This is a genomic window from Achromobacter agilis, assembly GCF_900496965.1.
In the GTDB taxonomy this organism is placed as follows: Bacteria; Pseudomonadota; Gammaproteobacteria; order Burkholderiales; family Burkholderiaceae_B; genus Achromobacter; species Achromobacter agilis.
The window spans coordinates 1-56298 of the sequence record NZ_UFQB01000033.1 but is presented as its reverse complement, the minus strand read 5'-3'; the positions used below and the strand labels follow the sequence as shown (position 1 = coordinate 56298).

Below are 56298 nucleotides of genomic sequence, written 5' to 3'. Positions count from 1 at the left end.
CGGGCGCCCAGCAGGCCGATGGGCAGCGCGATCAGCACGCCCAGCACCGACGCCAGCACGGCGATCTCCAGGCTTTCCGCGATGCCTTTCCACAATGTGGCCGGCTTTTCGAAATTGGGCGGAAACATGCGCGAAAGAAACGTGGATGCATGGCCCATGCCGCTTTCGAAGCGCGCCCAGCTGAAGTCCAGCTGCGCGCCGGCGTACACCGTGTAGGCCAGCAGCAACAGCAGGCCCGCCTTGGCGCGCCCGGACATGGCGAACGGGCGGACGCTGTGGGGAGGGGTCATTCCAGCCAAGACTCGCCTCCGTAGATCGTCTTGAGCATGGCGGCGTCCAGGCCCTGGCCGTCGCCGTCGTAGACCACGTGCCCGCCGGACATGCCGACAATGCGGGAGGCGTAGCGGCGGGCCAGTTCGACGTCGTGGATGTTCACGATGACGGGGATGCCCGTGGCGTTGCCCTGCTCGGACAGCAGCTCCATGATTTCGACGGAGGTCTTCGGATCCAGCGACGAGGTCGGTTCGTCGGCCAGCAGCAGTTGCGGGCGCTGCATCAGCGCGCGGGCGATGCCCACGCGCTGGCGCTGGCCGCCCGACAGCGCGTCGGCCCGCTGGTCGGCGAATCCCGCCAGGCCGACGGTATCGAGCAGCTTGTAGGCGTGCTCGATGTCCTGGGCCTCGAAACGCCGCATCCAGGCCTTGACGGCCGAGGTGTAGCCCAGCCGCCCGGTCAGCAGGTTTTCCATGACGGTCAGGCGTTCGACCAGGTTGTACTCCTGGAACACCATGCCGATGCGCCGGCGCGCGCGGCGCAGCGACGCGCCGCGCACCCGGGCCAGATCCACCGCGCCATCACGGGACTCGAGCACGATTTCGCCGCGGGTGGGCTCGATTAGCCGGTTGATGCAGCGCAGGAGCGTGCTCTTGCCGGTGCCCGAGGGGCCGATGATGGCGGTTAGGCCTTGTCCCGCGATCTGCAGGTCGATGCCGTTGAGTACCGGCTGGCCGGCCCGGTACTCCTTGACCAGGCCGGAAATGCGTAGCGACGTCGTCATACTGGACTTACTTCTTGCTCTTGGCGGTTTCGCGGTCGTAGGCGGCGCGGTTGAAGCTTTCGCCGCCCGATTCGGCGACCTGGCGGACGATGGCCCAGTCCTTCTGGTAGGTCACCGGATAGAAGCGGTCGGCGCCGTCGAAGGCTTTGGACATTTCCGCGGGGAAGCGGTAGTCGTAGAAGCACTTGAGCATCTGGTCGCGGAATTTCGGCTCCAGGTCGTGCGCATAGGCGAACGAGGAAGTCGGGAATTTCTCGCTGCGGTAGATCACGCGGAAGTCGGCTTCCTTGACCTGACCGCGTTCGACCATGCGCTTGAAGACGTCCGAGGCCACGGCGGCGGCGTCGTAGTCGCCGGAGTTCACGCCCATCACGGACTGGTCGTGCTTGCCCGAGAAGATCACCTTGTAGTCCTTGTCGGGCGTCAGGCCTTCCTTCGGGAACAGCGCTACGGGCGCCATGTGGCCGGAGTTGGACGAGGGAGCGGTGTGAGCGAGCTTCTTGCCCTTCAGGTCGGACAGCTTCTGGTACGGGCTGTCTTTCTTGACGATGACGATCAGGTTGTAGCCCTGGAAGCCGTCGGCATAGCCCTTGACCGCGAACGGCACGGCGCCGGCGATGTTCACCGCGAAGGCGGTGGGGCCGGTCGAGAAGCCGCCGACGTGCAGGCGGCCCGAGCGCATTGCCTCGATTTCAGCCGCGTTGCTTTGCACCTGGTAGAACACGACGCGCTTGCCCGTGCATTCGGACAGGTGCTTGGTGAAGGGCTTGAAAATGTCTTCATAGACCGCCGGGTCTTCCACCGGGGTATAGGTGAACACCAGCGTGGACGGCGTCTTGAGCTTGGACGCATCGGCGGGCGTATCCGCTACCAGGTCCTTGTTGGCGTCGCAGTACATCTGGTCCAGGTCGCCGCGATTGGAGCAGGTGTCGGCGGCCTGGGCTGCGGACGCCCCGAACGCGAACGCGGCAACGGCGGCCGCTTGCAATAGACGCAAGGCGTGCATGGTGTGTCTCCTCTTGTAGATGAATGTTTCCTGAATTCAAACACACAAGAGGGGACGGCACACCTGGGAAAGTCCCTGCCTTTTTTTTCGTCTTTTGTTCGAAATGTTCGGTTTGCGTTCGTTTTTGCGCGAAGTACGCTTAAGCGCGGTATCCCAGCTTGCGGGAGATCTCCTGGGCGCAATCCAGCAGCGGACGCGCGATCGCGCCGTCCCAGGACACGTCGAACAGGCCCGTCGGCCCCAGGCTGGTCAGGGCCAGCACGATATTGCCGGTGTTGTCGAACACCGGCACCGATAGCGCGTCGACGCCGGGCAGCGGGTTGCCCAGCGCACGGGCCATGCCGTGCACGCGGATGTCCGCCAGCTGGGCCTCGATGTTGGCCCGGGATTCCTTGCGGGGCGGCGGCACGCTGGCGATGACGGCCGTGTCGCCTTCTTCGCGCGCGATGTAGTGTTCGCTGACCTTGGGCGGCAGCCAGGCGGCGAACACCAGGCCGGTCGCCGTATGCAGCATCGACATCACCGTGCCTTTTCTCATGTTCACGTGGACCGGGTAGCTGGCTTCGGTCATGTGGATCATGGTGGGCCCGTGGGATCCGAGCACCGCGATGCCTAGCGTATGGCCGATTTCCGACTGCAGCCTGGCGATCTCGGGCATGGCGATGCGCACCGGATCCAGGCGCTGCAGGCTGACCAGCCCCATTTGCAGGGCGAAGGGGCCGAGCTCGTACTGGCCGGTGATGGCGTCCTGCTGGACCAGGCCGACCCGGATGAAGCTGACCAGGTAGGGGTGCGCCTTGGCGGAAGTCATGCCGGCGCCCGCGGCCAGGTCGCGCAGGGTCAGGGGCTTGCCGGCGTCGACCAGGGCGGCAAGCAACGGCACGCCCACTTCGATCGACTGAATGCTGCGGCGGCCGTCGTTGGCGGCGGCGGTGGAAGGAGTCTTGGAGGTCGCCACGTTGTCAGGACCTCAGGCCGGCTGTGCTTGGGAGGCGCGCGCGGCCAGCAGCCGGTCGGCCATTTCCACGAACCCCGCGCCGCCATGGAAGGCGGCGACAAAGGCCGGGCGGTGCGTCAGGCGGTGCAACTGGGCCTGGATGTTGGCCACGCCGACCGAGATCGGGAAGTAGGCGAACATCGGCTCGTCGTTGGGGGAATCGCCGATGAACAGCGTGCTGTCCAGCGCGCCGGCCACGTCCGCGCCGAATTCCTTGTGGAACATCGTGCGCGTCATGGTGAGCTTGTCGTAGTCGCCGAACCAGCCGTTGACGTGGATGGAGCTGACCTTGGCCTGGGCGCCGGCTTCCTGGAAGATTTCGACGATTCGGCTGATGGCCGAATCGGGCAGGGCGGGCACGTCCTCGCAGAAATCGATGGCCAGGTCGGCCACGCGGTAGTCCTGGTCGCTGGCCACGGCGGCGCCGGGAACTTCGGTGAGGACGCGGTCGCGGATCGCGTCCAGCTTCCGGCGGCTGGCCTGGCGCGAGGCGGCGTCCGTCCAGTAGTGCGTGGTCATGCGGCGGGCCTGGCGGTCGTAGGCGTAGTAGAACGCGCCGTTCTCCCCGACCACGGCGCGCACCGGCCACATGCGGGCGATGTGGTCGCACCAGCCGGCCGGGCGGCCCGTGATGGGCACCACCTGGATGCCGGCCTGTTCCAGGCGTTCCAGCGCCGCATAGGCGTCCGCCGGCAGGCGGCCTTCGGTCGTCAGCGTGTCGTCGATGTCGGTCAGCACGACGCGGACGGCCGCCGCGACGGTCAAAGGCATGGCCGCAAGGGCTTGCATGGGGCTTTTCCTCGGTTTTTGCCGCCGGGCCGTCGCAAGGCAAAAAGCGCCCCGTTCCGGGGGGCGGCAAGCCGAAGGCACAGCGGGCGGGCGTAATTTCTAAGGGGGGTCTCCGGCCGGAAGTTTAACCGGATGCCTCTCTTTGGACGGGGCCGGCAGGCCCGGATAGGGGTTCTGCCTCTGGGGGCGGTAAAATCCGGGCTTTCCCGCCTGGTTTGCGTGCCCGCCATGTCCGTCCAGTTGTCCTCTTTGCCCGGCTCCGAGCCGGAATCCTTCGGTATCGCTTCGGTCGCCGAGATCATCGCCGAGCTGCGTGCCGGCCGTATCGTCATCCTGGTTGACGAGGAAGACCGCGAAAATGAAGGCGACCTCGTCATGGCCGCCGAATTCGTCACGCCCGATGCCATCAACTTCATGGTGACGCACGGCCGCGGCCTGGTGTGCCTGACCCTGACCGAAGACCGCTGCCGCCAGCTGGACCTGCCCTTGATGGCGGCCCGCAACGGCACGCGCTACGGTACCAACTTCACTCAGTCGATCGAGGCCGCCGAAGGCGTCGAAACCGGCATTTCGGCCGCGGACCGCGCCCGCACCATCCAGGTGGCGGTGTCGCGCGACGCCAAACCGTCCGACCTGGTCCAGCCTGGCCACATCTTCCCGGTCCGGGCCGTTCCCGGCGGCGTGCTGGTGCGCGCGGGCCACACCGAGGCCGGCTGCGACCTGACCGCCATGGCCGGGCTGACGCCCGCCGCGGTGATCTGCGAGATCCTGAAGCCCGACGGCACCATGGCGCGCCTGCCCGACCTGGTCGAATTCGCCCGCCAGCACGGCCTGAAGATCGGCACCATCGCCGACCTGATCCAATACCGAAGCGAACACGAATCCATCGTCAAGCGCGTCGGCAAGCGGTCCATGCAAACGGCCTGGGGCACCTTCGAGGCCGTGGCCTACGAAGACGCCGCCACGGGCTCCGCCCATTTGGCCCTGGTGCATGGTAATGTGACTCCCGACGTCGAAACGCTGGTGCGCGTGCATGAGCCGGCGTCCGTGCTGGATGTGCTCGATACCGGCGCCAGCCCGCACAGCTGGGGCGTGGCGCAGGCGCTGCAGGCCATTGCCGCCGCGCCGGCGGGGGTGCTGGTGCTGATGAACTGCCAGTCTTCCACCGAGCACCTGTTTGGCCAGATCGCCGGCTGGAACGACCCGAAAGCCCCTGCCAACCCCGCCAACGCCGATCGCTTCGGCCTGCGTACTTACGGGATTGGCGCCCAGATCCTGCGCGACCTGAACGTGGGCCAGATGAAGCTGCTGGCCCGTCCGCGCAAGATGCCCAGCATGGCGGGCTTCTCGCTCACCATTACGGGTTACGATTGCGACCCTCCGAACACTCCCGCAACACACTGAAGGCCGACATATGAACCCTTACATCCTTACCCCCGACCTGAACGGCGAAGGGCTGCACATCGGCATCGTACGCGCCCGCTTCAACGAGGAAATCGGCCAGGCCGAACTCGAAGCGTGCCTGAAGGAACTGGCCGAGCTGGGCGTGGACGAACGCGACGTGATGGTCGCCACCGTTCCGGGCGCCCTGGAACTGGGCGTGGCCCTGTCGCACATGGCCGAAACGTTTGAATTCGACGCCCTGATCGCGCTGGGCGCGGTCATCCGCGGCGAAACCTATCACTTTGAAGTGGTCAGCAATGAAATGGCCGCGGCAATCACCCGTATTTCCCTGGAAACCGGCGTTCCCGTCGCCAACGGCGTGCTGACCGTCGACACCGACGAGCAGGCGCAGGCGCGCGCCGCCGGCAAGGGCCGCGATTGCGCCCAGGTGGCCGTTGAAATGGCCAACCTGGTGGCGGCCCTGGAGCCCGAGGAAGAAGACGAAGACGACGAAGACGAGGACGAAGATTTTGACGACGAAGAAGACGACCAGCGCTGATAGCGCGGCGCAAGCCCGCGCCAACGCGCGCAGCGCCCGGCGCCGTGCACGCGAATTCGCGCTGCAGGGCGTGTATGCGTGGCTGCTGCGCGGCGGCGAGGGCACGCAGGACGCCGGCGAGATCGACGCCCATCTGCGCGACACCGAAGATTTTTCCGAGGCCGACGCGCAGTGGTTCAAGACCTTGCTGCATGGCGTCCTGCGCGAAGCGCCCACGCTGCGCGAGCGTTTCACGCCCTACGTCGACCGCCCGCTGGCCGAGCTGTCGCCTGTCGAGCATGGCATCCTGCTGATCGGCAGCTTCGAACTGATCCATCATGTCGAAGTGCCGTACAAGGTCGCCATCAATGAAGCCGTCGAACTCGCCAAGTCTTTCGGCGGCACCGACGGGTTCAAGTTCGTCAACGGCGTGCTCGACAAGCTGGCTGCCGACGTGCGTTCGCACGAAGTCCAGAGCAAGAGGTAGCCCCCCCGAAGCGCTGCGCGCCTCCCCCCCAAGGGGGCGCCGCTGCGGACCGGCGGAGCCGGATCCGCGCGGCCCGGATTCTGGGGCACCTGTTTCTTGTGATGGGCGTTTTGGGGCGCGGGGCATGGTTTTGGGGGGCTGTAGGCCCCGTGTGGGAGTCGATACCGGCCTGCCGTGCCGGATGCGGAGTTGCCTTGGCGTCCGAATTTGATCTGATCGCGCGCTATTTCACCCGCGCGGCCCCTGCCGGCCTGCTGGGAGTGGGCGATGATTGCGCCCTGTTCCCGGTACCGCCCGGCGAGCAGGTGGCTACCAGCACGGACCTGCTGCTGGAAGGCCGCCATTTCTTTCCCGACGTGGATCCGAAGGCGCTGGGGCACAAGGCCCTGGCGGTCAACCTCTCCGACCTGGCCGCCATGGGCGCGCGCCCGGTCGGCTGCGTGCTCGGCCTGGCCCTGCCGCGCCTGGACGAACCCTGGCTGGCGGCGTTCGCCGACGGCTTCCATGCCTTGGCCGACGCCCACGGCTGCCCGCTGATCGGCGGCGACACCACCCGCAGCGCGCACGACCTGGCCATCAGCGTGACGGTGTTCGGCGCGGTCGCCCCGGGCCAGGCATTGCGCCGCGACGGCGCGCGGCCGGGCGATGACGTCTGGGTGTCCGGCGAGCTGGGCGCGGCCGACGTGGCCTACCGTCTGCTGGACGGGCAATACCCCGCCGACCCAGCCTTGCTGGCGGCCACCCGCGATGCGCTGGAATGGCCGCAGCCCCAAGTGGCGCTGGGCCTGGCGTTGCGCGGCATCGCCCATTCGGCCATCGATATCTCCGACGGCCTGTTGCAGGACCTGGGCCATATCCTGGCCGCCAGCCGCGTGGGCGCCAGCCTGCATTACGAGCGGATCCCCGTGGCCGCGGCCCTGGCGTCCATGGACGAGGCGCCGTTGCGGCGCGCCGTGCTGGGCGGGGGCGACGTCTATCAACTGTGTTTCACCGCGCCGGCGTCCCGGCGCGAGGCCGTGCTGGCCGCCGCCCGGTCGGCCGGCGCGCGCGCGGCCCGCATCGGCGAGATCCGGCAGCAGGCCGGCCTGGACGTGCAGGACGGACAAGGCCGGACCCTGGCCGATCTGCCCGCCGGCTTCGATCACTTTCCCGCGGCCTGACCGCCGCGTTCCGCCTCATTCTCCTGGACGCCATGCCTCCCACCGATACCCGCTCCTCTTCCATGCGCGACCGCACTCGGGCTGCGTATCCCGCGTTGTCGTGGGTCTGCCGCGATCCGGGCCGGCTGATCGCCTTCGGCCTGGGCAGCGGCCTGATCCGGCCGGCCTCGGGCACGTGGGGCACGCTGCTGGCCTGGGCCATCTGGCTCGCCGCCGCGCCGGCGGCGTCGGACCTGGCGATCGGCGCATTCCTGGCGGTGGCGTTCCTGTACGGTTGCTGGGCCTGCCATCGCGTCGGCCGCGAACTCCAGCAGCCAGATCATGTCGGAATGGTCTGGGACGAGATGGTGGCGTTCTGGCTGGTGCTCTGGCTGACGCCGGCGGGCTGGCTGCCGCAGGCGTTGGCGTTCGTGCTGTTCCGTACGTTCGACATCGTCAAGCCGCCTCCCATCAAGTTCTTCGACGCCCACATCAAGGGCGGTTTCGGCGTGATGTGGGACGATATCGTGGCGGCTGGATATGCCCTGCTGGTCATGGCGCTGGTCGCGCGCACGGGAGTCTTGGGATGAGCGAGCAACAACAGAATGTCCGGCCGGGCCGGTCGGCCGGGGAGCTGGCGCAGGCGACGACGCTGGGGCTGGCCGAGCTGCTGGGCGATGTCCTGCGACGCAAGGGCTGGATGCTGGGCACGGCCGAATCCTGCACCGGCGGCCTGCTGGCCGGCGCCATCACGGCGGTGGCGGGGTCCAGCGAATGGTTCGAACGCGGCTTCGTCACCTACAGCAACGACGCCAAGGTGTCCGAGCTGGACGTTTCGCCGGACGCCCTGCATCACTTCGGCGCGGTCAGCGAGCCCGTCGCCCTGGAAATGGCCAACGGCGTCCTGCTGGCGTCCCCTGCCGCGCACGTGGCGGTGTCCACGACCGGTATCGCCGGGCCGGGCGGCGCTACGCCCGGCAAGCCGGTCGGGATGGTGTGCTTCGGTTTCGCCTTGCGGGCGGGCGACGGCATTAGCAGCCGCGCCGTCACCCATGTGTTTCCTGGCGACCGCGCGCAGGTGCGCCAGGCGGCGGTGGATTACGCGCTGCGCGGCGCGCTGGAACTGCTGGGCGCGCCGGTCAACCGGCGCTGACCCCGGGGATCAACGCACCGCGTTGATCGCGTCGCGCAGGCCCTGGGCGGCCGAACCGGCGGCTTCGCGCCAGTCGTCGCCGCCGCTGGCGTAGATGATGGCGCGCGACGAATTGATCATCATGCCGCTGCGGGCCGCGTTGGCGCCGGCGTTCACGGTCGCGGTGATGTCGCCGCCTTGGGCGCCGATGCCCGGGACCAGCAGGGGCAGCGCGTCGCCGATGCGCTGGCGCACGGCGGCCAGTTCGTTCGGGAACGTGGCGCCCACCACCAGGCCGCATTGGCCGTTGGCGTTCCACTTGTCGGCCACCAGGCCCGCGACGTGCAGGTACAGCGGCTCGCCGTCACTCATCTTCAGGAATTGCAGGTCGGAGCCGCCGGGGTTGGACGTGCGGCACAGCACGATCACGCCGCGGTCGCGCCAGGCCAGGTAGGGCTCGACCGAGTCCAGCCCCATGTAGGGGCTGACGGTGAGCGCGTGCGCCTGGTAGCGCTCGTAGGCTTCGCGGGCGTAGTTCTCGGCGGTGGAGCCGATGTCGCCGCGCTTGGCGTCCAGCACGATCGGCAGGTCGGGATGCTTGTCGCGGATATGCTGGCACAGCGCTTCCAGCTGGTCTTCGGCGCGGTGCGCGGCGAAGTAGGCGATCTGCGGCTTGAAGCTGCAGGCATACGGCGCGGTGGCGTCGACGATGTCGCGGCAGAACTGGAAGATGGCGTCAGGCTTGCCCTGCAGCTCGCGCGGGAAACGCTGCGGATCGGGGTCGAGGCCGACTTGCAGGAGCGAGTTGCTGGTGGTCCAGGCGTGTTCGAGTTTTTGGATGAAGTTCATGGGGATTCAGTGCAGTTTGACCCGGGGGCGCGCACGCCGCATGAGCAGGCGGGCGAGGGCCAGGGAGGCGGTGCGCGAGATGCCCAGCACGGCTTTGTGGTGCATCAGGTGCAGGCTCATGTACATCAGGCGCGCCAGTGTACCGCTTACGAACAGGCCCCGTCCGGCCAGCTTGCCCATCAGGCTGCCCACGCCCGCGTCCTGGCCCAGCGAGACCAGCGAGCCGTGGTCCTGGTAGACATAGGGTTCGGCGGGCTCGGCCGTGCGGCGCAAGCGGGCGGTGAGCTTCTTCGCCAGGTAGTCGGCCTCTTGGTGGGCGGCCTGGGCGCGGGCGGGCACGGTGCGGCCTTCGCGCCAGGGCGCGGCGCAGCAGTCGCCCAGCGCCAGGACGTTCGGATCCGGGGTTTCCAGTCGTTCGTTGACCTCCAGTTGGCCCAGCTTGTTCAGCGGCAAGCCCAGGTCCGCCAGCAGCGCCGGGCCCTGGATCCCCGCCGCCCACATGCAGAGCTGGGCGGGGATCTCGCGGCCATCCGCGGTGCGAACGGTGCTGCTGGTGACTTCCGACACCCGGCAGGAGGTTTCCACGCTGATGCCCAGCTCGGTGAGCCGGTTGGTGGCCGCCACCGAGATCTTCTCGGGTAGCGCCGACAAAATGCGCGGCGCCCCTTCGACCAGGGTGATGGCCAGGTCGCGTTCGGCGCGGAAATTGGGCAGGCCGTAGGCGCTGACCACATGGCTGGCTTCCACCAGCTCCACGGCGAGCTCGACCCCGGTGGCGCCGCCGCCCACGATCACCAGGTCCAGCCGGGCCGAAGGATTGCGTACCTTGGCCAGATCCACCTGCGCCATCGCCTTGAGCATGGTCAGGCGGAACTGTTCCGCGTTTTCGGTGGTGTCCAGCGTGACGGCGTACTCGGCCGCGCCGGGCGTATTGAAGAAGTTGGAGGTGCTGCCCAGGGCCAGCACCAGGGTGTCGTAGGCGAGTTCGCGGCGGGGCAGGACCTCGTGGCCCTGCGCGTCGCTCACCGCATCCAGCGTGATCTGGCGGCGGTCGCGGTCTATGGCCTCGAGGCGGCCCTGCGCGAACGAAAACCCGTTCATGTGGGCCAGCATCAGGTAGGACAGGCCTTCCTGGTGGATATCCAGTGTGCCGGCCGCCGCTTCGTGCAGCGAAGGCTTCCAGATATGGAAGGGGCGGCTGTCGACCAGGGTGATGTGCTGCCGGCCGTGGACGCGGCCCAACTTGGAAGCCAGTTCCAGGCCGCCGGCGCCGCCGCCGACGATGACAATGCGTTCCGAGGGGTCCGACGTCGATCTAGGCATCATGGCTTCCAGTATAAATAGCGGCGCACCCCCCGGGGGATGCCAAGCCGTGTCAATGCATGACGAAACGGCTGATGGCGACGCCCACCCAGACCGTCCCGGCGAAGATCAGCAACAGCATCACGGCGGCGCTGCCGAGGTCCTTGGCCCGCCCCAGGAGCGGGTGCGATTCGACGGATAGGGCGTCGGCCAGCGCTTCGATGGCGGAATTCAGCAACTCCGCCGCCAGCACCATGATCACCGTGCCCACCAGGAAAAACACCTCGACCGTGGTCCGCCCCAGGAAGAACGCGGCCGGGATCATCAGGACGGCCAGCGCCAGTTCCTGGCGAAAGGCTGCCTCGTACTTGATCGCGGCCTTCAGGCCCTGCAGGGAGTAGCGCAGCGCATTCAGGATGCGGCGCAGGCCCCCTGTGCTCTTGTAGGGCGAATGATGCGGATTCTGTGACATGGGCATGGAAAATGGACGGGGTGTGGCGGCTTTTTAACAGATAAGCATTGCCTGCGGCGGCCGCGGGGGATCTTTGGGCAAACCCTAATTGTGACCCATGCGGCAGCGGCGCAAGATTCTGGTCAATTGGTAAGGCCACTTTACCTTCTTGCCTGAAATTTCCGTCCTGCATCGCAGTCCATGCCTATCCAGACCATCGAACCTCGCCGCCTGTACCGCCAGATCGCCGACCAGCTCCGGCTGCTGATCGAGGCGGGCGAGTTTCCGGCCGGCGCGCGCCTGCCGCCCGAACGCGACCTCGCGCTCAAGCTTGGCGTGTCCCGCCCCTCGGTGCGCGAGGCGCTGATCGCGCTGGAAGTCGAGGGCTGGGTCGAGGTCCGTATGGGGTCGGGCGTCTATGTGCAGAGCCTGGCTGGGGCCCCTCGCGCCAGCCTCACGGCCGAGAGTCCGCTGGAAACCATCCGTGCCCGCCAGGTGATCGAAGGCGAGCTGGCGGCGCAGGCCGCGCTGCGCAACGAGCCCGCGCTGGTGGACGGGCTGGCCGAGGCCGTCGGAACCATGGAAGACGAGGCGCTTGCCGGCAACGTGCCTATTCGCGGCGACCGGCTGTTCCACATGCGCATCGCCGAGATGGCCAACAACGCCGTGCTGGTGCGCGTAGTGAGCGAACTGTTCGATGAGCGCCACAATCCGCTGTCCGTGAAGCTGGGCGATTATTTCGAGAACCCCGCGAGCTGGGCCGCCGCCATCGCCGAGCACCGCAAGGTGATCGACGCCATCCGCGCGGGCGACGACCGTGGGGCGCGCGCCGCGATGCATCACCATCTGGCCTGCTCGCATGATCGCCTCACCGCAAGCTGGCCCGGCGCCGACGCGCCCGGCCAGCAGGCCGACAACCGGGAGCAGATGGCGCCATGACCCTGGCCTGTCGTATCCACGGAGCACGCGACCTGCGCCTGGAGCCGGACGAGGTTGCGCCGCTGGCGCCGCACGAGGTCGAACTGAGGCTGGGCGCCGCCGGCATCTGCGGATCCGACTTGCATTATTTTCTGCACGGCCGCGTGGGCGCTTTCGTCATCCGCGAGCCCCTCATCCCCGGCCATGAGGCGTCGGGCGTGGTGCTGCGCACGGGCTCGGCCGTGCGCTCGGTCGTCCCGGGTATGAAGGTCGCCATCAATCCCTCGCATCCCTGCGGCGGCTGCGACTACTGCCGCGCCGGCCGCGACAATCTTTGCCGCAACATGCGCTTTCTCGGCAGCGCCAGCGTCTATCCGCACGTGCAGGGCATGTTCCGCGAACGCTTCGTGATGGGCGAGCGGCAGCTCACGCCCGTGCCGGAAGACGAGGTCTCGCTGGGCGAGATCGCCTGTGCCGAACCGCTGTCCATCGGGCTGCATGGGGTCAACCGGGCCGGCCCGCTGATGGGCAAGACCGTGCTGGTGACGGGTGGCGGCACGATCGGCTGCATGACCGTGCTGGCCGCCAGGCTGGCGGGCGCGGCGCGTGTGATCGTCGCGGACATCGCCGACCGGCCCCTGGATATGGCGCGCATGGTCGGCGCCGATGAGGCCGTGCGTGGCGACCAGGCCGCGCCCGCCGAACTGGCGGACCTCGCCGACGTCAGCATCGAAGCGGCCGGCAGCCCGGCGGCGCTGGCGACCTGCCTCGCGGCGACGCGGCGCGGCGGCCGCATCGTGCAAGTGGGAACGCTGCCCGCCGAGGGCATCGCGTTCCCGGCCAACAACATCATGGCGCGGGAGCTCGACTATGTCGGTGCATTCCGCGCGGGCGTGGAGTTCGATTGGGCGGTCTCCTACCTGCGTTCGCGCAAGGTGGACGTGCGGCCCCTGATGAGCGCGCAGTTGCCGTTGTCGCGGGCAGTCGAGGCCTTCGAGCTGGCGGCGGATCGCAGTCGCAGTACCAAGGTGCAACTTGTAGTCGAAGCATGACCCGCTGGCGGCCCGAATGGACCGCCGGACTGGCCATTCAAAAAACAACGAGGAGACGACATGAACCTAGGCAACGCCGTCAAGGCGCTGGTTGCCGCCCTGGCGCTCGCCGCCAGCAGCAGCGCGCTGGCGCAGACCAAGCTCAAATGGGCCCACGTGTACGAGACGTCCGAACCCTTCCATACCACCTCGGTCTGGGCGGCGCAGGAAATCGGCAAACGCACCAACGGCCGCTACCAGATCGACGTTTACCCCGCCTCGCAGCTGGGCAAGGAAAATGACATCAACCAGGGCCTGACGCTGGGCACGGTGGACATCATCATCTCCGGCTCCAGCTTCGCCGCCAAGACCTTTCCCCGTATCGGCGTCACCTACTACCCCTACATCTTCCGCAACCCCGAGCACCTGATCGCCTACACCAAGAGCGACATCTACAAAGAGCTCACGCGCGGCTACGACGAAAAGAGCGGCAACCACATCGTCGCCACCACCTACTACGGCACGCGCCAGACCACGTCCAACCGCGCCTTTACCAAGTGCGCCGAAATGAAGGGCCTGAAGATCCGCGTGCCGGACGTGGCCGCCTACCTGGCCATGCCCCGCGCCTGCGGCGCCAACACCGCGCCGATCGCTTTCGCCGAGGTCTACCTGGCCTTGCAGAACGGCACCGTGGAGGCGCAGGAGAACCCGCTCACCACCATCGAGGCCAAGAAGTTCTACGAGGTGCAGAAGAACATTATCCTCACGGGCCATATTGTCGACCACCTGAACACGATCATCTCGGGCAAGCTGTGGAAGAGCCTGTCCGACGAGGACAAGAAGATCTTCTCCGAGGTCGCGCAGCAGGCGGCCGAGAAGGCCTCCGCCGAGGTCGCCGAGAGCGAGAAGAAAATGGTCGAGGTGTTCCGCAAGCGCGGCCTGAACGTGGCGGAAGTGAACGTCCAGGACTTCCGCGACACCGTGCTGGAAAAAGTACCGTTCAAGCAGTACGGCTACGAAAAAGCGGATTGGGAACGGATCCAGGCCGTGAAGTGAGCGCGCCCGGGGCCGCCCAGGCGGCTCCGTTTCCGTCCGCCCGATTCCGCACTAGGGGAACGCCATGCATTCAGATGCCAAGGCCGCCGTGATGGCGGCGGCCAGCCACAACCCTGCCCGGCCGACCGGGCAGCAGCCTCCGCCGGCCACCGCGGAGGAGATCGTCCACAGTTTCGAGGAGGCCGACCACCACGAGGTCAGCCTGTCGGGCTACCAGCCCGAGGACTGGATCTGCCTGGCCATATTCTGGGTCATGGCGCTGCTGGTCTTCCTGCAGTTTTTTTCGCGCTACGTGCTCAACGATTCCTACGCGTGGACGGAGGAGCTCGCCGTCTACTGTCTGATCGGCGTGGTGTTCCTGGGCTCGGCCATGTGCGTGCGCGCCTGCCGCCACATCCAGGTGGACTTCCTGTACCGCTACCTGCCGCGTCCCGCGGGCCGTGCGCTGGCCACTGTCATCGATCTGCTGCGCACGGCGTTCTTCGGCTATGCCGTGTGGCTCACGTACCGCTACATCGTTCTGGTGGGCGATGAGCCCATGACCACGCTCTTCTGGAACAAGGCCTATGTCTACTGGATGGCGCTGGCCGGATTCGTCTTGATGTTCCTGCGCTCCGTGCAGGTGTCGATAGGCAATTGGCGCCAGGGCTATTCCATCCTGGAAAACCCCGCGGCCTACGAGTCGCTGGACTAGGCGGCCCCGGAATCCGATAACGACAACCGGAAGCGAGACATGGGCATACTGATCGGAACCTTTCTGCTGTTGATGATCTTCGGCCTGCCGGTGGCGGTGGCCATGGCGGGCGCATCGCTGCTGTTCGTGCTGATCTCGGGCAGCGTGCCCGACGTGGTGGTGGCGCAGCGCATGATCGCGGGCGTGGAGTCTTTTCCGCTGCTGGCCGTGCCGTTCTTCATCCTGGCCGGCAACCTGATGAACATCGCGGGCATCACCGGCCGCATCTACAACTTCGCCGTGGCGCTGGTGGGCTGGATGCGCGGCGGGCTGGGGCAGGTGAACATCATCGGCTCGGTCGTGTTCGCCGGCATGTCCGGCACCGCCATCGCCGATGCCGCAGGCCTGGGAACCATCGAAATCAAGGCCATGAAGGATCACGGCTACGAGACCGAGTTCGCGGTGGGCGTGACGGCCGCCTCGGCCACGCTGGGCCCCATTATCCCGCCGTCACTGCCTTTCGTGATCTACGGCATGATGGCCAATGTGTCGATCGGCTCGCTGTTCCTGGCCGGCCTCATCCCCGGCGCCGTGCTGACCTTGCTGATGATGCTGACCGTGGCCTACTACGCGCGGCGCAACAACTGGGGCGGCGACGTGTCGTTCGACTGGAAGCGGCTGGGCGGCGCCACGCTGGAAGTGGGCATCGTGCTGGCGTTCCCACTGGCGATCTGGCTCATGACAGAGGCAGGCATGTCGGCCAACCTGGCGGCGGGCATCGCCTTCGCGGTATTGCTGGCGCTGGACTGGCGCTACAACTTCTCTGCCGTGATGGCGCTGATGGCGCCCGTCATCCTGATCGGCGGCATGACGCTGGGCTGGTTCACGCCCACCGAGGCCGCGGTGGCCGCCGTGATCTGGGCGCTGTTCCTGGGGTTGGTGCGCTACCGCTCCATGACCTTGCGGACCTTGGCCAAGGCCTCGTTCGACACCATCGAGACCACCGCGTCGGTGCTTTTCATCGTTACCGCCGCGTCCGTGTTCGCCTGGCTGCTGACCACCACCCAGGCGGCGCAGGCGCTGACCGACGGCATTCTCAGCGTGACGCAGAACAAGTGGGTGTTCCTGTTGATGGCCAATGTGCTGATCCTGATCGTGGGCTGCTTCATCGACACGATCGCCGCCATTACCATCCTGGTGCCGATCCTGCTGCCCATCGTGCTCAAGCTTGGCATCGATCCGATCCACTTCGGCCTGATCATGACGCTGAACCTGATGATCGGCCTGCTGCATCCGCCCATGGGGATGGTGCTGTTCGTGTTGGCGCGCGTTTCCAGGCTGTCGGTGGAGCGCACCACGGTCGCCATCCTGCCCTGGCTCGTGCCGCTGTTCCTGGCGCTGATCGCCATCACCTACGTCCCGCAGATCACGCTCTGGCTGCCCACCGCCATGGGCATGGCCAAGTAAGGAGAGAACCGTCATGACTGGAAGACTGCAAGGCAAGACCGCCATCGTCACCGCCGCCGGGCAAGGCATAGGCCGCGCCGTAGCCGAGGCCTATGCGCGCGAAGGCGCCGATGTGCTGGCCGTGGACATCAACGGCCAGGCGCTGGAGACGCTGGCGGGATGCCGCCGCCGGACGCTGGACCTGACCGGCGCCGGCGCCGCCGCCGAGCTGGCCGCCGAGGCCGGCCCGGTAGACGTGCTGTTCAACGGCGCCGGCTTCGTGCACGCCGGGACCATCCTGGATTGCGACGAGCAGGCCTGGGACTTCTCGTTCGAGCTGAATGTGAAATCCATGTACCGCATGATCCGGGCCTGCCTGCCGGGTATGCTGGCGCGCGGCGCAGGCTCCATCGTCAATATGGCCTCGGTGGCTTCCAGCATCAAGGGCGCGCCCAACCGCTGCGTCTATGGCGCCACCAAGGCCGCGGTGATCGGGCTGACCAAGTCCGTGGCCGCGGACTACGTGAGCCAGGGCATACGTTGCAACGCCATCTGCCCGGGCACGGTCGAATCGCCTTCGCTGCGCCAGCGCATCGAAGCGCAGGCGAGCGCGGGCGGACAGACGCTGGCCGCCGTCGAGGCGGCCTTCGTCGCCCGCCAACCCATGGGCCGCATCGGCAGCGCCGCGGAGATCGCGGCGCTGGCGCTGTACCTGGCCAGCGACGAGTCCGCCTTCACCACGGGCACCGCCCAGGTGATCGACGGCGGCTGGTCGAATTGAAAATTCACTACACACAAGGAACATGAGATGAAACTGTTGCGCTATGGCGCGAAAGGCGCGGAGAAACCCGGGATGATCGACGCCCGCGGGCAGGTGCGGGACTTGTCCGCGGTGTTGCCGGACATTACCGCCGCCACGCTCACGCCCGGGGGCCTGGCGCCGCTGCGCGCGCTGGACCCGGCCAGCCTACCGCTGGTGGACCGCCCGGGCCGGTTGGCTCCGCCCTGGAGCGGCATGGGCAAATTCATCTGCATCGGTCTGAACTATGCCGACCATGCGGCCGAGTCCGGCCTGCCGGTGCCGGCCGAGCCGGTGATTTTCATGAAGCCTACCTCGGCCGTGGTCGGCTGCAACGATCCGGTGGTGCTACCGCAGGGCTCCGTCAAGACCGACTGGGAAGTCGAGCTGGGCGTCGTGATCGGCGAGCGCGCCCGCTACGTCAGCGAAGCCGATGCCATGAAGCACGTGGCCGGCTACTGCGTGGTCAATGACGTGTCCGAGCGCGAATACCAGATCGAACGCGGCGGCACCTGGGACAAGGGCAAGGGCTGCGACACCTTCGGTCCGGTCGGCCCCTGGCTGGCCACCGCCGACGAGATCGCCGACCCGCAGGCACTGGACATGTGGCTCGACGTCAACGGCAAGCGCTACCAGAACGGCAGCACCCGGACCATGGTGTTCGGCGTGGCGCAGCTGGTGTCCTACGTCAGCCGCTTCATGACGCTGTACCCGGGCGACCTGATCAGCACCGGCACGCCGCCGGGCGTAGGCATGGGCCAGAAGCCGGCGCCCGTCTACCTGAACGCGGGAGACGAGATGCGGCTGGGCATCGCCGGCCTGGGCGAGCAGCGGCAGCGCGTGCATGCCTGGGACCCGTCGCTGATCGACGGTTAGCGCCGCGCACGCCAGGAGCCATCCATGTCTGAAACCGATACGGCGGTCATACGCATCCACCCGGCCGACAACGTAGTGATCGCCACGCGCCAGCTGGCCGGCGGCACCCGCCTGGCGGACGAGAACGTCACTGTCCGCGGGCTGGTGCCTCCCGGGCACAAGGTCGCGACGCGGGCCATCGCCGCCGGCGAGCCGGTACGGCGCTACAACCAGGTCATCGGCGTGGCGCGATGCGATATCGCCGCGGGCGCGCACGTTCATATCCAGAACCTGGCGTTCTCCGACTTCGAGCGCGACTACGCGGTGGGCGCCGACGCGCGCCCCACCGACTACGTCGACGCGCCGGCGCAGTTCGAGGGCATCCTGCGGGCCGACGGCCGCGTCGCCACCCGCAACTACATTGGCATCCTCACCAGCGTGAATTGCTCGGCCACGGCGGCCCGCGCCATCGCCGACCATTTTCGCCGCGACATCAATCCGGATGCGCTGGCCGGCTATCCCAACGTGGACGGCGTGGTGGCGCTGACGCATGGGGCGGGCTGCGCTACCGGCAGCGAGGGCGAGCCGCTGCGCCTGCTGCGCCGCACGCTCGGCGGCTACGCCAGGCATCCCAATTTTGCCGGCCTGCTGGTGCTGGGGCTGGGCTGCGAGACCAATCAGATCGGCGGCCTGATGGCGCAGGAAGGCCTGCGCGAAAGCGGGCTGCTGCACACGTTCAACATCCAGGAAACCGGCGGCACGCGCAAGACGGTGGAGCACGGCATCGCGTTGGTGCGCGCCATGCTGGCGCAGGCCGACCAGGTCCGCCGCCAGCCCGTGCCGGCCGCCAGCCTGACCGTGGGCCTGCAATGCGGCGGTTCCGACGGCTATTCGGGTATCAGCGCCAACCCCGCGCTGGGCGCCGCGGTGGACTTGCTGGTGCGCCACGGCGGCACCGCCATACTGTCGGAGACCCCGGAGATCTATGGCGGCGAGCACCTGCTCACGCGGCGCGCGGCCACGCCCGAGGTGGCGGCCAAGCTGCTGGCCCGGCTGCGCTGGTGGGAAGCCTACTGCGCCCGCAACGACGCCGAGATGGACAACAACCCGTCGGCCGGCAACAAGGCGGGAGGGCTGACCACCATCCTGGAAAAATCCCTGGGTGCCATCGCCAAGAGCGGCACGACCCGGCTGGCCGACGTGTACGAATACGCCGAGACGGTCCGCGAGCGCGGCCTGGTATTCATGGACACGCCGGGCTATGACCCGGTTTCCGCCACCGGCCAGGTCGCCGGCGGCGCCAACCTGATCTGTTTCACCACCGGCCGCGGCTCGGCCTATGGCTGTGCCCCCGCGCCTTCGCTGAAGCTGTCGACCAACACGGCGCTGTGGCAGCGGCAGTCCGACGATATCGACATCAATTGCGGCGAGGTGGTCGACGGCGCGCAAAGCGTGGCCGAGATGGGCGAACGCATTTTCCGCCTGATGCTGGAGACGGCCTCGGGCCGGCGCACGCGCAGCGAGGAACACGGCTACGGCCAGAATGAATTCGTGCCTTGGCAGCTGGGCGCAGTGATGTAGGCGCCCGGCTCCGGCCAGGAGTTTCCAGCATTCCACAGGACCTTTCATGAAGATCACCCAAGCGCGCGTTATCGTCTGCAGCCCCGGCCGCAACTTCGTCACCTTGAAGATCGAAACCGACGAAGGCCTGCACGGCATCGGCGACGCCACGCTCAACGGCCGCGAGCTGGCCGTGGCGGCCTACCTGACCGAGCACGTGATTCCCTGCCTGATCGGCCGCGACCCGCAGCAGATCGAGGATATCTGGCAATACCTGTACCGCGGCGCGTACTGGCGGCGCGGGCCGGTCACCATGTCCGCCATCGCCGCCGTGGACACGGCGCTGTGGGACATCAAGGCCAAGGCCGCCGGCATGCCGCTGTACCAGCTGCTGGGCGGCAAGAGCCGCTCGGGCGTCATGGTCTACGGCCACGCCAACGGCCGCGATATCGATGAAACCGTGGACGAGGTGTTGCGCTACCGCGAAATGGGCTATCAGGCCATCCGCGCGCAAAGCGGGGTGCCGGGGCTGAACTCAGTGTACGGCGTGGGCCGCGGCCGCATGTTCTACGAACCGGCGGATGGTTCGTTGCCGTCCGAGCACGATTGGTCCACGGAAAAATACCTGGACCACGCGCCGCGCCTGTTCCAGCGGGTGCGCGACGCGGTGGGCTGGGACACCCATCTGCTGCACGATGTGCATCACAGGCTGACGCCCATCGAAGCCGGCCGGCTGGGCAAGGCGCTGGAGCCGTACCGCCTGTTCTGGATGGAGGACGCCACGCCGGCAGAGAACCAGGAAGCCTTCCGGCTGATCCGCCAGCATACGGTCACGCCGCTGGCGGTGGGCGAGGTCTTCAACACCATCTGGGATTGCAAGGATCTGATCGAGCACCAGCTGATCGACTACATCCGCGCCACGGTGGTGCATGCGGGCGGCATCACGCACCTGCGCCGCATTGCCGATCTGGCCGCGCTCTACCAGGTGCGCACCGGCTGCCACGGCGCCACCGACCTGTCGCCGGCCTGCATGGGGGCGGCCCTGCATTTCGACCTGTGGGTGCCGAACTTCGGCATCCAGGAGTACATGCGGCACACCGAAGAGACCGATGCGGTGTTTCCCCATGCTTACACCTTCGACCAGGGCATGCTATACCCTGGCGACGCGCCGGGCCATGGGGTCGACATCGACGAAAAGCTCGCCGCCGAATATCCCTACCAACGCGCCTACCTGCCGGTCAACCGGCAGGCGCATGACGGCGCACTATGGCATTGGTAATCCATGCTCGAACGTTTGAATTCGGAGTCTCTGCCGCATCTTCCCGAAGATGTGGAACAACCCGCCTATGACCGCAGCCGGGTGACCCCCGGCATCGTGCACCTGGGCATCGGGGCTTTCCACCGCGCCCACCAGGCGGCGGTGACGGACCTGGCGATGGCCGCCAGCGGAGACCTGAGCTGGGGCATCCAGGGGGTCTCGATGCGCAGCCCGGCGACGCGCGACGCGCTGGCGCCGCAAGACGGCCTGTACACCCTGGCGCTGCGCGATGCCGGCCCGGACGGGCGGCCCCGAGAACAGTTGCGGGTGATTGGCTCGGTGCTGCGCATCGTGGTGGCCGAGGAAGATCCCCAGGCGGCGCTGGAGCGCATCGCCTATCCGCAGACCCGCATCATCAGCCTTACGGTTACCGAGAAGGGCTACTGCCACGAGCCGTCCACCGGCTACCTGCGCTGGGACCACCCCGACATCGCGCACGACCTGGAACATCCGGACCGGCCGCGCAGCGCCATCGGCATGCTGGTATACGGCCTGGCGCTGCGGCGCGAGCGCAGCCTGCCGCCCGTCACGCTGCTGTCCTGCGACAACCTGCACGCCAACGGCGACACGCTGCGCAGCCTGGTGCTGGCCTTTGCGCTGCGGGTGGACGTGGCCTTGACCGCGTGGATCGACAAGAACTGCGCCTTCCCGAATTCCATGGTGGACCGCATCGTGCCCGGCACCCAGGACGATGACCGCGCGCGCGTGGCGGACCGCCTGGGTTTCGCGGATGCCTGGCCGGTGGTGGGGGAGCCCTACCTGAACTGGGTCATCGAGGACAAGTTCGCCGCCGGCCGGCCCGCCTGGGACATCGCGGGCGGCGCAAGCTTCGTGCGCAACGCCGCGCCGTACGAACGGCTCAAGCTGCGCATGGTCAACGGGCCGCATTCCGCGTTCGCGTACCTGGGCTCGATGCTGGGCCTGCGCACCAATAGCGAGGCCGCCGCCGCGCCGGCGCTGCGCCGCTACGTCGATGACATGATGCGGCTGGAGATCGCGCCCACGCTGCGCGGCATTCCGGAATCGGGGCTGGAGGAGTACCGCCTCCGCTTCCTGGCGCGCGTGGCGAATCCGGCGCTGCCGCACCGCACGCGGCAGATCGCCATGGACGGCTCTCAGAAGGTGCCGCAGCGTCTGCTCGCCGTCATCCGCGACCGCTTGCGCCGGGGCGACGATTTCAACCGCCTGGCCCTGGCCGTGGCGGCGTGGCTGCACTACCTGCGCGGGCACGACGAGCTGGGCAATACCTATTCCATCCAGGACCCGCTCGCCGAGGCGCTGGCCAAATTGCTGGCGCGCGCCGATGTGGCCGCGGCTGCCTCGGCCCCGTCGCAGGCGGCGCACCGGCGCGCCATGGTGCTGGCCGGATTCCGGCCCGTGTTCGGGGACATGGCCAGGAAGCCCGCCTTCGTCGACGCGCTGGCCGAGCAGCTGGAACGCCTGCGGACGCTCGGCGTGCTGGGCGCGCTGGAAGCCCTGGAGCGGGACGCGGCCCGGCAGAGCGAGGCGCCGCAGGCCGTGCCGGCCGCATGAAGGCCGGCGGCCTGCCGCCGGCATCGACAAGGAGCGCAGCATGGCGAGGCAGCAGAACGTGGGTGCGGAGCAGTGGCAGCAATGGGCCGAAGCCTGTCTGCGGGCCCTGGATTTCAGCGAAGCCGATGCCCGCTGCCTGGCGTCCAGCCTGGCGCAGACCAGCCTGTGGGGCATCGACTCCCACGGCATCGCCCGGTTGCCGCACTACCTGAACCGGGTCGTCCACGGCTCGATCCTGGCGCGGCCGGATATCCGCATCGAGCGCAGCGGCCCGGCCACGGCACAGGCGCACGGCGGACAGGGCCACGGCATCGTGGTGGCGCATCGCGCCAACGCGGCCGCCCTGGAACTGGCGCGGGAGGCCGGTGTAGGCGCCGTGGGCGTCAGCAATTCTTCGCACTGCGGCGCCATTGGCCTGTACACGCGCGCGGCCGCTAGGGAAGGGCTGATCGGCATCGGCTTCACGCACTCCGACGCCATCGCCGCGCCGTTCGGCGGCCGGCAGCCGTACTTTGGCACCAATCCCGTGTCCTTCGCATTCCCCAGGCAGGGTGGCGAGCCGCTATGCCTGGACATGGCGACGACTTCGATCCCGTGGAACCGCGTCGTGAACGCGCGCCGCGATGGCACGGCGCTGCCCGCGGGCGTGGCGCTGGATGCCGAGGGGCGCGGCGCGACCGACGCCGCGCGCGTCCGGGCCTTGACGCCGCTGGGCGGCGAATACGGCCACAAGGGCTACGGTCTGGCGATGATGGTCGAGCTGTTGTGCGGGCCGCTCAATGGCAACCCCTACGGCCCGCACATCGGTCCCATGTACGAGCAGCTGGAGCGCGCGCGCGAACTGGGCGCGTTCTTTATCGTTATCGATCCCGCCCGGTTCGCCGGGGGCGCAGCGCTGGCCGCGGTGGTGGCGGGTATGGCGGCCGAACTCGCGGCGCAGCCGGGTTCGCCGCGCGCGCCGGGCGATCCGGAGCTGGCCGCGCAGGCGCAGCGCCAGGCCTGGGGGATTCCCGTGCCGCCCGCGCTGAAGGCCGAAATGGCCGAATGGAGCGGCAGGCTGGGCCAGCCCTTGCCGCCGTTCCTGCCGCCGCGCGGCGAGGCCTGAGGGTGGCCGTTGCGCGCCGGCCCTGAGGCCCCGGAGCCTACTGGTCCAAACCGAAGAACTCCACCGTGTTGCGGCACAGGATTTTCTGCTGCACCTCCGGACGCAGGCCGGCATGGGTCACCAGCCTGCCCACTTCCTGCTCGCCCAGCGGATAGGGATAGTCGGAGCCCAGCAGCACACGGTCTTCGCCCATCACGTCGATCAGCAGCCGGAGCGCGCGCGGATCGAAGACCGCGCTGTCGGTATAGAAGCGGTTTGTATAGGACGATGGCAGTTGCGGGCAGTCCTGGCGGATGATGTCGCGGTGCCGCCAGGCGTTGTCCACGCGCCCCAGCAGGAAGGCGAAGCTGCCGCCGCCATGCGCGAAGCACAGCTTCAGGCTGCGGGGGATGCGCTCGAAGGCGCCCGACAGGATCAGCGACAGGATGCCCAACTGGGTTTCCGCCGGCATGGCGACCAGCCATGGCAGCATCCACCGCTTCATGCGGCCGTCCGTCATCATGTCCCACGGATGCACCAGCACCGGGATCCCGTCGTTGGCGCAATGGATCAGGAACTGCACCAGCGTGTCGTCGTCCAGGTCGCGCGGCCCCACGTGATTGCCGATCTGCACGCCCAGGTGGCCGGCAGCGCGCGAGCGCGACGCTTCGCGGCAGGCCAGGTCCAGGTCCTGCAGCGGTACCTGCGCCAGCGCCTTCAGGCGCGAGGGCGCATGAGCGCAGTGTTCGAGCGCCAGGTCGTTCATGCGCGCCGCCCAATCGGCCGCAGCCTGCGCGGGGTAGGTGTAGCCGAACATGATGGGCGTGGCGCACAGGATCTGCACGTCCACGCCGTGGCGATCCATCTGCCGCACCCGCAATGCAGGATCCCAGAGCGTGGCGTCCACCGGGCGAAACGGCTTGTCGCCCGCCATGATCTGGCCGGTGGAACCGTCGCCTTCCGGGCGCAGCCAGGGCGCGCTGACGGGGTCGAGCGCAGCGGCTTCTTCCCGCGTGATCGGCGGAAAGAAGTGCGCGTGCATGTCGATTTTCTGAACCATCCGGGGGGCGTTCATACGGGCGTTTCTCCCTTGCCGGGGTGGATCGCGCCGCAGCCCGGACAGGTGCGTTTATCGGCGCTGGAATAGAAGGCCTGGAACAACGGCGGCAGATCGGTCACGATGCTCTGCAACTGCACCTCCGCGCGGTGGACCAGGTGGTGGCACTGCGGGCAATACCATTCGAAACCATCCAGCAGGCCCGCGGGGCGCTGACGCTCGATGACCAGGCAGGCGCTGCCGGCTTCCGGCCGCTGCGGCGAATGGCGCACGTGGGGCGGGAGCAGGAAGATGTCGCCTTCCTTCAGGTCCACGCGTTCCGGCTTGCCGTCTATCCAGAGCGACAGCCAGGCGTTGCCGCGCAGCTGGTAGAAAAATTCTTCCAGCGGGTCGTCGTGGTAATCGGTGCGCACGTTCGGCCCGCCGACCACGGTGACGATGAAGTCAGCGTCCTGCCACACCTGCTTGTTGCCGACCGGCGGCTTGAGCAGATGCGCGTTGTCGTCGATCCAGCGCCGGAAATTTAACGGGGAACCGTAGGCGAGCATGGGAAACTCCAGAGAGAAGGGGGGCTGCGCTCTACCGGGAGTCTAGGCGCAGCGGTCAGCGCCTGCACAATAGAAATTGCGCGGCTGGCTATGCCATTCATCTATCGCGGGATAACCCCTAACCGTCGCCGTCAACCGCCATTCCTGGCAGCGCCGGCGCGCGCTGCGCGGCGATCTGCGTCAGGTAGTCCACCAGCCGCAGGCAGGCCGGGGTCAGGGGGCGGTCCGCCCGGACCGAATAGCCCACGTCGCCGAAGGCGCCGAAAACATCCGTAGGCAGCCGCACGAGAAGGCCCATGGACAGGAATTGCGCCGCCGCGTCGTAAGGGATCAGCGCCAGCGCATCGCTATGCATGAGCACGCCGATATTGGTCAGCAAGGAAAGCGATTCGAGTTGCCGGGCCGGCAGGCGCAGGCCGGCGTCGAAGAAGGTGCGCTCGATCGAGGCCCGCAGCGGCGACGCCGGGGCGGGCAGGATCCAGATGCAGCCAGCCAGGTCGGCCAGCGCCACTTCCCGCGCGTGGGCCAGCGGGTGGCGCGCGCCGGCCACCAGGCACAGCGCTTCCCGGTACAGCCTGTGGTGGTCCACGGCGACGCCGGAGATCGATGCCATGTCCGCGCCGGGCAGCCGCCCGACGACGATGTCCAGGTCGCCCGTGGCCAGGGCCGGCAGGAGCTGGGCGGTCGGCCCTTCGCGGACCGTGACCTGGATGCCGGGATGCTCGGTCATCAGGCGCGCTATGGCCTCGGGCAGCAGCTTGGCCGAGGCGGCGATGAGCGTTCCCACCACGACATGGCCGCTGGCGCCTCCCAGCACCGCGTCGATGTCGTCGGCCATGTAGCGGATCTCGGCCATCATGGCGTGGACGCGGCGGCCCAGCACCAGGGCCAACTCCGTGGGCGCGACGCCCCGGTTGGAACGTTCGAACAGCGTCGCGCCGAAGAACGCTTCCAGGTCGTGGATGGCCCGGGTGACGGTGGGCTGGGTCAGGTGCAGTTCGCTGGCGGCGCGCGACAGCGAGCGGCGCGCCAGCACGCGCTCGAAGATCTGCAGCTGGTGCAGCTTCAGCTTGTGGCTGAGCGCGTTGGGCGTAATGCGGGAGTTCGCCATGCGTGCCGCCGCCGTTAGCGTACGAGCGGCTTATAGGCGACCGCCTTGATTTCGATCAGCAGCTGGGGGTGCGGCAATTGATGCACGGCGACAGTGGTGCGTGCCGGGCCCTCGGCATCGAAATACTCGCCGTAGACCTGGTTGTAGCCACCGAAGTCGTTCATGTTGACGAGGAACGTGCTGATTTCCACCACGTCGGCCAGCGCGGCGCCGGCGGTGCCGAGGATGTCCCGGATGTTCTCGATGACGGCCCGGGTCTGCACCCGGATATCCAGCGTCGCCGTGCCCATCGCGTCCACCTCGGCGCCCGCGATGCGGTTGTCGGGCAGGCGTGAACTGGTGCCCGAGACGAACAGGAAGTCTCCCGCGCGCTTGATGTGCGGATACTTGCCGCGGGGCGTGGCCTTGCCGGCCACGACGGTGGCGCCGACCTCGGCCCGGTTCGTTCCGGGTTGGCTCGTGTTGGATCGGTTCATCGTGCGTTCCTTTTGCGTGAGATCAGAGTTTGACGCATACGTTGGTGGGTTCAGTATAGAAATGCAGCGAATGGCGTCCGCCTTCGCGGCCGATGCCCGACAGGCCGCTGCCGCCGAAGGGCGTGCGCAGGTCGCGCAGGAACCAGCAGTTGACCCAGGCCAGCCCGACCTTCATTGCCTGCGCCACGCGGTGCCCGCGGGTGAGATTCTGCGTCCAGACCGCGGCGGCCAGGCCATAGCGCGTATCGTTCGCCAGGCGGATGGCCTCGTCTTCGGTATCGAAGGGCGCCACGTGGCACACCGGGCCGAAGACTTCCTCTTTGATGCAGCGGGCGTTTTCGGGCAGGCCAGTCCAGACCGTGGGCTGCACGTAGGCGCCTTCGTCGCGGGCGTCTCCGAATGCCGGAATGCCGCCGCCGGCCACCACGGTCGCGCCCTCCTGGCGGGCCAGCGCGAAGTACGCCAGCACTTTTTCACGATGCTCGCACGACACCAGCGGCCCCATCTCGGTATCGGGATCCATCGGCCAGCCGATGCGCATCGCCCTGGCCCGCGCCGCCAACGCTTCCACGAAACGTTCGTAGATCGGGCGCTCGACATACACGCGTTCGGTGCACAGGCAGACCTGCCCGCAGTTGGCGAAGACCGAGCGCGTCACCCCGTCCAGCGCGGCGTCGAAGTCGGCGTCCGCGAACACCAGGGCCGCGTTCTTGCCGCCCAGTTCGAACGACACCGGCTTCACGCCCGGCGCCACGGCCCGCATGATGGCGGCGCCCGTGGCGGATTCGCCGGTGAAGGTAATGCCGTCGATATCCGGGTGCGTGGTCATGAACTCGCCCGCGGAGCCGGGGCCGAACCCGTGTGTCAGGTTCAGCACGCCGGCCGGCAGCCCCGCGTGATGGGCGACTTCCGCCAGCAAGGTTGCGGTAGACGGCGTGACCTCGGACGGCTTCATGATCACGGTGTTGCCGAACGCCAGGGCGGGCGCCACCTTCCAGGTCAGGAGCAGCAGCGGCAGGTTCCAGGGAGAGATCACCCCCACCACGCCCAGCGGTTTGCGGTAGGCGTAGTTCAACGCCTGCCTGCCGTCCGGCGTGTCGGTCATGTAGCTTTCCATATCCAGCGTGCGGGCCAACTCAGCAAAGGCCCTGAAGTTGGCTGCCCCGCGGGGGATGTCGATCTGGCTGGCCCAACCGACGGGCTTGCCGGTGTCGCCGATCTCGGCCTGCAGGAAATCGTCGAAGCGCCGATGGATGCCGTCGGCCAGCGCCAGCAGGTGATCGGTGCGCTGCGCGACCGGCAGCGCGGCCCAGGCGGGCAGGGCGCGGCGCGCCGCCGCCACGGCACGGTCCACCTGATCGCGGCCGGCTTCATGGACCTGTGCAATCAGGCGCCCATCCACCGGGCTGCGCTTGCCGAACGTGGAGGCGCCGTCTTCAAAGCGGCCATCGATGTAGTTGCGTAACTGGCGGGTCGTCATGCCGGGCCCCTGATAGTGGATAAATAAATACGTATACGTACTATATTGCGGGATAATAGGCAGCCCCTTGCCGCAAGTCAATGCGCATTTTCTAGAACGCCAGCGCCTACAATCGCCGGGCGTACTCCATGGAAGCCCGATGACCGCTACCGCCAGATCCGCCCGCGCCGGCCAGGCCAAGCTCCGCGCCCTGAATGAATTCGACCTGACCCACGTCGTGTCCCATTTGCTGCGCCGAGCCCATTTCCGGGCGGAAGGCCTGTTCACGCAGGCATTTCCCGACGAGGGCCTCACGCCGCGCCAGAAGGCGTTGCTGATCACCGTCTACCAGAACCCGGGCGCCACGCAGAACCGCATCGCCGAACTGATCGCGCTGGACCGCAATTCCTTTGCCGAAATGATCGCGCGGATGACGAAGAAGGGATATGTGCGCCGCACGCGCTCCGCCGAAGACGGCCGGGCCTATGCCCTGGACATCACGGACGAAGGCGTTGCACTGCTGGCGCGCATCCTGCCCGAGGACGCCGCGGTGGAGGCGCAGGTGCTGGCTCCGATTCCCGAAGCGCTGCGCCCGGTATTCCTGAAGTGCCTGCGCCTGATGGCGGGGCTGGATGCCCCGGACGCATCCTGAAGCGGGAAGGTCAGGCGTCGGAGTCCGCGTCCGCGTCCGCCGCTTGCGTCGTCTGTGCCGCGGGCGTTGCCTGCGCCGCCGGCTGCCGTTGCCGGCCGAAGCGCAGCGCGAACTGCCGCGTGAACACCGCCCCGAAGAAGAAGATCTGCGCCGAGTAGTAGATCCAGAGCAGCAGGGCGATGAGCGAGCCCGCCGCGCCATACGCGGATACAGCCGCGCCGCGGCTCAGGTACACCCCGATGCCCCATTTGCCGACGAGAAACAGCGCCGCCGTCACGATGGCGCCCGGGATCACGTCCGGCCACGAGATCTTGGCGCTCGGCAGCAGCTTGAAGATCACCGCGAACAGCGCCGCGACCACGGAGAAGGAAAACAGATTGGAGAACCATTCCGCCACCAGCGCAAAGGACGAGGCCGTCCACAAGTCGCCGTAGTAGCTGCGCGCCGCCCCGAGCCCCGCGTTGACGGTCAGGGAAATCAGCAGGAACAGCGCCAGGACCAGCACCAGGCCGAACGACAGCATCCGGCTGCGCACCATGCCGTGGATTCCGCCTTTCTGGTTGGCGGACACCTCCCAGAGATCGTCCAGGCTGGCCTTCAATTCGGCGAAGGCCGTGGTGGCGCTGAAGATCAGCACGAAAATCGAGATCAGCGCCGCGATCCAGCCGCCGCCGGATTCGTGCGCGCTGGCCAGCACGGTCTGGATCACCTCGGCACCGCGCTCGCCGGTCAGGTCGCGCAGCTGCGAGAACAGCTCCGAGCGCACCGCGTCCTCGCCGAAGAAGGCGCCTGCCACCGCGATCACCAGGATCAGCATGGGGGCCAGCGAGAACACCATGTACAGGGCCAGCGCGGCGCCCTTGCTGGACGCGCGGTGCGTGGACCACTGCTTGGCGGAATCCATCAGCAGCCCGCCGATTTCGGATGGGCGCAGGGTACGCAGCAGGGTCTGGGATATGCGCATGGGGCGAAGCTCTTTCCGGGGAACCTCTATTGTAGGGACGCATGCGCCGCGGGGAAACCGCAAGACTGTTCGCAAACGTGTCCAGGGCAGGATCCGGGCCGCGCAAAAGAAAAACCCCCGGGGCGAAGGACCGGGGGTTTTTCAGGATACTGCGTTCCCCGGCCGAAGCCGGGGAGGCCTTGCAAGGGAAGCGGGACTTAGAAGTCCATGCCGCCCATGCCGCCCATGCCGCCGGGCATTGCCGGAGCAGCGGGCTTGTCTTCGGCCAGTTCCACAACGGCGGCTTCGGCCGTCAGCAGCAGGCTGGCGACGGAGGCAGCGTTCTGCAGGGCGGTGCGGGTCACCTTGGTGGGATCCAGCACGCCTTGCTCGACCAGGTCGGTGTACTCGCCGGTCGCGGCGTTGTAGCCGTAGTTGCCCTTGCCGTTCAGCACGTTGCTGACCACGACGCTGGCTTCTTCGCCGGCGTTCGTGACGATCGTGCGCAGCGGTTCTTCGACAGCGCGCAGGATCAGCTTGATGCCGGCGTTCTGGTCAGGCGTGTCGCCCTTCAGGTCGGTGATGGCTTGCTTGGCGCGCAGCAGAGCAACGCCGCCGCCAGCCACAACGCCTTCTTCCACAGCAGCGCGGGTAGCGTGCAGGGCGTCTTCGACGCGAGCCTTCTTTTCCTTCATTTCGACTTCGGTGGCAGCGCCAACGCGAATCACGGCAACGCCGCCGGCCAGCTTGGCCACGCGTTCTTGCAGCTTTTCACGGTCGTAGTCGGACGTGGCTTCTTCGATCTGGATGCGAACTTGCTTGACGCGAGCTTCGATCGACTTGCTGTCGCCAGCGCCGTCGATGATCGTCGTGTTTTCCTTGCCCACTTCGATGCGCTTGGCTTGGCCCAGTTCAGCCAGACCAGCCTTTTCCAGGGACATGCCGGTTTCTTCGGAGATCACCGTGCCGCCCGTCAGGATGGCGATGTCTTCCAGCATGGCCTTGCGGCGGTCGCCGAAGCCAGGAGCCTTGACGGCGGTGGTCTTCAGGATGCCACGGATGTTGTTCACAACCAGGGTGGCCAGCGCTTCGCCTTCGACGTCTTCGGCGATGATCAGCAGCGGACGGCTCGACTTGGCGACTTGTTCCAGCACGGGCAGCAGGTCACGGATGTTGCTGATCTTCTTGTCGAAAATCAGGACAAACGGATCTTCCAGCGCGGCAACTTGCTTGTCCGGGTTGTTGATGAAGTAGGGCGACAGGTAGCCGCGGTCGAATTGCATGCCTTCGACGACGTCCAGCTCGTTTTCCAGCGACTTGCCGTCTTCGACGGTGATGACGCCTTCCTTGCCGACCTTGTCCATCGCGTCAGCGATGATCTGGCCGATGGAGGTGTCGCTGTTGGCCGAGATCGAGCCGACCTGGGCGATTTCCTTGCTGGTCGTGACCGGCTTGGATTGCTTCTTCAGTTCAGCGACGGCGGCGGCGACAGCCTTGTCGATGCCACGCTTCAGGTCGATCGGGTTGAAACCGGCGGCAACGTACTTCAGGCCTTCCTGAACGATGGCCTGGGCCAGCACGGTGGCGGTGGTGGTGCCGTCGCCGGCGTTGTCGGAGGTCTTCGAGGCGACGTCCTTGACGAGCTGGGCGCCGATGTTCTCGAACTTGTCCTTCAGTTCGATTTCCTTGGCGACGGACACGCCGTCCTTGGTCACCGTCGGGGCGCCGAACGAGCGCTCCAGCACGACGTTGCGACCCTTGGGGCCCAGGGTGGTCTTGACAGCGTTGGCGAGAACATTCACGCCGCGGACGATGCGCACGCGGGCGTCGTCACCGAACAATACTTGCTTGGCAGCCATTTCTTAGCTTCCTTCGAAAATTCGTTTGAGGCAGGGTTTACTGGACCACGGCGAGGATTTCGTCCTCGCGGATGACGAGCAGCTCTTCGCCGTCAACCTTCACGGACTGGCCGGCGTACTTGCCGAACAGAACCTTGTCGCCAGCCTTCAGGTCGACGGGCAGGATCTTGCCGTCTTCGGTCTTCTTGCCGGGGCCGACGGCCACGACTTCACCTTGATCAGGCTTTTCAGCGGCGCTGTCGGGGATGACGATGCCCGAGGCAGTCTTGCGCTCGTTTTCGAGGCGTTTGACGATCACGCGATCGCCCAGGGGACGCAAGGCCATGTGGAACTCCTGTTACTAAAAGAAGAAGAGAATGATCGGTTGGGCCCGGGAACGTTGTTAGCACTCACCGGTGTCGAGTGCTAATTATAGGGATGATGTTCTAGGCTTCAAGGGGGGGAGAGGGGGCTGTTACATATTGGGGGGCAAGGAGCGGCGCCCGATAATTGGGGACGATTCCATTGTTTGAGTTCCTTGATGTCCATGCCGAAGTTCATTCAACTTGAGATTTGGTTCACTGAAGTTGGGAAAATGGTCAAAACGGTTCACTCAACTCGGAAATTGAACAAGAAAGGTTCGTTGAAGATGCCGACGAAGAGTGCCTGCGGTAGTGGCGGAACCGCCTAAGCTGGCACAGGGTTTTCTTAAACACGCGGCGTTGAGGCCGGAAAGGCCAAATTTGACGATACGGTGGCTAGTTAACAGTGGCAGTGACGATGATCGGGAGGATAGGCCTAGTCTGCCTGCTAGCATGCCATGTCAATGGCTTCCAGACGATGCCGGTGGCGGGCGGTCTTTCCCACGGCGCCACCCAAGGCGGTTGAATGCACAACCCAAAGCTGCCATTCCCTCGTGCTAGCGAGAAGGTATCAGCGCGAGTACCTAGCGGCCCGTCACTTCAACCCTTTCTGCTTCTCCCGAGAAGCAGTCTCCAGATGGTCGCGCATCATCTGGGCGGCGCGGTCGATCTTGCTTGTGAGAAGTAGATCGATGAGCACCAAATGCTCCTCACAGCGGCGCAGAGCCTGCTTGCGGTCTACCGCCTTGCGATATTCCATCAGCCTCCGAATCTTGTTGATTCGTCGTAGGGAATCCAGGATGAAGGTGTTTCCAGAGCATGCGGCAATCGTCTCGTGAAGCCGGGTGTTGGCATCGAAAATTTGCGCGGGCGATACGCGCTCGATCTCGCCGCCGACCAGAGCTTCCTGCTCCTTCAGGCATTGACGAAGGCCAACGCTGTCGATGGTAAAGCCGGGCTCCAGGATGCAGGCAGGCTCCACCAGGATACGGTAGCGATAGGCTTGCGCGTATGCCGCGTCTGATGTCATCGCCTCGGTGAACTCCCAACCGTGTCCGGGCAACCGTTCCATCCAGCCTTCAGCTGAGATGCGCCGCAACAGGTCTGTCAGCGCGCTGCGCGTCACGCCGTATCGGCGCATCAATTCATTTTCCGACACTCGTTTTGGGAGTAAGCCGTCCAGGCGCTCTTGTGCGATTCGAAGGTAAATCTCTTCATACGGTGATTCGTCGGCGATCTCGGCTGGGTTGAGCTTCAGTGCCGCCTTGCCAACAACGAAGCCGCCTTCCGGATGTGGATCTATCAGCGACTGCTCCGCCAAATGTTTGAGCGCGGTGCGAATGGGCGACCTGGACACGCGCAGCGCTTCCGCCAGACCGCGCTCTGATAGGCGGGCGCCGACCGGCAGGGCATGGGCGCTAATACGCTGAAGAATGTCTGCGGCAATCTGGGACTGCAGGGACTGGGCCATGGATTCAATATCGCAATCTGATGCTCGCATCGTATCGCAGTGGGAACGGGGGACGAATCGGTAAGTTCCTAGTTGCGCGTCTTGCGAACTTAATGGTACTTTGCATCAACAAAAAACCACTCAGCGTCGATGCCTTGGCACCGGGACTGGGCGAACCAGCTTAATGAATATGGCCCCCGTTTCACTACCCACCGACGCCTGCGATTGCCACGTCCACATCCTGGACCCGGATCGATTTCCGTATGCCCAGGCAAGGGCGTACACCCCGCCGCCGGCGCCGGTCGCGCAATTGCGCCAGTTTCATCAGGGCCTGGGGATTGGACGAACCGTCGTTGTTCAGCCTAGCTGCTACGCCTTCGACAACAGCGCGCTGTGCAGCGCACTAGACACCTTGGGCTTAGAGGCGGCGCGTGGTGTAGCCGTCGTCGATGTGGAACGCGTGTCGGACGGCGAGCTCGAGCGCTTGAGCCATCTCGGTGTGCGGGGCGTGCGCCTCAATTTCCATGTGCAGGGCGCCAACGAAGCAGCGAGTGCGTGCAAGCTGGCCGCCGATCGGATCCAGCCCTTCGGGTGGCATTTGCAGCTTTACGCCGACGTCCAAACTCTGACGGCGCTGGGGCCGACGTTGGAGAACCTGCCCGTTCCGGTAGTGCTGGATCACTTCGGCGGCGGGGCGGCAGCGGCACCGACGGTGGCGCGACTGATGCATGCGCCAGGCGTCTGGGTGAAATTGTCAGCGCCATATCGCGTAAGTCGGAACTTCGATGAGCTCGTTCCGCTGGTGCACGAATTGATGGATTCCGCCGATGACCGCCTACTCTGGGCTTCCGATTGGCCACACACGGGAGGCAGCGGCGGTCAGGCGCGGCACCCTGAAAAAATCGAGCCGTTTCGCCAGGTCAATGTGCAGGCTGACTTGCATGCTCTGCATGCCGCAATTGGTGATGATCGGCGCTTTCGCGCGCTGATGGTCGACAACCCAGCCCGCCTGTACGGGTTTTAGCGTTGCAATGACTACTTTTGAGATGAGACATGATTCATTCCATTAATCCCGCGACCGGGGAATCGGTCGATAGCTACGACAACCACAGCGCAGCCCAAGTGGGGGCCATTCTTGCGGACGCGCATAGCGCTCAGAAAGAATGGGCACTGCAGGATGTCAGAACCCGGTCCGCGCTTCTGCTCAAGGTTGCAGCGGCGCTGCGTGCCAACAAGACGGAATACGCAAGGCTGATCACGGTCGAGATGGGCAAGCCCATTAACGAATCCGAAGCCGAAATCGAGAAATCGGCGGTGACATGCGAGTTCTATGCCGCCGAGGGACCTCGCTTCCTGGATGATGAGTCAGTAGCCAGTAATGCATCCGACAGCAGGGTGGTCTTTGATCCGCTGGGTGTGGTGCTGGCCATCATGCCCTGGAACTATCCGTTCTGGCAGTTTGTTCGATTTGCTGCGCCGGCGCTTGCGGCTGGCAATGCGGCGGTTCTGAAGCACGCCAATAACGTGCCGGGTTGTGCATTGGCTCTGGAACGCGCCTTCCGCGACGCCGGTACGCCCCAGGGTCTGGTGCAGGCACTGCTGATCGATGCCAGTGAAGTTGCCGGCGTGCTTGCGGATCCGCGTATTGCGGCGGTGACGCTGACGGGTTCGACCGCCGTTGGGAAGCTGGTGGCCGCGCAGGCGGGGAGCCTGCTCAAGAAGCAGGTGCTGGAACTGGGCGGATCGGATCCGTTCATCGTGCTTGCGGATGCGGACATCGACCTCGCCGCCAAAACGGCAGCCAAAGCCCGCTTTTCCAATGCGGGTCAAAGCTGCATTTCCGCCAAGCGCTTCATTGTGCAGGAGCAGATTGCAGATCGCTTTGTGGCGGAACTGGTCAAGCATGTGGCCGAACTGAAGCTCGGTGATCCGCTGGATCCTGAAACACAAATCGGTCCATTGGCGCGGGCGAATCTTCGCGCTGATATTGAAGATCAGGTGCGGCGAAGCGTTGCGGCAGGCGCCAAGCTCATCATTGGCGGCAAGACGGTCGATGGGCCAGGCTTCTTTTATGAACCAACCGTGCTGGACCACGTGACGCCTGACATGGCCGCCGCGATGGAAGAGACGTTTGGCCCTGCCGCCGCTGTCATTCGCGTGGCAGATGAAGACACCGCCGTCGAACTAGCCAATGCGACCGAGTTTGGTTTGGGAGCGGCCGTGTGGACGACCGACGTCAAGAAGGCAGAGAAATTGGCTCGCCGACTCGAAGCAGGCGCTGTGTTTATCAACGGCTTAGTCGCGTCGGACGCGCGATTGCCCTTCGGAGGCGTCAAGCAGTCTGGCTACGGCAGGGAACTGGGGGAGTTCGGCATTCGCGAGTTCACCAACATCAAAACATTGTGGGTAGGGCCCGCTCGGTGACCCGAGGGCAACCTTCGTCTGAGGAGCAGAAATCATGATTAAGACATCTTCCAATGCGGTGCTGTTGCAGCCCGAAACCATCAAAAAGCACGATCGAGGCGGCGGCGCCAGTACCACCCCACTGGTGACGCGCGGGGTCGGCGCCACGGCCTTTATCACGGGCTATACCGAGTTTGCGGGAGGCGCCGAGATTCCGTTCCACAGCCACAACTGTGAAGAAAGCGTCATGCTCGTTGAGGGCAATGCAATTTTCGACATCGATGGTGAGGAGTTCTCGGTCAAGCCGCAGGACGTCACGTTCATTCCCCCAAACGTGACACACCGGTTCCGCAACGCATCCAAGACAGAGCCCATGAAAATTTTGTGGATCTACGGATCGCAAGATGCCACAAGAACCTTGGTCGAAACCGGTGAAACACGTCCCGTCGCCGCCGAACACGCAAATTGAAACCAAGCTGGTGCACATCATGAAATTACTTGTTCTTCCCGGCGACGGCATTGGTCCGGAAATTGTCCAGTCTGCAGTTGAAGTGCTGCAGGCCGCGGACAAGCGCTACGGCCTTGATCTCTCTTTTGAATACGAAGACGTCGGTTTCGCGAGTCTCGAGAAATACGGCACGACGCTACGTGAGGAGGTGCTCCAGGGTGCGCGATCGTACGACGGCATCATTCTTGGCACCCAGTCCCACGCAGACTACCCCGCGCCGGAAAAGGGTGGCCGCAATATTTCGGGCGCGTTTCGAGTGATCCTAGATCTGTACGCCAACGTTCGGCCCGCGCGTACGCGTCCCAGCATCCCCAGCAACATGCGTGAAGGCAAGACGATGGATCTGGTCATTATGCGAGAAGCCACTGAAGGGTTTTACCCTGACAGAAACATGGCGCGCGGCTGGGGTGAAATGATGCCATCGCCAGACATGGCGCTGTCCGTGCGGAAAATTACGCGGCACTGCAGCGAGCGCATTGCCCGTCGCGCTTTCGAACTGGCCCGCAAGCGTCGGCAGAAGGTGACCGCAATTCATAAGGCAAACAGCTTCCACATGACGGACGGCTTATTCCTGGAATGTGTCCGCGCCGTTGCCAAGGATTTTCCGGACGTCGCGCTGGACGACCTACTCGTGGATGCGTCCACCGCCTACCTTGTACGCAATCCTGAGCGCTTCGACGTTCTCGTGGCCGAAAACTTCTACGGCGACATCCTTTCCGACCTGGCCAGCGAATTGTCGGGAAGCCTTGGGCTGGCAGGCTCCATAATGGCGGGCGACACCTTGTGTTGCGCGCAGGCACAGCATGGCTCGGCGCCGGATATTCAAGGCCAGGACAAGGCCAATCCCACGTCGATGATTCTCTCGGTCGCGATGCTGATGGAGTGGCTGGGCGAGCAGCGGGGGTTGCCTGCATACCTGAAAGCTGGTCAGGCCATTCAAGCGGCCGTTGACAAAGCGCTTTCCAGCCCGGCCACGCGTACCCCCGATATCGGAGGCAGCATCGGCACCAAGGCGTTCGGCGCCGCAGTGACTTCGCTGCTCTAAGCGAAGCCTACGAACCCCGAATCGCGTCGTTAACACGCTTTTCAAAAGAACAACTATCAGTGCGAGGGCGGGCGAAAAGACTTGCCTCGCCGATAGGAGGAGACAACTCATGCGTTACACGCACATTTTCGCAGCCGTGGGCGCTGCCCTGGCCCTGGCATCCGCTGCTCAGGCTGGAAACGGTCCGTCAGGCTACCCCGAGAGACCTATCACCCTCGTCGTCCCGTTCCCGCCAGGCGGGGGCAGTGACAATATCGCCCGTTACGTTGCTTCCCGGCTTAGCGCGCGTACCGGCGGCAACATCATCGTCGAGAATCGACCGGGTGCAGGGACCAACATTGGCAATGAATTTGTGGCGCGTGCCGCGGCTGATGGATACACGCTTCTGTTCGGTCAAGTCACCCTTTCCATCAATCCGCATGTCTATCCCAAGCTGCGCTACAGCGTCGCAAAGGATTTTTCTCCCATCGCGCAGGTTGCCGTGTCGCCCACCGTGTTGCTCGTCAATGCGAGCAGCGACATCAGGGACGTGAAAGGATTCGCGGAAAACGTGCGGACGAACCCCGGCAAGGTGAACTACGGGTCAGGCGGCACAGGAACGTCAGTACATTTGGCGGGACAGCTGTTTTCGACGGTGGCGGGCTTGGATATGGTGCACGTTCCCTACAAAGGGAGCGGCCCGGCGATGGTGGACTTGATGGGCGGTCAGATTCAGGCAATCTTTGACACCGCGCCGTCAGCGTTGCCGCAAGCCGCAGGCGGAAAAGTCAGAGCCCTCGCCGTAACCGGACAGCAGCGTCTGGCGGGGCTGCCGAATGTTCCAACCTTTGCTGAAGCTGGATTTCCGGCTTTTGATGCCCCGGTTTGGTATGGACTGCTGGGACCCGCCAAGCTGCCTGAGCCAATCGTCACGTATCTTAATGAACAGGTCAACCTGATCCTGGACGAACCGGAGACGCGCGACCGGCTAGCCCAGCTTGGTTCCATCCCGAAGAAGGGAAGCGCCCTGGACTTCGGGGCGTTCATCGGCAAGGAGTCGGAGCGCTGGCAGGCTGTGGTCAAAAGCGCAAACGTGACCTTGGATTGATATGGTTGAAGTCCGGCGAGCATACTCGCCGGACCGGTCGAATCGACGGTTCATGCTACTCCGCGGAGTCGCGTAGCCGACGCAAAGTTAGTTCTGCAGAGCTACTAGAGGGCTCAGCAGTTGAACTGATGAACTAGCAATCGATTAAAGGAGTTTCAACGTCGGCTTCATGGCCGGGAGAAGTCATCGACGGCGGACGGATTGACCCTAAGCCGACCTTTGGGAGGCCGACCGTCCCGGTTGGGTTCACATGGATTGTCGCTGCGGGCGCACATAAGCGGAGCCGCGACATTTTCTCGTGCACCCCCGTAACCTGGGCGACTTCCCAGCCCAACAATCGCAGACTGTGTTCAAGACGGCTTAGTCCTTGTTGGGAGACTGCCGCACGACCCGTCTACAATGCGCGCAGCATCTGCAACGGATGCCGCATCGCTTCGATGGCGATACTAGTGGACTCGGCGGTTGCTGGGTGGCTCGGCCGGGCGCCTAGAGACCATCATCGAGCGTGAAGCCGAGGCGGGCTTGGTGGTGATGGGCAAGCGTGGGGCCTCCAGCGCATTTGCCGCCGGCCACCTCGGATCGAAAATCGAGCGTGTGCTTCGAGCCAGCAACAAGCCGCTGTTGGTTGCACCCGAGCAGTTTGTGGTACCCACGCGGGTTGTGATTGCATACGACGGAGGCAAATCTATTGCTAGGACGATCGCACTGCTGACGAGCACGCCGTTGCTTGACAGTCTACCCATTCACCTCGTCAGGGCGGGCGCGGAGACGCAAGAGCATCGAGACGAGATGGAGCAAGCCGTTAAGCTCTTTGAGCAAAGCGGGCGGGCCGCAACTATTTCGCTTACGTCGGGGTCACCTGAGCGAGTTATCGCCGACTGCGTAGCCGGGGCTCCTACGTCCGTGCTGGTCATTGGGGCCTATGGCCACTCTCCGCTCAGGAATTTGATCGTTGGTAGTACCACGACGTCAATGATACGAGCTGTTGAGGCGCCGATTCTGCTTGTGCGATAGCGGCGAGAACTTATGGGATAGTCGATGGGGTGACCCACGTGCGTCACCTACATCCGATGAACCGAATGTCTCATTTTGGCCGATAGCAGTCGATTGAGATCGGCTGATTGGCACGCCACGGCGTCCCACGAGGCCTGGAGCGATCGAGGCCGACCTGCCAGAGCCCTGCGGGCAGAGGACGTGGTGGCATGGCCAACGGCGCAGATGGCGCAAGGTCCCGTTTTCAATGAACTTTGACACCGTACTTTGTCCTCAGCGGCAAGAAGCTTTCAACTTAGGTGAATTTTCGTGGGAAGTTGCGCAAGTCAAGTGAACTGTCGCTCGCAAGTTAAATGAACCAGACGGCGCTAAGTCACTGATCTGCAAGGGGTCATGTTTCCAACTTAATTGAACTCCGACAGCTGATACGCCGAGCCCCTTGATCGAACGCTTGACGAAGGCGCTGGCATGTTCCCTTGCCCAGACGGCGACCATCAATCGCCTATAGGAGCTGAGCTACCGGCCGGGCACTGCGGATCCGCAAGCTGGCGCGTAGAGTGGTTGACGAGGGAGCCTTCATGTGCGAGATAGCCGGAGCGGCCCCGGTCCAGCCTCAGTAGCAATGGGAATGCCCCACAAACGTCCCTGTCCCGCAGGCGAGGACGTGGGTCGGCATTGTTTGGCGACCCTACTGCGCGTTCTCTAGGCGCTACGCCCGTTCCTCAAGTGATCCACAACCGCGTTGCGTCTCGGGCCCGGTCAGTCAGAAGGGCTTCTGCGTGTTCGCAAGCGGCATCCAGCGTCATCGGACCGCTGACCAGGCTAAAGGCCGCGGATACTCCGCAAGCGTAAAGTGCATCGTATCCCTCGCCCAACGCGCCGGCGAGGGCGATCACTGGCACGCCGGCCCTCTGGGCGATACGCGCAACTCCTGCAGGGGTTTTGCCGCGAAGTGTCTGTGCGTCCATACGACCCTCCCCGGTGAAGACCAGGTCAGTGTCCCCTATTTCGGCTTCCAAGCCGCAGATCTCTGCAACGATCTCAACCCCCGGTCGGAAGCTTGCGCGCAGAAAAGTCATTGCTGCAAAGCCGAGACCTCCAGCGGCACCCGCGCCTGCGCAATCGCGCTGGTCCGTTCCGAAATGACTGGCGCAGATATTCGCAAGGTTTTCTAAAGAAAGGTCTAGCTCCTTGACCTGGTCGAGCGTCGCGCCTTTCTGAGGCCCAAATACATGCGATGCGCCGCTATTTCCGCACAAAGGATTGTCGACGTCAGAGGCCACCTCGATCTTGACGAGCGCCAATCTCGGATCTAAACCAGATGTGTCCAGCTTCGCTAGTGTCTTGAGTGCGGCTCCGCCGGGTGAAAGCTGACTGCCTTTCGCGTCCAGAAGGCGCACGCCTAGGGCGGCCAGCATCCCGGCGCCGCCATCGTTGGTGGACGAGCCTCCTAAGCCCAGAATAATTCGATCGGCATGAGCGTCAAGCGCGGCTTTAATCAACTGGCCCACACCAAAGCTGCAGGCTTTCATCGGTCGTCTCAGCGAAGGCGGTATCAACTCCAGGCCGGCGGCGGCAGCCACCTCAATGACGGCGGTATTCCCAAGCAGCCCCCAAGCCGCTTCTTGAACTTCGCCTAACGCACCAAGCACCCTGCAGGATTTGCGGTCGCCATGGGTGGCACTCAAGAGTGCGTCCAAAGTACCTTCGCCACCGTCAGCCATCGGAATGCAAAAAATCTGGGCATCAGGTAGTACCTGGCGAACACCGCGAGCGATCGCTGCGGCGGCAAGCTCCGCAGAGAGACTCTCTTTAAAGGAATCTGGGGCAATAACGATTTTCAGGATGAAACTCCTGGCGCAGAATGCGTCCGAAGGGAAGGTTGGAGGATTGCGGCGCTGAAGACCGGGTCGAAAGACCTATTCAATTTTCAGGATTTTCATCCCGTTCGTGCCGCCGCTATCGCGATAGAAGTCACCCTTGGTCAGGATGACCCAATCACCGGACTGCACCAATTCTCGCCTCCTAAGTTCCTCAATAGCTGCTTCGCTCAGGTACGCGGGTTCGTGCTCGGCAGGAGAAAACGGAATGGTATATACGCCTCTGAACATGGCTGCCCGATTCTGCGTGGTGGGATGCGGGCTATAGCAATAGATAGGTACGCTTGATCGGATGCGCGACATGATCAGCGGCGTTAGACCACTCTCTGTCAACGCGATGATCGCCCGGATCCCGGGGAAGTGGTTTGCGGCGTACATCGCTGACAGAGCAATGGTCTCATCGCATCTCTGAAACACTTCGTCCAGGCGATGATGAGATTTGCTGGAAGTCGGATGCTTTTCCGCGCCCAGGCACACGCGGGCCATGGCCTGTACGGCCTCGATGGGATACTGTCCGGACGCACTCTCTGCGGACAGCATCACGGCGTCCGTATAGTCCAGCACGGCATTGGAGACGTCGGAAACTTCAGCCCGCGTTGGCATGGGGCTGCTGATCATAGACTCCATCATCTGCGTGGCCGTAATCACAACCTTGTTCAGTTTTCGGGAATGCAAAATGATTCGCTTCTGAATACCGACGAGTTCGGCATCTCCGACTTCCACTCCTAGATCACCGCGCGCGACCATGACGCCATCGCTGGCTTGGATGAGAGCGCCGAGCGCTTCGTCATCTACGACCGCTTCCGCACGTTCGATCTTCGCGATGATCCACGCTTGGCTGCCCGCAGCGCGAACCAACTCTCGCGCCTCCTCTATGTCTCGGCCATACCGAGGAAAAGAGACGGCAACGTAATCGACGCCTAGTTCAGCTGCCAGCAGGATGTCTGCGCGATCCTTTTCAGTCAGGCTAGGCGCGGACAATCCGCCACCGCGCCGATTGATCCCTTTGTTGTTGGATAACGGCCCGCCTACGATCACTATCGTGTGTACGGCATCTCCTTCGATACTAGTGACCTTCACGACGACACGTCCGTCGTCCAGCAAGAGCTCATCGCCGGCGGCACAGTCGCGAGCCAGTGCCGGATAGTCGATTCCGACTATGGACTCGTTGCCTTCCTCTTTTGGATGCGAGTTAGAGAGGGTGAACGGCTGCCCCGTTTTTAGCGTGACCGTCTTGTTCGCAAAGCGCGCGATGCGAATCTTTGGGCCCTGGAGGTCGCCCATCAACGCAACGAAACGGTCGTTACGAGCGGCCAGGTCGCGAACCTTTTGGGCCCGCTCCCGGTGGTCGTCGGCACTCCCATGGGAAAAATTGAGGCGAGCTACGTCAAGGCCAGCAAGGATCAAGCCCTCAAGAATTTCATCCTTCGTGGTCGCGGGCCCTAACGTAGCCACGATCTTCGTACGGCGCAATGCGTTCATAGTCTGTTTGCTGTTCATACAATGACCGACGCGCGTAGCGGCGTCGGTAGGTGGTGGATGAGGGCATTCGGCGAGGGCGCCCACCGCCATAGTCCGCTACCCGGCACTCACCACGTTGCGAGGAGAGGAAGCGGCAAAAGACTCAATATTGTCGATCAATTGATCCGCTAGGCCCTGCATTGCCTCTTCCGAGGCCCACGCCACGTGTGGGGTCAGCAGGAAATTTGGTAGCTTCGACAATTCCATGAAGGGATGATTGGCGTCTGGCGGCTCCAGAGTGCAAACGTCGAAGCCGGCACCTGCGATGGCTCCGGCCCGAAGTGCGTTCGCAAGTGCCTGCTCCTCGACCAGTCCGCCACGGGCCGTGTTGATGATCAGAGGTTTGCGTAGCATCTTCGCAAATTCATGCGCCCCAATCATGTTGCGCGTCGCTTTGTTCAGAGGGCAGTGCAGCGTGATGATGTCGGATTCCGCCAGCACATCATCAAAGGGGGTATATAGACTCCCCATGCCTGATGATCCTTTGAAGGCGGAGAACAAGACCTTCATCCCCAGGGCGCGTCCGATGTCCGCAACGGCGCGTCCGAGTACTCCATCGCCGATGATTCCCAATGTCGAGCCAGCCAGGTCGCGGATGGGGTAGTCGAAGTAGCAGAATTGCCCAGACTCTTGCCAGCGGCCGGCCGACACTGAGTTTGCGTACGCCAGGATGCTTCGGCGTAATGCGAATATGAGTGCAAACGTGTGCTCGGGTACCGTGTTGATGGCGTAGTTTCGGATGTTACTGACGAAGATCTCGCGTTTGGCGCACTCGGCCAAATCAACGTTGTCAGTTCCGGTCGCGGCAACCGCGACGAGCTTCAAGTTCTTTGCGCCACGAATGGCGTCTGCGTCTAGGCGAACCTTGTTCGTAATCACTACGTCTGCGTCGATAATTCGATCCCGAACTTGTGCAGGACCGGTTACGTCGTGGGACACGAGTTCATGTTCGAAGGCAGGGGCACGTAGCACGACGCTGGGGCCTAAGGTAGCCCGATCTAAGATGACAATCTTCATTTTGGAACCATTGAATTCAGAACAGCTATAAGTTTGCGACATTAAGACTTTGGGCTTATTGCCGTCAGTCAACAATCGCGCCTGACTCTTTTACGATTGGCGTCCAGCGAGCAATATCTGCTTTGAGCATGGCTGCGAGCTTATCGGGGCCACCCTGAATTCGCTCTACCCCAACGCCTTCCAACTTCTTTAGAGCGTCAGGAGAGCTGGTGGCCTTTTCGACAAGCTCTGCCAGCTTTTGAATGACTGGGGCGGGCGTTCCTTTTATCGCGAACAATCCCACCCAAAGCTCGCCTTCATAGCCAGGTACTACTTCGCCGATCGCCTCCACGTCGGGCAGCGCGGGAGACCGTTTCGCGGAACTCACGCCGAGAGCGCGGAGCTTGCCACTTCGAACGAACTCGATGCACGAAGGAAGGCTGGCGAAAGCCATGGGGATCTGCCCGCCCATGACATCGGTCATAGCTTGCGATACACCACGGTAAGGAATGTGCTGCAGCGGAATACCTGCACGTTGAGTCAACATGGCGCCCAGTAGGTGATTGAGCGAACCATTACCAGCGGACCCGAACTGAATTGGGGGATTGCTTTCGCGCGCAACCTTGACGAACTCGGCCATGGTTTTGGCGGGAAAGGACGGATGCACCACGAGAACGTTTGGAACCGTGCCGACTGACGCAACAGGTGGGAAGTCCTGCACAGGATCAAAGCCCACCTTTCGATACAGCACGGGGTTGATCGCCTGTGTACTGCTTACGGTCAGCAGCAACGTATACCCATCGCCATTGGCGCGCGCTGCGTATTCAGTCCCCAGGTTGCCATTCGCGCCGGCTCGGTTCTCTACGATGAAGGGCTGGCCAGACAGTTGAGTCAATTGCTCGGCAAGGATGCGACCGACAACATCGTTGGTTCCTCCAGGAGATTGCGGGACCAGCAAAGTCACGGGGCGACTAGGATAGGCCGGCTGCGCAAACGTCTTCGTGCTGAGCAGCAGCGCAGCAGTTGCAATGCCGAACTCGCGTCGTGAAAGTTTCATTGTTTTGTCTCCTTGCTCATAGATTTTTTATTGGCCCGCTTCAAGCAAGCGCTGTCGCGCCCTCTCATAGACAGGTTTGTCCACCATCAGGTCGCCAACTTTGATAGCGCCTTGACCGTTTTGAAGGGCTTCTTCAAACATGGCGATGACCATTCTTGCCTCCTCCAATTGCGCTGGAGTCGGCGTGTAGCAACGGTTGACCACGTCGATGAATTTGGGGTGGACGATGACTGCCCCACGAAACCCAAGAGTCTTTGCTCGCTCCAAGACAGCCTCAAAGTCCTCCGGGCTCCCCAATTGCGCAATTGAGGCAAGAAAGCCGATCGGTTGAATGCCAGCGGCCCTTGCTGCGTTGAGTACCATCAGACTCGGGTAATACAACGCGTCGGGTGTCGGCAAGCACCCGACGTTGAGCGAATAGTCTTCGCTGCCAAGCATGATGCCCATGATTCTTGGGGACGCCGCGGCGATTTCATAAAGACGAGGAAGAGCGGCAGCGCTTTCAATCTGCAGGAGAAATCGCACTGAATTCTCAGGGCTATTGGCCCTACGCTCGAGCTCCGAGACGATGCTGTCGAGGTTTTGGACGTCGCGAGGATGCTCTACCTTCGGCAGCACGACTATGTCCAGGCCTGGCACCACTGCGGCGGTAAGGTCCTCAACTGCGGTCAGCCAGTCGCCGTTTATGCGCACTGCAGCTAGCTTGCTCGCACGCTTTAGCCGGTCGATTGAACTTCTCAGCTTTTCTCTTGCTTCGGGTTTGAGGGAAGGGTGAGTCCCGTCCTCAAGATCCAAGATGACTGCGTCGCTGGCGCGTCCTATAGCGCTTGCCAATAGCTTTTCATTTGCGGCAGGAACAAACAACAGCGATCGAATGATGGTCGTATGGGTCATGTCGGTGGGCTCCTTCAGGTCGCCATATCCGGGCGGCTGTTGAGCCAGCGTTCGTTGTCCTGGCCCAGGGTGGGCGCGCAGCGACGAATAGGCGGACGTTCCCCATCGATGCGATATGGCGCAGCATGTACAAGGACTGTCCTGCCGTCGGGAGCCTGCTGCTCAACCAACAGCTCTCGCTCCACGACATACGGATGATCGATAAGATCTTCAATGTCGCATACGGGCCCGGCTGTGATGTCACGGCTAGCGAAGAACTCCAGCGCCTCGTCCAGCGTCAATTTTGCTAAATGGCCCTGAATGATGTCGTCCAAGGCGTCAATGTTGGCGAGGCGCGCCTCGTGCGTAGCAAAGCGGGGGTCTTGCAAGCCTTCCGGGTATCCCACGCCGTCAAAAAGACGCGCCAACGTGCCTTCCATGCCTGCAGACAACGCAACCCACTTCTCGTCTTTGGTGCGATAGACATTTCGGGGAGCGTGGGTTGGGGAGCGGCTACCGGAACGCGGCGTCGTTTTACGAGTCAGCTGAAACTCGGCCGCTTGAGGTCCGAGGATTGAGAAAAGCGGCTCGAAGAGGGAAAGGTCGATTTCTTGGAGGGGAGCATTGCTTTGAGCGTTCCGCCGATGGACGGCTGCCAGGGCAAGCGCAGCGCCATAGATGCCCGCGACAGAATCTGCCATGGCGAAGGGTGGCAGCACCGGCGGGCGATCGCTGTACCCATTCATTGCGGCAAAGCCGCTCATCGCCTCAATTAGGGAACCGAATCCACCTTTTCCTGCATATTGGCCTGTCTGTCCCCAGCCCGAAATGCGCACAACCACAAGCCCAGGTCGAATTGCCTGCAAAGTGGTTCTATCCAGACCCATTTTTTCAAGCGTTCCAGGACGGAAGTTCTCTACGAGAATATCGGCTCCGGCAAGCAGCTTTCGGAGATCCTCCATGCCGCCCTCAGTTCTAAGATTGAGTTCGACGCTATCCTTGTTGCGGCTGTAGGCAAGCCAGTAAGTGCTCATCCCTCCGCGTTGCCATGCCCGCAATTCATCGCCCTTACGTGGTGGCTCGACCTTGACGACTGCTGCGCCCAGATCAGCAAGGACGTGAGTAAGCATGTTGCCGGACACCAGGCGCGAAAGATCCACAACGCGCAGATCTGCGAGGGGCTGGCCGCTAGAAATTTTCCGTGATGAGTCGTTCATTCGTTGCTCCTTGGAGCCAGTGTCAAGCGTTCCTTGATATAAGTAAAATACATTTGAAATCTAGCCAATATCGATAAAATCAATAGTCATGGAACTACGTCAGCTTCGCTACTTGATCGGGATCCACGAAGCAGGAGGAGTGCTGGCTGCGTCGCGTAATCTCCACGTGGCACAGCCCGCTCTGAGTCAAAGCATCGCTGCTTTGGAGTCAGAGCTTGGCGTCAAGCTGTTCAGTCGCTCCAACAAGGGAATGCTGCTCACTGATGCCGGAAAAACGATGCTTGAGCATGCACGCGTAGTTCTGGCGGACGTCGATCGAGCTAAGCAAGCCGTACAGGTTGCCGAGCACGCGGTACAGGGCGACGTTGTTGTTGGCTTGCCAACCACTGTTGCGCTGGTCGCCACCTTGCCCATCCTTCAAGAGGTGCGTCTTCGTTATCCGGGGATCAGGCTGAAAATCATCGAGAGCCACAGTGGGTTCTTGGTGGAGTGGCTGCGGGCGGGGCGCCTCGATATATCGGTCACGTTTCTTACCGATAGCGATGCTTCTCTGACGCAAGTGCCATTGCTCGAGGAGAGACTGGTTGTGGTCTCCGCGATGGGGCAGCGCCTGCCCAACCGTGGAGTCAAATTGGCGCAGCTATCAAATTTTCCACTTCTGCTTCCATCCCAAGAGCATGGGTTGCGAAGGATCATCGATGACGCCTGCAGGCGAGCGGACGTAAGTCTTGACGTCATGGCGGAGATCGACTCGCTGCCCAACATAAAAAAGGCGGTTCAGGCTGGAGTCGCTAGAACCATTCTGTCGGCGGGCGCTGTGGCCGACGAAGTCGCCGCCGGACAATTGGCGATAGCGCCCTTGCACAGCCCGCACATTTCGCGTCGTGTAGCCTGTACGACCTCAATGACACGACCGACGACACCCGCAACTACCGCCTTGCGCGACGTCATCATTGAGGTCACTCGTCGGCTATTGGAAAGGGGAACATGGCCCGGGTCGTGGATTGGACCCGAGCAGTCATCGGGTGCAAGGTAGGCCGTTCAGTCTGTTGGATGGGCGACTTCAGATAGTCGCCCACCGTTCGCCATCACCGAAATGCGCTTACTCACCGACTCCTTGACCGCGCACCGCAGCAAAGTAGTCCCTGACGAAGTCTATTCCTTGGCCGTCGTATCCACTTCCTGCGGTAAGCGTTGAACCAAAGGTCATGAAGCCCTTTCCTTTACTGCTGTAAGGGGGCCAGGCCGGCATATCGCCACCATTCGGATCACCCGTCTTCACAAAGCGCATCCACGAATCCGCTATCTGCTGTGCGACTGCGGAATCAGTATCATTGAAAGGACGCTGTTTCCCTCGATGCGGCGCGTTCAGATTGTCAAATACGAACTGCAGCTCGTCGCCATGAATAGGAGGTGCGGCGGCTTCGTCGCGATGGCGGGAGAAGACGTAGCGATAGCTGCGCAGGTTCTGCTTTTCATACTGATTCAGTAGTTCACGCGTGCCGAAAAGGAACTGCGTATCGCTGTACAAGTCAGCAAGTGCCTGTTTGACCTGCGCATCGGAATTCACTGCAAACGCTGTGGTCGCCTTGGATCCCGCGCCTTTGAACGTCTCCGAGACAAACGTGCGGAATTCGCTGACGGTCTTTATGGGCCAATTCTTGGTGGCGCCGCCACCTTCGTTTGCGACGTTGCCGACGAGGATTGGCACTTTCGAAAAGCGACCTGATGCGAAGGCGGCATAGTCGGGCATGTCGATGAACACCCCGTCGTTGATGATGCTCACAGGACGGGCCGATGCAGGACTGCGGTCCACGCCTAAGTTCTTCTGCAATGCAACAAAGTTCTCAGCCGGAAGCTGCCGGAGTTGATTGATGTCGGCACCGACCTGCAGCCCATATTGTTCCGCCTGCTTCAGGTCAAGTTGGGGCCGCATAACGCCCACACTCTGCATGATTGCCTGTTGGAAGGTACTTGCTGCCTGAGTGCTTGTGATGAGTGCACTAATCGCGTGCGCGCCGGCGGACTGGCCCATCACCGTGACACGCGTAGGATCCCCGCCGAACGCGGCGATGTTGCGCTGTACCCACTTGAGCGCGGCGACCTGGTCCATCAATCCATAGTTGCCAGACGATCCTGCTTTGGATTCGGCGGAAAGCTGTGGGTGCGCCATGAATCCCAACAGGCCTAAACGGTAGTTCAAAGTCACAACGACGACTCCACGTCTGGCAAGCGCCTCGCCGTCATAGGATGGATGTGCCCCGCCTCCGTATGTGAAGCCGCCACCATGGATCCACACAACCACCGGCATCTTGGCGGTGCGATCCTCCGAGGGCGTCCAGATATTCAGGTTGAGGCAATCCTCGTCCATCGTCCCGCGCATTTCGGGGTACTCCTGCGGTTGCACGCAGAAGTGGCCGAATTGCGTCGCGTCACGTACGCCGTTCCATTGAGGAGCGGGCTGCGGGGGCTGCCAGCGCAGAGGACCTACTGGCGCGGCCGCGTAGGGAACGCCAAGATATCGGTGGATCTCTCCGCCAGACCCTCGAACCTTTCCTGTCTCCGTCTGCACCAAAGATCTGCTTTCACCTTGGCCAGTAGACGCGCAAGCCGCGAGCATCGTCGTGATGGCGCCGGCCACCAGAAGCCGAGATAGTGTCATGTCGGGATCCTCATTCAGCGCGGATGTTGGATTCCTGGACGACTTTCGCCCAGGCTTGCGTTTCTTGCTCCACGAATCGGCCCAGGTCTGCAGGACCCATGTAAGTTGCGAAAGCGCCTTGTTCTTCGATCCGCTTTTTGTAGGCGGGGCTGTCAACGATCGTCTTCAGGGCTTCAGCAAGGCGCGCTTGGACCTGCGGAGGCGTTTTCGCCGGCGCGAACACGGCAAACCAGCTTTCAACTTCGTATCCTGGCAACCCCGCTTCGGCTGATGTTGGAACGTTAGGCATGGACGGGTGGCGCTTCGGTCCGGTGTATGCCAGCGCCTTGATCTTCCCCGCCTGAATTTGTCCGATCACCGAAGGTGGCGTTGTGATGAACATATCAACCTGGCCGCTGATCAGGTCGCTGATCACGGGGCCGGCCCCCTTGTACGCGACGTGGGTCACGGGAACATTCGCCCGCTTGCCAAACATCTCACCTGCGATATGTTGAATCGAGCCATTCCCCGACGAAGCATAGAAGAGGCCCTTTCCGTTGTCCTGCCCGTGACTGATGAGCTCTTTCAAATTGTTGGCTGCCAGCGTACCCGACACTGCCACGACGTGCGGTGCGCGCATTACCAATGCGATGGGCGCGAAGTCGGATGTCTTCCAACGAATCTGCGGGAACAGCGCAGGATTGCCGACGTGATAGCCCGAGTATTGGACCAACAACGTGTAGCCGTCGGGATTCGCGCGGGCTGCGGCCTCCGTGCCAATATTTCCGGACGCGCCTGGGCGATTTTCCACAATCGCGGGTTGGCCAAGTACCTTTTGGAATTGTTCGCCGATCAGTCGAGCGACAATGTCTGTCGACCCAGCCGGGGCGCTGGGCACAACCAACGTGATGGGCCGGGTCGGCCAGTCATCCGCAGCATGCGCTGCACTGCTAGCGGTGAGTACGACACCCAGGATGAGATGTTTGCGGTTCATGTATGTCTCCTTTGGTAAAGCTGTTCTCTCCTGGCGTTACGTTGACACCAGGTCGTTTGATAGAAAGGGGGCTCAGGGGGATGCCACCAATTCCGAGATCTCGATCAGGTTCAGGTCGGGATCTCTCAAATAGATGGAGCGGATTTTTGACGTTGCGCCAGTTCGGAGCACTGGTCCTTCGACGATCGGTACGCGGATCGCCTCGAGGTGCGCGATCACTTCGTCCAGGGGGCCAGAAGCGATGAAGCAAAGATCCAGCGCGCCAGGAACGGGGGTGTGCGCTTTCGGCTCAAATTCGCGCCCCTTGACGTGCAAGTTGATTTTTTGATTGCCGAACTTGAAGGCCTTGCGTTCAACGGGCGGCGTTCCTCCGATGAAGCTCTCGAGCTTCATTCCGAGTGCTTCGGTGTAGAACGAGACGCACGCTTCTTCGTGATCGGTTGTCAGTACCAGATGGTCAAGGTGGTCAATCATGATGTTTCAGATTTGTCCTTTTGATTGTTCGCGATTCCAAGCTCGCTCTCGAATTTCTTCGAATCCGGCAGGCGGATCGTGTCGAGTCAGTCGTGGGCCAGAACGGCTAACTTGCGCCGGCAGATCATGGCCAATCAAGGCCTCCAAATGATGGGCTGCCGCGATAAGGCCCTCGATCTGCAGACCCGTGTCATACCCCATGCAATTGAGCATGTGCACGACGTCCTCGGTCGCGACGTTTCCTGAAGCCCCCGGGGCATAGGGGCAACCGCCGATGCCGCCAAGCGACATGTCGAATTGGGTCACGCCAGCTTGAAGCGCAGCCAGAACATTGGTCAGGCCCATACCGCGGGTGTTGTGAAAATGACCCGTCACATTGAGACCAGGATAGGCTTTAAGCACTGCCTCACAGACTTGCGTGACTTGCGTGGGGTACGCCATGCCAGTGGTGTCGCATAGCGTGACGCCCACAGCACCGAGCTCAGCAAACTTCCCCACCAGATTGATGACCTCGCTTTCGGAAACTTCGCCTTCCATGGGGCAGCCGAAAACGCAGGAAAGAGAGATGTTCACTGGTACTTGCGCGTTGTGGGCAAGTCGGACGACGTCCGCCAATTGCGTCAACGACTGGCTTCGCGTCATGCGCAAATTTGCCAAATTGTGTGTTTCGCTGGCAGACATAACGAGGTTGAACTCATCTACCCCACACTCGAGCGCTCTGTCTCCGCCCCGCACGTTTGGAATGAGCGCCGTATAGACCACACCCGGCATTCGTTGGATGCGGTGCATAACCACTTCCGCATCTCGCAGCGCTGGAATTGCAGAAGGCGAGGTAAATGACGTGACCTCGATCTTCGCGTAGCCAAGACCACTCAATTCGTCTACGAGTGCAATCTTGTCGTCAGTGTCAACGAAGATAGGTTCGTTCTGCAGTCCATCTCGAGTACCGACTTCGTTGATCTTCAATTTTTGGGGTTTGCTGTTAGGCATGGTCCGTGATCCTTTCATCGCGCTCAGGCCAGCCCGCACGTCCGAGGACTTCGGTGTTGTGCTGACCGAGAGTGGGCGCCGAGTGAGAAATCTGGCCGGGCGTAGCGCTTAGCTTGGGAACAATTCCCGGAACTTTTACCCGGTCCCCTGCGGCCGTTGTCTGCTCAACGATCATTTCGCGCGCGAGATACTGCGGATCCTGCGCAATGTCCTCGACGGAGTACACACGACCAGCCGGAACTCGCGCCTCGTCGAGTACTCGAAGAGCCTCGTCGAGTGATACGGTGGAGGTCCAAGCTTCGATGGCTTGGTCAAGTTCTTCGACCCTCGCCACTCGTCCATCGTTTTGGGACAAAGACGGATCATCACCCAGGTCCGGCCGCTTGATAGCGGCCATGAGTCGCTTGAATATGCTGTCGCCGTTGCCGGCGATCAATGCATATCCTCCGTCAGCGCAGCGATACGCGTTCGTCGGTGCAATTCCAGGCAGCGCGCTCCCAGCGCGGCCTCGAACCGCGCCGAATGCGTCGAACTCCGGTAGGAGGCTTTCCATCATGTTGAAGACGCTTTCGTACAGGGCAACGTCGATTACCTGGCCTTGTCCGCCGCGTGCATCGCGATGATAAAGGGCAAGAAGTACGCCAATCACTCCATGCAAGGCGGACAAGCTATCGCCTATCGAAATCCCGCATCGAACAGGCACGCGGCCCGGTTCTCCCGTCAGGTGCCGCAGCCCTCCCATTGCCTCGCCAAGCACCCCGAAGCCGGGCTTTTCACGATAAGGCCCCGTTTGGCCATAGCCCGAGATGCGCAGCATGATGAGCCTAGGATTAAGCTCGTGTAAGACGTCCCAGCCGAGGCCCCACTGTTCCATGGTTCCTGGCTTGAAGTTTTCGATGAGCACGTCCGCTTCCGCGAGTAGAGCCTTGACTGAGTCCTGACCCTCGGCGGTACGTAGATCAAGTTCGATCGATCGCTTGTTGCGCGATTGAACTTGCCACCAAACAGAGGTGCCATCCTTAAGGAGTCGCCATTTGCGGAGCGGATCGCCTATGCCGGGCGGTTCGACTTTGATGACGTCGGCTCCAAAATCCGCAAGGGTCTTTCCGGCGAAGGGGCCGGCAATGAGTTGGCCAAGTTCGACGACCTTAATGTTTTGAAGTGCCTGCACGGTGAATCCCCCGATGACGATGCATAAAATTTAAGTCTGCGGCAGCCAACGCGGAATTGCTTGTTGATACACTAGCGTTCGCGTTTTGCGAACGCTGACGGAGGACGTATGGTCAACACGTTGCTTAATCCCGCGCGCATCGACTTCGTCACGCTGCGGCTTTTTTGTGCCGTGGCGCAGATCGGTAGCCTGACGCGCGGCGCGCAGGCGTGCGGCCTGGCGGTCTCAGCCGCCAGTCGTCGAATCGCCGATTTTGAGGAAAGCGCTGGAACGAGATTGCTCGAACGCAGCGCTCGCGGCGTGAGTCTGACCGCTGCGGGCCATCTCGCCCTACAGCACGCGCTACGTTTATTTCAAGGGTTTGAACAGTTCAGCAGCGAGATTCAGGACTACTCTCAGGGCACCCGGGGGCACGTGCACCTGTGGGCAAACATGTCAGCTCTGACGGAATTCCTGCCGGATTGCCTTGCGACGTTCATGGGTCAGTTCCCCGATATCCGAGTGGAGCTTGAAGAGCAGTTGAGCGGGGACATCGTGCGCGCCGTAGTGGATGGCGTCGCGGACATTGGGATCTTTGCGGAAAATACGCCTACGGGTGACCTGGATGTCGAAGCGTTTCAGGAAGACAGATTGGTGGCGGTTTGTTCCCAAGAGCATCCACTAGGACAGCGGACCCACGTACGGTTCTCCGAATGCCTGCAATATGACTTCGTTGGATTGAACCGCGGAAGCTCCTTGCTTGAGCTGACATCGCGAGCGGCGGAGGAGTGCGGTGAGGTGATGCGCGTTCGAATTCAGGTTCGTAGCTTCGACGCGATGTGCCAGATGGTTCGGGCAAACTTAGGAATTGCGGTGCTGCCGGTCGCAGTCCTCAGAACCGACCAAACAAAGCCATTGAAGGTCGTACGGTTGGAGGAAGCGTGGGCACAACGGAGGCTGTTGTTAGGCGTTTCAAAAACGTGCTCATCCGCTGCATTGTTGATGCGTGACCATCTTCGGACATTCTCTCGAGTTAAGGAGCGCTAAGGGCGTTGTTTTTGCACGTTACCGAGCACTTGGATGGCACGACGTTAGCCGTCAACCTTGAGTTCGAGACGCTCAAGAAAGCCGCCTTTCAATTAATTGCGCAGCAGTTCGCGGTGATCAATCGGTGCGGCGCAGGCTGTGCGCTTCGTCTCGCGGAATGGGTGACCACGTGCCTCTGGAGCGCGCCAGGATTAGTTTTCAACTTAAGTGAATTTTCTTGGCAAGATGAGCAAGTTGAGTGAATCGTCCATTCAAAGTAAATGAATCGCTTGAGCCTAAGCTATTGATTTATATGTAATAAGGTTTTCAATCTGAATGATCTCCAACAACTGGAGCCCCGTGTCGAATGGTTGTCGAAAATCATCCAACTTGGGATTTACGTCATCCAGTTTGGGAATCGAGAATTTTCGATATACAAGGACTGGCGCGGCCTATTGTCGGATTTGGCCTCTGGAGGTCCGATTTCCTGTGTCAGGTTCAGGGTGACGCGCCGTTCTCCCCGGGATGGAGCCTTTGCCTGCGGCGGGCGACGCGAGGCGCCTGACGGGCAAACGACGCCCGCCTGGTTCGGTATTGGCCATGCATGCCGAATACAGCCGACCAACGTTGGTCGCTCTCGGCCCACTCCGTTGTTGCCAACGGGCCGCTTCCGACTGTGCATTCAACTGGTCGTTGCAACGGATAGGTAAAATCGTCGTGCTTGGGGTGTCGTAACCCAGAGTTTTTCTCGGACGTTCGTTCAGAGATCTAGCAATTTCATTGAGCTTAGCTTGCGAATAATTGCTGAGGTCAATTCCTTTCGGCAAGTATTGTCTGAGGAGATCATTGGTGTTTTCATTTGTCCCTCGTTGCCAGGGATTCTGCGGATCGCAAAAGTAGACTTGTATATCCGTAGCTAGCGTAAATCGCTTGTGGCCGGCCATCTCTTTGCCACGATCCCAGGTGAGCGACCTGTAGAGTTCGTGGGGGAGTTTGCGAGCGTGTTTGATCAGCGCATTGATCACCGTCTCGGTATCTTTCGTTGCCACTTTGATCAGCATGACGTATCGCGTCCTCCGCTCGACCAACGTCGCAATCTGACTGCCGCCACTACCGAAAAGCAAGTCGCCCTCCCAGTGCCCAGGAACAGCTCGATCTTCCGCCGAAGCCGGGCGCTCGCTGATCGAAACTGCGTCAACTATTCGTCCATGGTTGTCTGTTTTCTGGGTGTGGTGTCGCGACCGGCGCATGACTCGGGTGCGTCGCAAGTGCGCGACAAGTTCCTTTTTCAGCGCTCCGCGCGCTTGAATGAATAGCGTGCGATAGATTGTCTCGTGCGACACCTGGTAGGCCCCATTCCCGCGAAAAGCGCATTTCAACCATCCGGAGATTTGTTCCGGTGACCATTGCAGTTTTAGCTTCTCGGCCACGATATGCGCGAGATTCCAATTGTCAGCCAGTTTGCAAGTCTTGGGGCGACGGGCCCTCTCCCAGGCTGCCTGATCGGCTTGGCCGGCGCGATATTTCGAGGAACCGCCGTTACGCTTGATCTCTCGACTAACAGTTGAGGCGGGCCGTCCGAGTGTCGCGGAGATAGAACGGATCGAACGGCCGCAGACCAGCCCCCGCGAGATTTCTTCTCGCTCGGCTAAGTTCAGCGCTCGGCGAGAGCGGCATCGCGCCGCTGGCTGAATGCCACCTGTCTCAGAAAAGATCCGCTGAATAGATGAGTGATTTCGATCAAATAGCTGGGCAATCTGCTGAAGCGATTCACCCTTGCGCCAGCGCTCCCACATGAGGAGTTTCTGATCTTCCGTGTAGTAGATTCGAGGTCTTTGCTTCATTTGCAACACTCCCTCTGCTCGCGCAGCCTCTAGTGTGTTGCAACGACCAATTGAATGCACAACCCAGAGCGGACATTGGACTGAGCATTTCCACTAGAAGGCTCAAGTCCGGCGAAATAGGCCGGCAGCGCTGTTGGTAGGTAGAGCTTTGCTCGCAGTCCTGCTGACCTGCTCCCCGTGGTTAGTACGAAATCGATGTAGAGTCCGTTCACAAAGGAACGGCAATGAAGAAACGATTTACGGAAGAACAGATCATCGGGGTGCTGAAGGAGGCCGAGGCAGGGGCCAAGGTGGCCGAAC

Annotated in this window: 54 protein-coding genes and 1 pseudogene (1 of these 55 only partly in view); 26 read left to right on the top strand and 29 right to left on the bottom strand. The window is 63.2% G+C overall.

From position 1 onward, the window contains the following. The 5 genes from phnE to AGI3411_RS27305 all read right to left on the bottom strand — a co-directional run. Positions 1–290 carry the 5' end (the start) of a phosphonate ABC transporter, permease protein PhnE gene (phnE, locus tag AGI3411_RS27325; RefSeq protein WP_129530448.1) on the bottom strand. The gene continues 595 nt to the left of window position 1, outside the view, so the window shows 290 of its 885 coding nt (coding positions 1–290); the start codon lies at positions 288–290; its stop codon lies off the left edge, out of view. Continuing rightward, complete coding sequence (gene phnC / locus AGI3411_RS27320) at positions 287–1057, bottom strand: phosphonate ABC transporter ATP-binding protein (RefSeq protein ID WP_129530447.1); 771 nt, start codon at positions 1055–1057, stop codon at positions 287–289. The genes phnE and phnC overlap by 4 nt, the downstream gene beginning before the upstream one ends. A 7-nt stretch (positions 1058–1064) precedes the next feature. Next, positions 1065–2063, bottom strand: a complete 999-nt coding sequence (gene phnD / locus AGI3411_RS27315; RefSeq protein ID WP_129530446.1) for a phosphate/phosphite/phosphonate ABC transporter substrate-binding protein — start codon at positions 2061–2063, stop codon at positions 1065–1067. A 139-nt stretch (positions 2064–2202) separates the two neighbouring features. After that, positions 2203–3021 carry an IclR family transcriptional regulator gene (locus AGI3411_RS27310; protein ID WP_129530445.1) on the bottom strand — a complete coding sequence of 273 codons (819 nt, stop codon included), beginning with the start codon at positions 3019–3021 and terminating at the stop codon, positions 2203–2205. A gap of 12 nt (positions 3022–3033) precedes the next feature. Next, a complete protein-coding gene (locus AGI3411_RS27305; RefSeq protein ID WP_129530444.1) occupies positions 3034–3849 on the bottom strand; it encodes an HAD-IIB family hydrolase in 816 nt (271 codons plus the stop codon). 228 nt (positions 3850–4077) lie between these two features. On the opposite strand from AGI3411_RS27305, the gene ribBA reads away from it, so the two are divergent. The 6 genes from ribBA to AGI3411_RS27275 all read left to right on the top strand — a co-directional run bounded on the left by ribBA (position 4078) and on the right by AGI3411_RS27275 (position 8549). Then, a complete protein-coding gene (ribBA, locus tag AGI3411_RS27300; RefSeq protein ID WP_129530443.1) occupies positions 4078–5253 on the top strand; it encodes a bifunctional 3,4-dihydroxy-2-butanone-4-phosphate synthase/GTP cyclohydrolase II in 1176 nt (391 codons plus the stop codon). A 10-nt stretch (positions 5254–5263) separates the two neighbouring features. Further along, positions 5264–5791, top strand: coding sequence for a 6,7-dimethyl-8-ribityllumazine synthase (gene ribH, locus AGI3411_RS27295; RefSeq protein ID WP_129530442.1), 528 nt, complete (start codon positions 5264–5266; stop codon positions 5789–5791). Beyond that, positions 5763–6257, top strand: a complete 495-nt coding sequence (gene nusB / locus AGI3411_RS27290; RefSeq protein WP_129530441.1) for a transcription antitermination factor NusB — start codon at positions 5763–5765, stop codon at positions 6255–6257. Before ribH ends, nusB begins: the two co-directional genes overlap by 29 nt. Positions 6258–6451: 194 nt before the next feature. Continuing rightward, complete coding sequence (gene thiL, locus AGI3411_RS27285; RefSeq protein ID WP_165359291.1) at positions 6452–7417, top strand: thiamine-phosphate kinase; 966 nt, start codon at positions 6452–6454, stop codon at positions 7415–7417. Between the two features lie 62 nt (positions 7418–7479). Further along, positions 7480–7986: a phosphatidylglycerophosphatase A family protein gene (locus tag AGI3411_RS27280; protein WP_129530453.1), complete on the top strand. Its 507-nt coding sequence runs from the start codon at positions 7480–7482 to the stop codon at positions 7984–7986. Continuing rightward, positions 7983–8549, top strand: coding sequence for a CinA family protein (locus AGI3411_RS27275; RefSeq protein WP_129530440.1), 567 nt, complete (start codon positions 7983–7985; stop codon positions 8547–8549). Before AGI3411_RS27280 ends, AGI3411_RS27275 begins: the two co-directional genes overlap by 4 nt. A gap of 9 nt (positions 8550–8558) precedes the next feature. Here the strand turns inward: AGI3411_RS27275 and pyrF are convergent, their stop codons facing one another. Genes pyrF through AGI3411_RS27260 form a run of 3 tightly spaced genes read right to left on the bottom strand, consistent with a single transcriptional unit; the run spans position 8559 to position 11151 of the window. Further along, the gene (gene pyrF, locus AGI3411_RS27270) at positions 8559–9377 is read right to left on the bottom strand and encodes an orotidine-5'-phosphate decarboxylase (RefSeq protein WP_129530439.1); all 819 of its coding nucleotides are present in this window, start codon (positions 9375–9377) and stop codon (positions 8559–8561) included. 6 nt (positions 9378–9383) lie between these two features. After that, positions 9384–10703, bottom strand: coding sequence for an NAD(P)/FAD-dependent oxidoreductase (locus AGI3411_RS27265; protein WP_129530438.1), 1320 nt, complete (start codon positions 10701–10703; stop codon positions 9384–9386). A 49-nt stretch (positions 10704–10752) separates the two neighbouring features. Next, entirely contained in the window at positions 10753–11151 is a 399-nt protein-coding gene (locus tag AGI3411_RS27260; RefSeq protein WP_129530452.1) for a diacylglycerol kinase, read from the bottom strand. A 180-nt stretch (positions 11152–11331) separates the two neighbouring features. Between AGI3411_RS27260 and AGI3411_RS27255 the strand changes: the two genes are divergently transcribed. From AGI3411_RS27255 to AGI3411_RS27205, 11 genes are all read left to right on the top strand, one after another. Beyond that, positions 11332–12069: a FadR/GntR family transcriptional regulator gene (locus AGI3411_RS27255; protein WP_129530437.1), complete on the top strand. Its 738-nt coding sequence runs from the start codon at positions 11332–11334 to the stop codon at positions 12067–12069. After that, positions 12066–13100, top strand: a complete 1035-nt coding sequence (locus AGI3411_RS27250) for an L-idonate 5-dehydrogenase (protein ID WP_129530436.1) — start codon at positions 12066–12068, stop codon at positions 13098–13100. Before AGI3411_RS27255 ends, AGI3411_RS27250 begins: the two co-directional genes overlap by 4 nt. A 60-nt stretch (positions 13101–13160) precedes the next feature. Continuing rightward, positions 13161–14135 (top strand): sialic acid TRAP transporter substrate-binding protein SiaP, encoded by a 975-nt coding sequence (locus tag AGI3411_RS27245; protein ID WP_129530435.1) that lies wholly within the window; start codon positions 13161–13163, stop codon positions 14133–14135. A 64-nt stretch (positions 14136–14199) separates the two neighbouring features. After that, positions 14200–14829: a TRAP transporter small permease gene (locus AGI3411_RS27240; RefSeq protein ID WP_208748189.1), complete on the top strand. Its 630-nt coding sequence runs from the start codon at positions 14200–14202 to the stop codon at positions 14827–14829. A gap of 39 nt (positions 14830–14868) precedes the next feature. Next, positions 14869–16275 carry a TRAP transporter large permease gene (locus tag AGI3411_RS27235; RefSeq protein WP_129530434.1) on the top strand — a complete coding sequence of 469 codons (1407 nt, stop codon included), beginning with the start codon at positions 14869–14871 and terminating at the stop codon, positions 16273–16275. Positions 16276–16288: 13 nt separating this feature from the next. Next, positions 16289–17035, top strand: coding sequence for an SDR family oxidoreductase (locus AGI3411_RS27230; protein ID WP_129530433.1), 747 nt, complete (start codon positions 16289–16291; stop codon positions 17033–17035). A gap of 27 nt (positions 17036–17062) precedes the next feature. Beyond that, on the top strand, positions 17063–17929 hold the full coding sequence (locus tag AGI3411_RS27225; RefSeq protein ID WP_129530432.1) for a fumarylacetoacetate hydrolase family protein: 867 nt from the start codon (positions 17063–17065) through the stop codon (positions 17927–17929). Positions 17930–17953: 24 nt separating this feature from the next. Continuing rightward, positions 17954–19489: a UxaA family hydrolase gene (locus tag AGI3411_RS27220; protein WP_129530431.1), complete on the top strand. Its 1536-nt coding sequence runs from the start codon at positions 17954–17956 to the stop codon at positions 19487–19489. A 46-nt stretch (positions 19490–19535) separates the two neighbouring features. Beyond that, a complete protein-coding gene (gene manD / locus AGI3411_RS27215; RefSeq protein ID WP_129530430.1) occupies positions 19536–20747 on the top strand; it encodes a D-mannonate dehydratase ManD in 1212 nt (403 codons plus the stop codon). A 3-nt stretch (positions 20748–20750) separates the two neighbouring features. Continuing rightward, positions 20751–22319, top strand: coding sequence for a mannitol dehydrogenase family protein (locus AGI3411_RS27210; RefSeq protein ID WP_129530429.1), 1569 nt, complete (start codon positions 20751–20753; stop codon positions 22317–22319). A gap of 40 nt (positions 22320–22359) precedes the next feature. After that, entirely contained in the window at positions 22360–23424 is a 1065-nt protein-coding gene (locus tag AGI3411_RS27205) for an Ldh family oxidoreductase (RefSeq protein ID WP_129530428.1), read from the top strand. Positions 23425–23461: 37 nt separating this feature from the next. On the opposite strand, the gene AGI3411_RS27200 is transcribed toward AGI3411_RS27205, so the two are convergent. The 5 genes from AGI3411_RS27200 to AGI3411_RS27180 all read right to left on the bottom strand — a co-directional run bounded on the left by AGI3411_RS27200 (position 23462) and on the right by AGI3411_RS27180 (position 28075). After that, a complete protein-coding gene (locus AGI3411_RS27200; protein WP_129530450.1) occupies positions 23462–24463 on the bottom strand; it encodes an amidohydrolase family protein in 1002 nt (333 codons plus the stop codon). A gap of 11 nt (positions 24464–24474) precedes the next feature. After that, complete coding sequence (locus AGI3411_RS27195) at positions 24475–25008, bottom strand: 3-hydroxyanthranilate 3,4-dioxygenase (protein ID WP_129530427.1); 534 nt, start codon at positions 25006–25008, stop codon at positions 24475–24477. A gap of 118 nt (positions 25009–25126) precedes the next feature. Next, the gene (locus tag AGI3411_RS27190; RefSeq protein WP_129530426.1) at positions 25127–26119 is read right to left on the bottom strand and encodes a LysR substrate-binding domain-containing protein; all 993 of its coding nucleotides are present in this window, start codon (positions 26117–26119) and stop codon (positions 25127–25129) included. 14 nt (positions 26120–26133) lie between these two features. Beyond that, a complete protein-coding gene (locus AGI3411_RS27185; protein ID WP_129530425.1) occupies positions 26134–26595 on the bottom strand; it encodes a RidA family protein in 462 nt (153 codons plus the stop codon). Between the two features lie 22 nt (positions 26596–26617). Then, a complete protein-coding gene (locus tag AGI3411_RS27180; RefSeq protein ID WP_129530424.1) occupies positions 26618–28075 on the bottom strand; it encodes a 2-hydroxymuconic semialdehyde dehydrogenase in 1458 nt (485 codons plus the stop codon). A 139-nt stretch (positions 28076–28214) separates the two neighbouring features. Here AGI3411_RS27180 and AGI3411_RS27175 point away from each other — a divergent pair, with 139 nt between their 5' ends. Then, entirely contained in the window at positions 28215–28706 is a 492-nt protein-coding gene (locus AGI3411_RS27175) for a MarR family winged helix-turn-helix transcriptional regulator (protein ID WP_129530423.1), read from the top strand. A 10-nt stretch (positions 28707–28716) separates the two neighbouring features. Here the strand turns inward: AGI3411_RS27175 and AGI3411_RS27170 are convergent, their stop codons facing one another. The 4 genes from AGI3411_RS27170 to AGI3411_RS27155 all read right to left on the bottom strand — a co-directional run bounded on the left by AGI3411_RS27170 (position 28717) and on the right by AGI3411_RS27155 (position 33320). Beyond that, a complete protein-coding gene (locus tag AGI3411_RS27170) occupies positions 28717–29670 on the bottom strand; it encodes a YihY/virulence factor BrkB family protein (protein ID WP_165359290.1) in 954 nt (317 codons plus the stop codon). Between the two features lie 197 nt (positions 29671–29867). After that, entirely contained in the window at positions 29868–31508 is a 1641-nt protein-coding gene (gene groL, locus AGI3411_RS27165) for a chaperonin GroEL (protein ID WP_013396136.1), read from the bottom strand. A 37-nt stretch (positions 31509–31545) separates the two neighbouring features. Then, complete coding sequence (gene groES / locus AGI3411_RS27160) at positions 31546–31833, bottom strand: co-chaperone GroES (RefSeq protein WP_006221616.1); 288 nt, start codon at positions 31831–31833, stop codon at positions 31546–31548. 611 nt (positions 31834–32444) lie between these two features. Continuing rightward, positions 32445–33320: a GntR family transcriptional regulator gene (locus tag AGI3411_RS27155; protein WP_129530422.1), complete on the bottom strand. Its 876-nt coding sequence runs from the start codon at positions 33318–33320 to the stop codon at positions 32445–32447. Between the two features lie 163 nt (positions 33321–33483). Here AGI3411_RS27155 and AGI3411_RS27150 point away from each other — a divergent pair, with 163 nt between their 5' ends. The 6 genes from AGI3411_RS27150 (at position 33484) to AGI3411_RS27125 (ending at position 39356) form a co-directional block, all read left to right on the top strand. After that, entirely contained in the window at positions 33484–34323 is an 840-nt protein-coding gene (locus AGI3411_RS27150; RefSeq protein ID WP_129530421.1) for an amidohydrolase family protein, read from the top strand. Between the two features lie 29 nt (positions 34324–34352). Beyond that, positions 34353–35723, top strand: a complete 1371-nt coding sequence (locus AGI3411_RS27145; RefSeq protein ID WP_129530420.1) for an NAD-dependent succinate-semialdehyde dehydrogenase — start codon at positions 34353–34355, stop codon at positions 35721–35723. Between the two features lie 34 nt (positions 35724–35757). Beyond that, entirely contained in the window at positions 35758–36171 is a 414-nt protein-coding gene (locus AGI3411_RS27140) for a cupin domain-containing protein (protein ID WP_129530419.1), read from the top strand. Positions 36172–36190: 19 nt separating this feature from the next. Then, on the top strand, positions 36191–37255 hold the full coding sequence (locus tag AGI3411_RS27135; RefSeq protein WP_129530418.1) for an isocitrate/isopropylmalate dehydrogenase family protein: 1065 nt from the start codon (positions 36191–36193) through the stop codon (positions 37253–37255). Positions 37256–37364: 109 nt separating this feature from the next. Further along, positions 37365–38342, top strand: coding sequence for a Bug family tripartite tricarboxylate transporter substrate binding protein (locus AGI3411_RS27130; RefSeq protein WP_129530417.1), 978 nt, complete (start codon positions 37365–37367; stop codon positions 38340–38342). 462 nt (positions 38343–38804) lie between these two features. Beyond that, entirely contained in the window at positions 38805–39356 is a 552-nt protein-coding gene (locus AGI3411_RS27125; RefSeq protein WP_279638362.1) for a universal stress protein, read from the top strand. Between the two features lie 701 nt (positions 39357–40057). On the opposite strand, the gene AGI3411_RS27120 is transcribed toward AGI3411_RS27125, so the two are convergent. From AGI3411_RS27120 to AGI3411_RS27095, 6 genes are all read right to left on the bottom strand, one after another. Beyond that, positions 40058–41179, bottom strand: a complete 1122-nt coding sequence (locus AGI3411_RS27120; protein WP_129530416.1) for a glycerate kinase — start codon at positions 41177–41179, stop codon at positions 40058–40060. A 75-nt stretch (positions 41180–41254) separates the two neighbouring features. Further along, positions 41255–42697 carry a pyruvate kinase gene (gene pyk / locus AGI3411_RS27115; RefSeq protein WP_129530415.1) on the bottom strand — a complete coding sequence of 481 codons (1443 nt, stop codon included), beginning with the start codon at positions 42695–42697 and terminating at the stop codon, positions 41255–41257. A 96-nt stretch (positions 42698–42793) separates the two neighbouring features. Further along, positions 42794–43753, bottom strand: coding sequence for a D-2-hydroxyacid dehydrogenase (locus AGI3411_RS27110; protein ID WP_129530414.1), 960 nt, complete (start codon positions 43751–43753; stop codon positions 42794–42796). A 64-nt stretch (positions 43754–43817) separates the two neighbouring features. Next, on the bottom strand, positions 43818–44789 hold the full coding sequence (locus AGI3411_RS27105) for a Bug family tripartite tricarboxylate transporter substrate binding protein (RefSeq protein ID WP_129530413.1): 972 nt from the start codon (positions 44787–44789) through the stop codon (positions 43818–43820). A gap of 27 nt (positions 44790–44816) precedes the next feature. Next, entirely contained in the window at positions 44817–45683 is an 867-nt protein-coding gene (locus tag AGI3411_RS27100) for an HpcH/HpaI aldolase/citrate lyase family protein (protein WP_129530412.1), read from the bottom strand. Positions 45684–45697: 14 nt separating this feature from the next. Then, a complete protein-coding gene (locus AGI3411_RS27095; protein ID WP_129530411.1) occupies positions 45698–46879 on the bottom strand; it encodes a CaiB/BaiF CoA transferase family protein in 1182 nt (393 codons plus the stop codon). A gap of 88 nt (positions 46880–46967) precedes the next feature. Between AGI3411_RS27095 and AGI3411_RS27090 the strand changes: the two genes are divergently transcribed. Then, positions 46968–47915: a LysR substrate-binding domain-containing protein gene (locus AGI3411_RS27090; RefSeq protein ID WP_129530410.1), complete on the top strand. Its 948-nt coding sequence runs from the start codon at positions 46968–46970 to the stop codon at positions 47913–47915. A gap of 66 nt (positions 47916–47981) precedes the next feature. On the opposite strand, the gene AGI3411_RS27085 is transcribed toward AGI3411_RS27090, so the two are convergent. The 5 genes from AGI3411_RS27085 to AGI3411_RS27065 all read right to left on the bottom strand — a co-directional run bounded on the left by AGI3411_RS27085 (position 47982) and on the right by AGI3411_RS27065 (position 53149). Then, a complete protein-coding gene (locus AGI3411_RS27085; RefSeq protein ID WP_129530409.1) occupies positions 47982–49541 on the bottom strand; it encodes a carboxylesterase/lipase family protein in 1560 nt (519 codons plus the stop codon). 10 nt (positions 49542–49551) lie between these two features. Further along, positions 49552–50514 (bottom strand): Bug family tripartite tricarboxylate transporter substrate binding protein, encoded by a 963-nt coding sequence (locus AGI3411_RS27080; protein WP_129530408.1) that lies wholly within the window; start codon positions 50512–50514, stop codon positions 49552–49554. A 72-nt stretch (positions 50515–50586) separates the two neighbouring features. Beyond that, entirely contained in the window at positions 50587–50988 is a 402-nt protein-coding gene (locus AGI3411_RS27075; protein ID WP_129530407.1) for a VOC family protein, read from the bottom strand. 6 nt (positions 50989–50994) lie between these two features. Further along, on the bottom strand, positions 50995–51978 hold the full coding sequence (locus AGI3411_RS27070) for a hydroxymethylglutaryl-CoA lyase (RefSeq protein WP_129530406.1): 984 nt from the start codon (positions 51976–51978) through the stop codon (positions 50995–50997). After that, positions 51971–53149 (bottom strand): CaiB/BaiF CoA transferase family protein, encoded by a 1179-nt coding sequence (locus tag AGI3411_RS27065; RefSeq protein WP_129530405.1) that lies wholly within the window; start codon positions 53147–53149, stop codon positions 51971–51973. The genes AGI3411_RS27070 and AGI3411_RS27065 overlap by 8 nt, the downstream gene beginning before the upstream one ends. 108 nt (positions 53150–53257) lie before the next feature. Here AGI3411_RS27065 and AGI3411_RS27060 point away from each other — a divergent pair, with 108 nt between their 5' ends. Continuing rightward, positions 53258–54175, top strand: a complete 918-nt coding sequence (locus AGI3411_RS27060; RefSeq protein WP_129530404.1) for a LysR family transcriptional regulator — start codon at positions 53258–53260, stop codon at positions 54173–54175. Positions 54176–54836: 661 nt separating this feature from the next. On the opposite strand, the pseudogene AGI3411_RS27055 reads toward AGI3411_RS27060, so the two are convergent. Beyond that, positions 54837–55998, bottom strand: a pseudogene (locus AGI3411_RS27055) (IS30 family transposase). Between the last annotated feature and the right edge of the window lie 300 nt (positions 55999–56298).

Bases quoted from the DNA above. Each gene is read 5' to 3' on its own strand.
- phnC (WP_129530447.1), bottom strand. From the start codon at position 1,057: ATGACGACGTCGCTACGCATTTCCGGCCTGGTCAAGGAGTACCGGGCC.
- phnD (WP_129530446.1), bottom strand. From the start codon at position 2,063: ATGCACGCCTTGCGTCTATTGCAAGCGGCCGCCGTTGCCGCGTTCGCG.
- AGI3411_RS27305 (WP_129530444.1), bottom strand. From the start codon at position 3,849: ATGCAAGCCCTTGCGGCCATGCCTTTGACCGTCGCGGCGGCCGTCCGC.
- ribBA (WP_129530443.1), top strand. From the start codon at position 4,078: ATGTCCGTCCAGTTGTCCTCTTTGCCCGGCTCCGAGCCGGAATCCTTC.
- ribH (WP_129530442.1), top strand. From the start codon at position 5,264: ATGAACCCTTACATCCTTACCCCCGACCTGAACGGCGAAGGGCTGCAC.
- AGI3411_RS27280 (WP_129530453.1), top strand. From the start codon at position 7,480: ATGCGCGACCGCACTCGGGCTGCGTATCCCGCGTTGTCGTGGGTCTGC.
- AGI3411_RS27275 (WP_129530440.1), top strand. From the start codon at position 7,983: ATGAGCGAGCAACAACAGAATGTCCGGCCGGGCCGGTCGGCCGGGGAG.
- pyrF (WP_129530439.1), bottom strand. From the start codon at position 9,377: ATGAACTTCATCCAAAAACTCGAACACGCCTGGACCACCAGCAACTCG.
- AGI3411_RS27265 (WP_129530438.1), bottom strand. From the start codon at position 10,703: ATGATGCCTAGATCGACGTCGGACCCCTCGGAACGCATTGTCATCGTC.
- AGI3411_RS27260 (WP_129530452.1), bottom strand. From the start codon at position 11,151: ATGTCACAGAATCCGCATCATTCGCCCTACAAGAGCACAGGGGGCCTG.
- AGI3411_RS27255 (WP_129530437.1), top strand. From the start codon at position 11,332: ATGCCTATCCAGACCATCGAACCTCGCCGCCTGTACCGCCAGATCGCC.
- AGI3411_RS27250 (WP_129530436.1), top strand. From the start codon at position 12,066: ATGACCCTGGCCTGTCGTATCCACGGAGCACGCGACCTGCGCCTGGAG.
- AGI3411_RS27245 (WP_129530435.1), top strand. From the start codon at position 13,161: ATGAACCTAGGCAACGCCGTCAAGGCGCTGGTTGCCGCCCTGGCGCTC.
- AGI3411_RS27240 (WP_208748189.1), top strand. From the start codon at position 14,200: ATGCATTCAGATGCCAAGGCCGCCGTGATGGCGGCGGCCAGCCACAAC.
- AGI3411_RS27235 (WP_129530434.1), top strand. From the start codon at position 14,869: ATGGGCATACTGATCGGAACCTTTCTGCTGTTGATGATCTTCGGCCTG.
- AGI3411_RS27230 (WP_129530433.1), top strand. From the start codon at position 16,289: ATGACTGGAAGACTGCAAGGCAAGACCGCCATCGTCACCGCCGCCGGG.
- AGI3411_RS27225 (WP_129530432.1), top strand. From the start codon at position 17,063: ATGAAACTGTTGCGCTATGGCGCGAAAGGCGCGGAGAAACCCGGGATG.
- AGI3411_RS27220 (WP_129530431.1), top strand. From the start codon at position 17,954: ATGTCTGAAACCGATACGGCGGTCATACGCATCCACCCGGCCGACAAC.
- manD (WP_129530430.1), top strand. From the start codon at position 19,536: ATGAAGATCACCCAAGCGCGCGTTATCGTCTGCAGCCCCGGCCGCAAC.
- AGI3411_RS27210 (WP_129530429.1), top strand. From the start codon at position 20,751: ATGCTCGAACGTTTGAATTCGGAGTCTCTGCCGCATCTTCCCGAAGAT.
- AGI3411_RS27205 (WP_129530428.1), top strand. From the start codon at position 22,360: ATGGCGAGGCAGCAGAACGTGGGTGCGGAGCAGTGGCAGCAATGGGCC.
- AGI3411_RS27200 (WP_129530450.1), bottom strand. From the start codon at position 24,463: ATGGTTCAGAAAATCGACATGCACGCGCACTTCTTTCCGCCGATCACG.
- AGI3411_RS27195 (WP_129530427.1), bottom strand. From the start codon at position 25,008: ATGCTCGCCTACGGTTCCCCGTTAAATTTCCGGCGCTGGATCGACGAC.
- AGI3411_RS27190 (WP_129530426.1), bottom strand. From the start codon at position 26,119: ATGGCGAACTCCCGCATTACGCCCAACGCGCTCAGCCACAAGCTGAAG.
- AGI3411_RS27185 (WP_129530425.1), bottom strand. From the start codon at position 26,595: ATGAACCGATCCAACACGAGCCAACCCGGAACGAACCGGGCCGAGGTC.
- AGI3411_RS27180 (WP_129530424.1), bottom strand. From the start codon at position 28,075: ATGACGACCCGCCAGTTACGCAACTACATCGATGGCCGCTTTGAAGAC.
- AGI3411_RS27175 (WP_129530423.1), top strand. From the start codon at position 28,215: ATGACCGCTACCGCCAGATCCGCCCGCGCCGGCCAGGCCAAGCTCCGC.
- AGI3411_RS27170 (WP_165359290.1), bottom strand. From the start codon at position 29,670: ATGCGCATATCCCAGACCCTGCTGCGTACCCTGCGCCCATCCGAAATC.
- groL (WP_013396136.1), bottom strand. From the start codon at position 31,508: ATGGCTGCCAAGCAAGTATTGTTCGGTGACGACGCCCGCGTGCGCATC.
- groES (WP_006221616.1), bottom strand. From the start codon at position 31,833: ATGGCCTTGCGTCCCCTGGGCGATCGCGTGATCGTCAAACGCCTCGAA.
- AGI3411_RS27155 (WP_129530422.1), bottom strand. From the start codon at position 33,320: ATGGCCCAGTCCCTGCAGTCCCAGATTGCCGCAGACATTCTTCAGCGT.
- AGI3411_RS27150 (WP_129530421.1), top strand. From the start codon at position 33,484: ATGAATATGGCCCCCGTTTCACTACCCACCGACGCCTGCGATTGCCAC.
- AGI3411_RS27145 (WP_129530420.1), top strand. From the start codon at position 34,353: ATGATTCATTCCATTAATCCCGCGACCGGGGAATCGGTCGATAGCTAC.
- AGI3411_RS27140 (WP_129530419.1), top strand. From the start codon at position 35,758: ATGATTAAGACATCTTCCAATGCGGTGCTGTTGCAGCCCGAAACCATC.
- AGI3411_RS27135 (WP_129530418.1), top strand. From the start codon at position 36,191: ATGAAATTACTTGTTCTTCCCGGCGACGGCATTGGTCCGGAAATTGTC.
- AGI3411_RS27130 (WP_129530417.1), top strand. From the start codon at position 37,365: ATGCGTTACACGCACATTTTCGCAGCCGTGGGCGCTGCCCTGGCCCTG.
- pyk (WP_129530415.1), bottom strand. From the start codon at position 42,697: ATGAACGCATTGCGCCGTACGAAGATCGTGGCTACGTTAGGGCCCGCG.
- AGI3411_RS27110 (WP_129530414.1), bottom strand. From the start codon at position 43,753: ATGAAGATTGTCATCTTAGATCGGGCTACCTTAGGCCCCAGCGTCGTG.
- AGI3411_RS27105 (WP_129530413.1), bottom strand. From the start codon at position 44,789: ATGAAACTTTCACGACGCGAGTTCGGCATTGCAACTGCTGCGCTGCTG.
- AGI3411_RS27100 (WP_129530412.1), bottom strand. From the start codon at position 45,683: ATGACCCATACGACCATCATTCGATCGCTGTTGTTTGTTCCTGCCGCA.
- AGI3411_RS27095 (WP_129530411.1), bottom strand. From the start codon at position 46,879: ATGAACGACTCATCACGGAAAATTTCTAGCGGCCAGCCCCTCGCAGAT.
- AGI3411_RS27090 (WP_129530410.1), top strand. From the start codon at position 46,968: ATGGAACTACGTCAGCTTCGCTACTTGATCGGGATCCACGAAGCAGGA.
- AGI3411_RS27085 (WP_129530409.1), bottom strand. From the start codon at position 49,541: ATGACACTATCTCGGCTTCTGGTGGCCGGCGCCATCACGACGATGCTC.
- AGI3411_RS27080 (WP_129530408.1), bottom strand. From the start codon at position 50,514: ATGAACCGCAAACATCTCATCCTGGGTGTCGTACTCACCGCTAGCAGT.
- AGI3411_RS27075 (WP_129530407.1), bottom strand. From the start codon at position 50,988: ATGATTGACCACCTTGACCATCTGGTACTGACAACCGATCACGAAGAA.
- AGI3411_RS27070 (WP_129530406.1), bottom strand. From the start codon at position 51,978: ATGCCTAACAGCAAACCCCAAAAATTGAAGATCAACGAAGTCGGTACT.
- AGI3411_RS27060 (WP_129530404.1), top strand. From the start codon at position 53,258: ATGGTCAACACGTTGCTTAATCCCGCGCGCATCGACTTCGTCACGCTG.